Source organism: Cellulomonas fengjieae (assembly GCF_018388465.1).
Taxonomy (GTDB): Bacteria; Actinomycetota; Actinomycetes; order Actinomycetales; family Cellulomonadaceae; genus Cellulomonas; species Cellulomonas fengjieae.
Map to the genome: position 1 here is coordinate 2,752,755 of NZ_CP074404.1, position 57,671 is coordinate 2,810,425.

Consider the following 57,671-nt stretch of genomic DNA (forward strand, 5'->3'; position numbering starts at 1 on the left):
GCGCCTGCGGCGACGGCTCCGCCGGCACGGGCCTGCGCAGGTGCTGAGCGAACTCCGCCGGGTCACCCTCGAGCCGCACCAGCGCTGACGCGGACAGGTGCGCGGGCAGCTCCACCTCGCCCGACGGCGTGCGGACGCGCTCACGCTCGGCGAGCAGGCGGTCGGCCAGCACCTCCCAGGGGTGCGGGAGCGACTCCTCCCCGTCCTGCGTGCTGGCCTGCGCCGCACCCTGGGCGTGCGCCGCCATCGCGGCGCGGACCCGGTCGGCGGCGTCCTCGACGTGCGTGCGCCTGCTCGGCCCGCTCTCGGTGCCGAACGGGTCCGCTGGCCACGTCGCCGTGAGCACGAGCGACGCCCGGGGGTTGCTCCCCGCCGCGTCCGGAGGCTGCTCCCAGCCGGCCGCCTCGACGAGGCCGGCCTCCGCGAGCTCGGTGAGGAACGTCGAGACCTTCCGCACGCGCGTGCCGTCGCCCCACCACGCCGCGGTGAGGAGGAGGTCGGAGCGCGCGCGAGTCAGGGCGACGTACGCCAGCCGCCGTTCCTCCGCGACCTGGTGGTCCCCGGCGTCGAGCACAAACTGCTTGCGCCGCTCCTCCAGCTCCTTGGGGTCCTCCGCGCCGGCGTAGGCGAAGACCGGCAGGTCGTGACGGTCGCCGCGCAGCGGGTACGGCAGGGACCCGAGGCCGGTCAGCCAGGCCGAGTCCTTCGGTCCGTCCTTGCCCTGGGTGGCCGTGGCGGGCAGACCGCCGTCGACCAGACCGGCCACCGCGACGACGTCCCACTCGAGCCCCTTGGCCGCGTGCACGGTGATCAGCTGCACCGCGTCGGGATCGGGCTCGGAGACCGGCATGTCGAGGCCGTTCTCTCGGCTGTCGGCCGCCTCGAGCCAGGCGAGGAACCCGCCGAGGTTCGGGTGGTCCGCCGAGCGGGCGAACTCCACGGCCACGTCCCGGAACGCGTCGAGCTGCGCCCGGGCACGGCCGGGCGACGTGCGCGCCCGCGCGGCGACCTCGATGTCCAGGCCCAGGAGTCGCTCGGCCTCCCCGACCAGCTCCGGCACCGACAGGTACGTATGCGAGCGGAGCACCCGCAGCGTCGCCGCCAGGTCCGCGAGCCGGGCCCGGCCCACCGCACTGAGGGTCCGGCCGCCACGGCTGGTCCAGCCCTCGACGGGCAGCTCGGTGATCGCGTCGAGCGCATCCACGATGCTGCGTTCGTCCACGGCGTCCGCCTCGACGACGACGTCGTCGGCATCCGTGCCCGCCTCGACGTCGCCGACGCCCGTGCCCGCCGCGCCCTCACCGGCACCCGGGCCCGCCGTGCCGTCGCCCGTGACGCCGTCGAGCGGCACACCACGAGCGCGCCCGCGGGCCGTGCCACCGTGCCGCGCGGCCAGCTCGCCGGACCAGGCCGCGAGCGCGTGCAGGTCCGAGGCGCCCAGCCGCGTGCGCGCCCCGGTGAGCAGGCGCATGAGCGCATCCCCGCGCGACGGGTCGTGCGCCGTCTGCAGGAGCGCGACGAGGTCGACCACCTCGGGAGCGGACAGCAGCCCGCCGAGCCCGACCACCTCGACCGGCAGCCCGGCGTCCCGCAGCGCCCGTCGCAGGACCTCGAACTGGGACCGCTTGCGGCACAGCACCGCGGCGGTGACCCGGTCGCGTCCGGGACCCGCCGGCCGCCAGCGTTCGCGGACGAACTCGGCAACCGCCCGTGCCTCGTCCTCGACCGTCTCGCCGACGTGCGCGTGCACCCGACCCTCGCCCGCCCCCGGCCGGGCGGCCAGGACCGGCACGGCCACCCGCGTCGCGGCGGCACGCAGGGGCGCCGCGACGTGGTTCGCCGCGGCGAGGATCACACGGTCGTTGCGCCACGAGGTCGACAGCTGGTGCACGTCCGCCGGGGAGCGGGAGCCGTCCGCGTGGACCTGCGGGAAGGACGTCGGGAAACCCTCGAGGCCACCGGCGCTCGCGCCACGCCACCCGTAGATCGACTGGTGCGGGTCGCCCACCGCGGTCACCGGGTGGCCACCGCCGAACAGCGCTCCGAGGAGCGTCAGCTGGGCGTAGGAGGTGTCCTGGTACTCGTCGAGCAGCACCACGCGGAACCGTTGCCGCTCACCGGCACCCACCTCCGGCACGTCCAGCGCGAGCTGCGCGGCGAGCGCCACCTGATCGCCGAAGTCGATCGCGTCGGCCGCGCGCTTGCGCGACCGGTACTCCGCGACCAGGTCCAGCACGCGGACGCGCTCGCCGAGCGAGCGCATCAGCCGCCTCACGTCCGCGTACGGCTCGCGCGGCGGCGTGCCGGGCGGCGTCGCGGCGAGCGCCTCGAGGATGGCCTCGATCCCCGACCGGGCACCGGCTGCGTCCAGCAGGTGCTCGTCGAGCGCACCGGACAGCGCGAGCACCGCCTCGATCACGGTCGAGGTCGCGGCGTCGGTGTCCAGGTCGTCGCTCCACGCCTCCACCACCTCGGACGCCAGCTGCCACTGCGCGGCCTCGCCCAGCAGCCGCGCGGACGGGTCGAGGCCGATCCGCAGGGCGTGGTCGGCCACGAGGGATGCCGCGTAGGAGTTGTAGGTGGAGATCGTCGGGCGGGCCAGCCCCGCGAGCCCGGCAGCACGCTCGGGGTCGACCTGGCCACCGAGGGTGACGCCCTCGGCCGCGGCCGACCGGGCCAGGGTGCGCAGCCGCTTGCGCACCCGCTCGGCCAGCTCGCCCGCCGCCTTGCGGGTGAAGGTCAGCCCCAGCACCTGCTCCGGCTCCACCAGACCGTTCGCCAGCAACCAGACGACCCGCGCCGCCATCGTCTCGGTCTTGCCCGAGCCGGCACCCGCCACCACCAGCGACGGGCCGAGCGGCGCCTCGATGACCACGCGCTGCTCGTCCGTGGGCGAGGGCTGGCCGACCAGGGCAGCGATCTGTTCCGCGGAGAGCCTCACGCGACCACCTGCCCGCCCTCGCCGCGGACCGGGCAGGACCGGCGCACGGGGCACCGGTCGCACAGGTCGTTGGCGGTCGCCTCGAACGTCGACGCGGCCATGCGGTCCGCCACCTGGTCGACCATCGTGCGCGCCCAGCTGGGGCCGTCCACCTCGGGCCCGAGCGCGTCCTGCGAGCGCGTCACGGCGGTCGCGCCGGTGCCGAGGAAGACCAGCTGCGCACCACCGCTGGTCGCCCCCTCGGGCAGGCCCTCGAACGCGCCCGCGTCGACCGCCAGCTGGTAGGCGCCCAGCTGCGGGTTCTCCGCCGCCTTGCTCACGCTGGGTGGGCTGGCGCCGGTCTTCAGGTCGACCACGCGCACCACCGGCCCGGCGTCGTCGTCCTGCACGAGCTCGATCCGGTCGACCGAGCCGCGCAGCGACGCGCGGTCGGTGTCAAGGGCGAAGGCGCCCTCGACCAGGAGCGGTCTGCCGGACGTCCGCAGGTACACGGCGAGCCGGTGCACCATCGCGTCCGCCTTGCGCCGGGTGGCGAGCGCGGGCCAGCCGGCGCCGAGCCCCAGCTCACCCCACCGTCGGTCGAGCTCCGCGGACAGCTGCTCCTCGGTGCCCTGCGGGTGCTCCTGCGCGATCGCGTGCAGCAGCGTGCCCAGGCTCTGCCCCCCGCTGGCCGACGACGTGCCGCCGGCGGCCTCCAGCGCCCACCGCAGGGCGCAGCGCTGCGCGGTCTCCACCTTGGACGGCGAGACCGGCACCCGCTCGTCCGGCGCCCACAGCGGCGCGTCGCTCGACGGCGCTGCGAGCCCGGACCACTGCGCGGGGTCCGCTCCCGTGACGTCGGCGGCGGCCAGCCGTGCGAGCGTGCGCGCGGCCGCCGGGTCCGGCTCGACACCGTCCACCGCCGCCTGCTCGAGGTGGGCCCGCAGCTGCGCGACGAGTCCCCGCAGGTCGAGCGGAGCGGGCACGCTGGTGCGTCGGGTCTCGGCCTCGTCCCCGGAGGGGTCCACCAGCTCGAGGAACGGTGACGGCTGGTGGTCGGCGTCGTCGACTGCGGCGACCAGCAGACGACGGCGCGCGCGCGAGCACGCCACCAGGAACGAGCGCAGCTCGTCCGCCAGCACCGCGTCGCGCGCAGCGGCGGCCGCCTCGGCGTCGTCCGACGCGCCGGGCACCGAGCGGCCCGCGACGAGGTCCACCAGCGCCTGCGCGCCGAGCAGCGAGTCGCGCAGCCGCAGGTCGGGCCACGACCCCTCCTGCACCCCGGCGACCACGACGACGTCCCACTCCCGCCCCGCGGCGCCGGCCGGGGTGAGCACCTGGACCGACGCCCTGCGCGCGCGTGCCGCCAGGGAGTCCGACGGGAGGTCCTGCGCCTGCAACCAGTCCACGAACGCGGCCGGCGTCGAGCGCGGCATGCGGTCGACGAACGTCTCCGCCGCACGGAACAGGGCCAGCACGGCGTCGAGGTCGCGGTCCGCCCGCTCCCCCGCCGCACCGCCCGCGAGCGCCGACCGTCGCCAGGGGTCGGCCTGCTCGGCCGCGCGCCACAGCGCCCACAGGACGGTCTGCGCGTCGGCGCCGGTCTGCGCCGCCGCCTCGCGACCGGCCGCCAGGACCCGCGCCAGCCGCCCGATCGGCCGCGCGCCGCCGGGCAGGTCCGCGGGCTCGCCGGAGCCGAGGGCCTCGACCAGCAGCGCGTCGCTGGTGCGCCCGCCACCCGCCGCGAGCTCGTCGGTGCGCAGCGCCCGGCGCACCCGCCGCAGGCCCACGGTGTCGAGCCCGCCCAGCGGTGAGCAGGCCAACCGGGCGGCCGTGGTCGCGTCCAGCGGAGCGGCGCCGACGCTCACCCGCATCGCGTCGAGCAGCGGCCGGACCGCCGGCTCCTCACGCAGCGGGACGTCGCTGCCCAGCACGCTCACCGGCACCGACGCGGCGGCGAGCGCACGGCGCAGCGCGGTCACCTGTGCACCGGAGCGCGCCACGACGGCCATCGCGTCCCACGCGACACCCTCCTCGACGTGGGCGCTGCGCAGCGCGTGCGCCACGAACGCCGCCTCCTGCGCGGTGCTCGGCAGCACGGCCACCCGCACGTCGCCCGCGCCGGGGCGCGCCGCGCCCGCACGGCGGTGCTGCACGCCGCCGACCGCGCCGACACGCTCCGCGATCCGGCCGGCCACGGACCGCAGCCCGGCATCGTGGCGCCACGCGGTGCGCAGGACGATCGTGCGCGCGCCCAGCTCCCCCGGGCCGGGTCCGTGCAGGCCGGCGCGGCCGACCAGCGACGGCGTGGCACCGCGGAACGTCTGCACGGCCGCGTCGGGGTCCGCGAGCAGCACCACCCGGGCGCCGTCGTCGGCCAGCACCCGCAGCAGGCGCGCGGTGGCCGTCGTGCTCTCCTGGTGGTCGTCGACCACGACCAGCCGCCAGCGCGGCCGGGAACCCGGGAGCTCGTCGTCCCACGTGAGCAGGGCCTGCGCGGCCTCGTCGACGACCACCGCGGGATCCAGCCGTGCGCCCAGGTCCGGGGTGCCGGTGCGCAGCTCGACCACGTCGAGGTACTCCTCGTACAGCCGGGCGGCGCTGGCCCAGACGGGCCGGCCGTGCGACCGGGCGAGCGCCGCCAGGTCGACCGGGCTCAGGCCGCGCTCCGCCGCGCGCATGAGCAGGTCGCGCAGCTCGTCGCGGAACGGGCGCAGGCCGAGCACGTCCGGGCGCACCTCGGGCGGCCAGGCGAGCGGCACGCCCTCGCCCGCGGCGTGCCCGGCCAGCAGGTCGGCGATCAGGAGATCCTGCTCGGCGCCGGACACCAGCGTCGGCACCGGCTCTCCCAGCAGGGACGCGCGCGCACGGAGGACCGAGAACGCGGCCGCCGCCGCCGTCTGGACGAGCGGGCGGCCCGACGTCCGTCGCAGGCGCGCGGACACCCGGTCGCGCAGGTCCGCGGCCGCGCGGCGCCCGGAGGCGAGCACCAGCACGTCCTCGGGGGACAGCCCGCCCTCCACCGCCGCCACGACCGTCTCGAGCGCGACCGTCGTCTTGCCGGTGCCGGGCGCACCGAGCACCAGCACCGCGGGGTCCGTCGCGGCGACCGCCGCCGCCTGCTCGGGATCGAGCTGGACCGTGGCCCCCGGCCCACCCGCGGGGACGTCCGCGAGAGCCGGACGCACGAGGCGCAGGCCGGGCGGAGAGCTGGTCACACGAACGATCCCATCACGAGCCACCGACACCGGGACGCACGACCCGCGCGGGCGGGTCAGACGGTCAGGGGAACGGCCACGCGTTGGGGATGCAGGGCGCCGCGCGGTACGACTGCTGCTGCATCAGCGGCGCCAGCTCGCCCGGCCCGGAGCAGCGCTCGTGCCGGTGACCGAGCAGGTGCCCGACCTCGTGGTTGACCAGGTACTGCCGGTACAGCACTTTGTCGGCGGCGAGCTCCTCGGTCGCCAGCACCCAGCGGCGCAGGTTCAGCACCGCGTGCCCCCGCGTCCCGCAGGACACCTCGCCGGCCGTGTCGAGCGGGGCGCACAGGTCGTCGACCGCCGTCGGTGAGGCCAGGAGCACCCGCAGCTCGGCAGCGCCGTCGGTGCGGGCGAAGGAGAGCGACCCGTCGGCGCCCCAGCCGCGCGGGTCGTTCAGCGTCGCCATGACGGTCGCCGCGAAGGCCGGCCCGTCGACGGCCAGCCCGTCCTCGACCTCGACGCGCACGGTGCGTACGGCGCCGGTGCCCGGTCCGGGGTCGGTGCCGGGTACGACGCTGAACGTCCCCGCACCCGACTCGGGGATGTCGGCGGACAGCAGCCCGGCCGCCATGTCCTGCGCGGTGAGGCCGGGTGGGAGCGCGACGATGCCCGGAGGCGGTTCGCTGGGGAGCATGCCGAGCGGTACCTCGACGGGGTCGGGCGCCAGCATCGCGCGGTCCCCGGACCGGCTCTGCGCGCCGAACCTCTCGACCGCGTCCGCGCCGGGCAGTGCCGCCGCCGCGGGTGCCTCCTCGGCCGCCGCCGACGTCCGCGGCCGGTGCTCCGTCCACAGCCCGGTCCCGACACCGACGGACAGGCCCAGCGCGACCGCGACCAGCGCCGGGACCGTCCGGCCGGCGCGCGACGGCCCGCGACGGACCCTGCGGGTACCCCGACGAGGGACCGGGCGGAGTCGGCGTGCTCGCACCGGTCCCTGGTCCGTCCCGAGCGGTTCCGGGGTCGTCACCGGGACATCGTCGCATCCCGGACACCTGTCGTCGCTACCATCGCGGGATGACGGACGGGACAGGCGACACGAACCCGCGGGCGAGGAGCCCTCGCATGGCTCGTGACGAACGCCGAGCGCAGGTCCTGCGCATCGCGCAGGAGCTGTTCTCCTCCGAGGGGTTCCACCACGTCTCGATGGACGACATCGCGGACCGGGCCGAGGTCAGCAAGCCCGTCCTGTACCGCCACTTCCCCTCCAAGCTCGACCTCTACCTGGCGGTCGTCGACCAGAACGGGGCGGACCTGCTCGTGGCGGTCGAGACGGCCGTCTCCGCGATCGAGCAGGGGCCGGTCCGCCGCGGTGACGGACGCGACGTCATCTCGGCGATCGTCGAGGCGTACGTCATGTTCGTCGAGGGCGCAGGAGAGTCCTCCGCGCTGCTCTTCGAGTCCGACGTCACCCACGACGCCGACGTCCGGGCCCGGGTCGAGCGCGCGTCCTCGGAGGCCGCCCGGCGCATCGCCGTCGTTCTGTCGCAGGTCACGGCCCTGCCGCTGGAGGAGGCGAGCATCCTCGCCGTCTCGCTCATCTCGATGGCGCAGGGCGCCGCGACGTACCGCCTGCGCCAGCCGACCGAGGTCAGCGCCGAGCGCACCGTCCACCTGGTGACCCAGGTGGCCTGGGGAGGGGTGTCCGCGCTGATCCGGCCCGACTTCGTCTACGAGGACGCCTAGGATCGGACCACGTGCCGCGGCCCACCGGGCTGTGGCACACCAGGTACGACCTGAGAAGCCACAGCGTGGAGTAAAGGACGTGAAGGATATGACGGTGGAGATCACCATCGGCGTGCAGAACCTGCCGCGGGAGATCAGTCTCGAGTCCGACCAGACGCCGGACGAGGTCGCCGCCGCCGTGGCCGCCGCGCTGAGCGGCCGGCCGGCCCTGGAGCTCGTGGACACGCGCGGTCGACGCGTCATCGTGCCGACCGCGAGCCTCGGCTACGTGGAGATCGGCTCCGAGACGAAGGGCCGCGTCGGCTTCGGCAACATCTGACCGACGTACACGAGAGCCCCGCCGGACCGGTTCCGGCGGGGCTCTCGCGCGTGGTCAGGCGGTCAGACCGAGCCGGCTCATGCGCCGCGTGTGCTGGGCCGTGAGCTCGCCGAAGAGCTTGCTCGGGGCGTTCGCCGGCGCCGCCTGCGGGCCGGCCGAGCCCAGGGCGACGAGGCGCACCAGGGCCGGGTGCTGCACCAGCAGCCGCTGGACCACGCCCAGCGCCTCGCCGACGAGCCGGCGGCCCCACAGCGCGAGCCGGGCGGTCAGGACCCCGTCCTTCGACCCCGCCGCGTCGAGCTCCGCGACGGCCAGCTCGGCGTGCGAGGCGTCGTCGAGCACCTCGAGCACCAGCGTGCGGGACTCCTCGTCGAGGCCCTCGGCCGCGAGGCGGCAGAAGTCGTCGGCCACGCCGTACCCCACGTAGGCCTTCAGCAGCCGCTCCCACCACGAGCTCGGCGGGGTGCGCGCGTCGAAGTCGTCCAGCACCCCGTCGTAGGGGCGGACGGCGGCGACCGGGTCGCCGCCGATCTCGCCGATGCGGGCCAGCACGCGGTCACGGCGGGCGACCGCGGCCGACGCGAACCGGCTGAGCTCGAGGCGCTGCTCGATGGTCGGAGCGAGCGCCGAGTCCGCGGCCAGCCGTACGAAGGCCATGTGCTCGAGCTGGGCGACGAGGCCGAGGAGCTCGATCGCGTCCGCGAGGTCCGCGGAGCCCGCGGCGGGGAGCGGCTCGGCACCGGTCTGTGCGTGCGTCGTCGTCATCCGAGGATCGTAGCCCCGGGGCCTTGGCGGGCCGCACGGCGGGGTGCACCCGACGTGGCGGTCCCGTCGGATAGACTGTGCAGGTAATTCGGTTGCCCGGTCGTCTCGGTATTCCCGTTAGCTCGACGATCAGACCCATTCTCGCGCAGCCCCGGACCCGTCCGGACGACGCGCGCGAGTCGACTTGCACGATCGGCTGCCGGCCAACCCGCGTGGTGAACTCCGCTGTCGCCCGGGACGCTCCGACACCCGTCGGCCCCGGCGCGCGCGGCACACCACCCTTCGCAGTGAAGAGTCCTCGTGACCACCACAGACGAGTCGCCGGAGCAGGTCTCTGCTCTGGCCGAGCCCATGACCCGACCCCTGAAGAACACCTGGTCCTCCGTGCAGGCGGTGGAGGCCTCGTTCGCGGACTTCGACGTCCGCCCGGAGATCGTGCAGGCGCTGGCCGATGCCGGCATCACGCACCCGTTCCCCATCCAGGCCATGACGCTGCCGGTCGCACTCTCCGGCCACGACATCATCGGCCAGGCCAAGACCGGTACCGGCAAGACGCTGGGCTTCGGCGTCCCGCTGCTGCACCGCGTCGTCGCCCCCGGCGAGGAGGGCTACGACCAGCTGGCCCACCCCGGCAAGCCGCAGGCGCTCGTCGTCGTCCCGACGCGCGAGCTCGCCGTGCAGGTGGCCGGTGACCTGGCCACCGCGTCCTCGCGCCGGTCCGTGCGCGTGCTGCAGGTCTACGGCGGCCGCGCGTACGAGCCGCAGATCGCCGCCCTGAACGACGGCGTCGACGTGGTCGTCGGCACCCCGGGCCGCATGATCGACCTGCTCAAGCAGAAGCACCTCGACCTGTCGCACGTGAAGGCCGTCGTGCTCGACGAGGCCGACGAGATGCTCGACCTGGGCTTCCTGCCCGACGTCGAGACGCTGCTGTCGGCGACCCCCGCCAGCCGCCACACGATGCTGTTCTCGGCCACCATGCCGGGCGCCGTCGTCGCGATGGCGCGCCGCTACATGACGCAGCCGACGCACATCCGTGCCGCCGACCCGGACGACGACGGCCGCCAGACCGTCAAGAACATCAAGCAGGTCGTCTACCGCGCCCACGCCCTCGACAAGGTCGAGATGCTGGCCCGCATCCTGCAGGCGCGCGGCCGCGGTCTGACGATCGTGTTCGCCCGCACCAAGCGCACGGCCGCCAAGGTGGCCGACGACCTGGTCGAGCGCGGCTTCGCCGCCGGCGCCCTGCACGGCGACCTCGGCCAGGGCGCCCGCGAGCAGGCCCTGCGCGCGTTCCGGCACGGCAAGGTCGACGTCCTCGTGGCCACCGACGTCGCGGCCCGCGGCATCGACGTCGAGGCCGTCACGCACGTCATCAACTACCAGTGCCCCGAGGACGAGAAGACGTACCTGCACCGCACCGGCCGCACCGGCCGCGCGGGTGCCAAGGGCACGGCCGTCACGTTCGTCGACTGGGACGACATCCCGCGCTGGGGCCTGATCGACAAGGCGCTCGGCCTGGGCATCCCCGCCCCGATCGAGTCCTACTCCAGCTCACCGCACGTCTACGCGGACCTCGACATCCCCGAGGGGACCAAGGGCCGGCTGCCGAAGGCGCAGCAGACCCGCGAGGGGCTGGGCGCCGAGAAGCTCGAGGACCTGGGCGAGACCGGCAAGCGCGGCGGGCGCCCGGGCGGCTCGCACTCCGACCAGATCCGCGGCAACGGCCGTGACTCGCGCGGCGACTCGCGTCGGGGCAGCGACTCGCGCTCCGGGGCGTCCGCCCCGCGGCGCACCGAGGAGCCGGTCGCCCGCACGCCCGAGCCGAGCGCTCCGAGCGCCGGCGACGAGACCGGCGACGGCCGTGAGGGCGGCGCGCGCCGCCGCCGTGGCGGTCGCGGGCGCGGTCGCGCGGAGGGCGGGTCCGACGTGACCCAGCCCGCGTCGGCGTCCGACGGTCCGGCCGCGGCCGAGGGCACCTCCGCTGAGGGCACCAGCCGCCGCAGCCGCAACCGCCGCCGGACGCGCAGCGGGCAGGACGGCGCCGCGCAGGCGACCGCCACCGAGGGCTGACTCAGGACACGCACGAAAGGGGCGCGGCTCGACGAGCCGCGCCCCTTTCGTGCGCCTACGCGGCCTTGACGAAGGCGGTCACCGCGTCGGCCACCAGCTGGACGGCGATCGCGGCGAGCAGGAGCCCCGCGATGCGCGTGACCAGGATCGTCCCCGAGTCGCCCAGCACGCGGTTGACGACGTTGGCGAACCGCATGGCCAGGTACAGGGCCACGTGCACCGCGACCACGCCGAGCCCGATGGTGACCCAGTCGACGAGGGTCTTCTCGGACTGCTGGACGAACACCATGGTCGCCACGATGGCCCCGGGGCCCGCGAGCAGCGGGGTGCCCAGCGGCACCAGCGCGACGTTGACCTTGCCGTTCCCGGAGGGTTGCGGCTCCTCCATCTTGCCGGTCAGCAGCTCCATCGCGATCAGCAGCAGGAGCAGCCCGCCGGAGGCCTGCAGCGCGGGCAGCGTGATGTGCATGTAGTCGAGCAGCGACTGCCCGAACAGGGCGAACGCGACGATCACCCCGAGCGCGACGAGCACCGCCTGGCGCGCTGCCCGGTTGCGCTGCTGGCGCGTCATGGCGCCCGTGAGGCCGAGGAAGATCGGCACCACCCCGGGCGGGTCCATGATCACGAACAGGGTGATGAAGACCGACGCGAACAGATACGCGTCGAACACGTTACTCACGGCCGAACCACCTTCGTCATGCCTTGCTCCTCGATCGCCCCGAGTACCTCGGGCGCCGTGAGATTCTCTCCCAGCCGGTTGGCCTTCCCTGCACCGTGGTAGTCGCTGGACCCGGTGACGAACAGGCCGAGCCGGTCGGCGATCGCCGTGAGCCGTGCCCGCTGCTGCGGGGAGTGGTCGCGGTGGTGCACCTCGATGCCGGCCAGCCCGGCCGCCGCCAGGCGGTCGAACACCCGGTCCGGCACGATCCGGCCGCGCCCGTCCGCGCCGGGGTGCGCGAAGACGGGGACCCCGCCGGCAGCCCGGATCGCGCGCACGGCATCGGGTCCGTCGGGCGCGTAGTGCGGCACGTAGTAGGGCCCGCTGGAGGCCAGCAGGTGCGTGAACGCGGCGTCCCGGTCGGGCACGACGCCGCGCGCGACCAGGGCGTCGGCGATGTGCGGGCGGCCGACGACGACGGCGTCGCGGGAGTGCTCCAGCACGTCGTCCCAGGTGATCGGGTAGTCGGCGGCGAGCAGGTCGACGATGGCACGGGCGCGGCCCACGCGGGCCTCCCGGGTGCGGTCCAGCTCGGCGGTGAGAGCGGGATGCGTCGGGTCCTGCAGGTAGGACAGCAGGTGGATGCTGATGCCGCTGGAGCGGGCGGAGACCTCCGTCCCGCGGACCAGCGCGACGCCGTGCTCCCGTGCGGCGTCAGCCGCCTCGTCCCACCCCGCCGTCGTGTCGTGGTCCGTCAGGGCCACCACGTCCAGGCCGGCGGTCGCGGCGTCGAGGACGACCTGTGCCGGGGCATCCGTCCCGTCGGACGCCGTGGAGTGGGTATGCAGGTCGATGAGCACGACCTCACGCTATCCGCGCCCGAGCCACCCTCCGCACCGGCGGCTCGGCACCACGTCCGGCCGGGATGGGAAGATGGGTGCCATGAGCGAGGACCTGACTCCCGAGACCACCACCGCCCAGCCGCTCGCCGACCGGGGCAGCAACAGGTCGCAGCGTCCGCGCTCGGCGGAGTTCGTCCGGTTCATCACCTCCGGCTGGGGCGAGCGGCCGTCGTCGACCCTGGAGCGCAGCCCCGCCGCGGAGCACACGGCGGCCCGCCGGGCGGCGCTGTCCGCGAAGTTCCCCGGCGAGCGGCTCGTCGTTCCCGCCGGCACGTTGAAGGTCCGCTCGAACGACACCGACTTCCGCTTCCGTCCCCACTCGGCGTTCGCCCACCTCACCGGTCTGGGCGTCGAGCAGGAGCCGGACGCGGTGCTGGTCCTGCACCCGGTCGAGGACGGCACCGGGGACGACGGCAGCGGCCACCGGGCCGCGCTGTACATCCGTCCGCTGGCCGGCAGGGACACCGAGGAGTTCTTCTCCGACTCCCGCAGCGGCGAGTTCTGGGTCGGCGCGCGCCCCACGCTCGAGGACCTCGAGACGCTCACCGGGATCCGTACCCTGCACCTCGACGACCTGCCCGACGGGCTGGCCAAGGACGTCGGCGAGGGCGGCGTGCAGGTGCGGGTGGTGCCGGACGCGGACGAGGCGATCGAGGAGCTGGTGGAGCAGATCCGCGCCACCGAGGCGGCCGGGCAGCGCGACGACGTGCTGGCCGAGGCCCTCTCGGAGCTGCGGCTCGTGAAGGACGCCTACGAGCTCGAGCAGATGCGCCTCGCGGTCGCCACCACGATCGAGGGCTTCGAGAAGATCGTGCGCTCCCTTCCCGACGCGGTCGCGCACCGGCGCGGTGAGCGGGTGATCGAGGGCACGTTCCTCGGCCACGCCCGCCAGGAGGGCAACGCGGTCGGTTACGAGACCATCGCGGCCGCCGGCGAGCACGCGACGACGTTGCACTGGACGGACAACGACGGCCAGGTGCGCGCGGGCGAGCTGGTCCTCGTCGACGCCGGCGTCGAGGTCGACTCGCTGTACACCGCCGACCTCACACGCACCCTGCCGGTCGACGGGACGTTCACCGAGGTCCAGCGCCGCGTCTACCAGGCCGTCCTCGACGCCGCCGACGCCGGCTTCGCCGCAGCGGTGCCCGGGGCGCGGTTCCGCGACGTGCACAGCGCCGCCATGCAGGTCATCGCCGAGCGGCTGGCCGAGTGGGGTCTGCTGCCGGTGACCGCTGAGGAGTCGCTCCAGCCGGAGAACCAGCACCACCGCCGCTGGATGGTGCACGGCACCAGTCACCACCTCGGCCTCGACGTCCACGACTGCGCACAGGCCCGGGCCGAGCTCTACCTGGACGGCGTGCTGGAGCCCGGCATGGTGTTCACCATCGAGCCGGGTCTGTACTTCAAGTCGGACGACCTGCTCGTGCCGGCCGAGTACCGCGGCATCGGCGTGCGGATCGAGGACAACGTCCTCGTCACCGCGGACGGGAACGAGAACCTGTCGGCGGCGCTGCCGCGCGAGCCGGACGCCGTCGAGGCCTGGATGGCGGGGCTGCTCGGCCGCTGAGCCTGTCGCCCGCTCCTTCTGCCGACCCGTGTCGATCGGCTCGGCCCGCCCGCGTCACCCCCTGTGAGAGCACCATCCCCCACAGGAGGCAACCATGGACGGACCGCATCTGGCCCTACTGCTCTGGAAGCGCGAGATGAACAGCCTGTCACTCAGCGCACGGCCGGACGCGCCGCAGGTGGACCCGGCACCGACCTGGCGTGAGCGGCTCAGGGCCCGGTCGGCGGCCCGCTCGGCGGCGCGGCGTTCCCGGGCTGGTCGGCGGGCGGTCCGCTCGGCGGAGCGGGTGGTGCGGGCGGCCCGACGGGCGGCACCGACGGAGAGCCCCACGGCTGGGAGCTGGGAGCCTGCGGGTACGTGCCCGACGGGTCCGACGGGTTCGTCGTCGTGACGGGTGCGGCCGGACGGGCCGGCCAGCCGGACTGGACCCCACCGATCTCGCGCAGCAGCTCGCGGGCCTTGTGCGCCTGCTCCTGGCGGCACAGGACCGCGTAGGACGAGGCGACGATCTGGCTCGTCGACGTGAAGTCGCGCTTCCCCCGTGAGAACGAGTACGTCAGGACGGCGAACAGCAGGCCGAACGCGCCACCGATGAAGATCGCGGGCACGAGCGGGCTCTGCGTCCCGGGCGCGCTGAACAGGCTCAGGAGCAGGCCGACGAAGAGGCCGAACCAGGCGCCCGACAGGAACCCGCCCAGCGCCACCCGCGGGTAGGACAGCCGGCCGGTCACGCGCTCGACCATCTTCAGGTCGGTGCCCACGATCGTCACCAGCTGCACCGCGAACGCGCTGTCCGCCAGGTGGTCGACCGCCTTCTGCGCCTCGAGATAGGTGGCGTAGGACGCTACGACCTCTCCCTGAGGAGGCGTCGGGGTGCTCGGCGTGCGGGTGTTTCCGGAGAGCGACATGCCGCGATCCTCCCCCAGCGGGGGGTGGATCGCCAGGCCGACGACCGGGATCTCCCGCGCCCGGTCTAGGCTGACCGACGTGAGCAGCGTCGGTACCAGGGTGTTCGTCGCGCGCCTTGCCGGGACCAACGTGTTCGACCCCCTCGGTGACCAGGTGGGACGGGTGCGCGACGTCGTCGTGCTGGTGCGTCCCAAGGGCGCGCCCCGAGCGGTCGGGCTGGTCGTCGAGGTGGCCGCCCGGCGCCGGGTCTTCCTGCCGCTCACCCGCGTGACCGCGGTCGACTCCGGTCAGGTCATCTCGACCGGTCTGGTGAACATGCGCCGCTTCGAGCAGCGCACGTTCGAGACGCTCGTCGTGGGCGAGCTGCTGGACCGGACCGTCGAGTTCGTCGACGGCTCGGGCCCCGCCACCATCGAGGACGTGGCCATCGAGCTGCAGCGCAACGGCGACTGGGTGGTGTCCAAGCTCTTCGTCCGGCGCCAGACCCCCGGCCGCTCGAGCATCCTGCGCCGCCGCGGCGAGACGCTGCTCGTGTCGGTCGACGAGGTCACCGGGCTCGGTCAGGCGACCGCCGCCCAGGGTGCGGAGCTCCTGCTCGCGCAGTGGGAGGACCTCAAGCCGGCGGACCTCGCCGACGTCCTGCACGACCTCGGCCTGACCCGTCGCCTCGAGGTGGCCCGGGCGCTGGACAACGAGCGCCTGGCCGACGTGCTCGAGGAGCTGCCCGAGGACGACCAGGTGGGCATCCTGCAGGCGCTCGCGCTCACCCGTGCTGCCGACGTGCTCGAGGCGATGCAGCCCGACGACGCCGCCGACCTGCTGGGCGAGCTGCCCAAGGAGCAGGCCGCGGAGCTGCTCGAGCTCATGGAGCCGGAGGAGGCCAAGGGCGTGCGCCGCCTGCTGGCCTACGCGGACAACACCGCAGGTGGTCTGATGACCACCGAGCCGGTGATCCTGGGCCCCGAGACCCCGATCGCCGCCGCGCTCGCGCACGTGCGTCGCCAGGACCTGACCCCGGCGCTGGCGTCGATGGTGTTCGTCGCCCGGCCGCCGCTGGAGACCCCCACGGGCCGGTTCATCGGCGTCGTGCACCTGCAGCGGCTGCTGCGCGAGCCCCCGCACGAGGCGATCGGCTCGATCGTGGACACCGACATCGAGTCCATCCAGGTCGACGCGCCGCTGCTGTCCGTGACCCGCAACCTGGCGACGTACAACCTGCTCGCACTGCCCGTCGTCGACTCGGAACGGCGCCTGCTCGGGGTGGTCTCGGTGGACGACGTCCTCGACCACCTGCTGCCCGAGGACTGGCGCGAGACCGACGACGAAGGGAACTTCTCCGACGCCGACGAGCTCGGCATCCACCGTCCGGGGGTGGCCCGTGGCTGACCGCCTCGACACGCCGCTGGAGACCCGCCGGCGGTTCATCCGCCGGCCGCAGCTCGACGCGGACGCGTCCGGCAAGGTCTCCGAGAGCATCGCGCGGTTCCTGGGCACGCCGCGGTTCATCATCTACCTGACGCTGTTCTGCCTGGTCTGGATCGCGTGGAACGTCTGGGCACCCCCGGACGTGCGGTTCGACAAGTCCGCCAACGGCTTCACCGCCCTGACGCTCATGCTCTCCCTGCAGGCCTCGTACGCCGCGCCGCTCATCCTGCTCGCGCAGAACCGGCAGACGGACCGCGACCGGGTGCAGGCGGAGCAGGACCGCCAGCGCGCGGAGCGCAACCTGGCGGACACGGAGTTCCTGGCCCGTGAGATGGCTGCGCTGCGCATCGCGCTGTCCGAGGTGGCCACCCGCGACTTCGTCCGCTCCGAGCTGCGCAACATGCTCGAGGACCTGACGGTGGAGCGCGAGGCCGAGTCCGACAGAGGTCACGAGGGGTCCGACCGAGGACGGAAGGCCCCCCGGGGCTAGTCCGCTCGGCACCTACGATGGACCCCATGCCGGAGCCCACCGACCCCCTGCTCGACGCCCTCCGCGAGGCGCTCACGCACGTCCTCGACCCCGAGATCAAACGCCCGATCACGGAGCTCGGCATGGTCCGGTCGATCGAGGTGGCAGGGACGCGCGCGACGGTCGGCATCGACCTGACGACGCCGGGCTGCCCCCTCAAGGACACGCTCACGCGCGACGTCAGCGCCGCGGCCGCGACGGTCCCGGGCATCGCCGACGTCTCCGTGGTGTTCGGCGTGATGTCGGCCGAGCAGCGCACCGCGCTGCGGACGCTGCTGCGGGGCACGGACAGCGAGCCGGTCATCCCGTTCGCGCAGCCCGGCTCGCTGACCAAGGTGTTCGCGATCGCGTCGGGCAAGGGCGGCGTGGGCAAGTCGTCGGTCACCGCCAACCTCGCGGTCGCGATGGCCGCCGACGGCCTGAAGGTGGGCGTGGTCGACGCCGACATCTACGGGTTCTCCATCCCGCGCATGCTCGGCGTCACGCGCCAGCCCACCCGGGTGGACGACATGCTGCTGCCGCCCGAGGCGTTCGGCGTGCTCGTGGTCTCGATCGGCATGTTCGTCCCGCCCGGCCAGCCCGTCGTGTGGCGGGGACCGATGCTGCACCGCGCGCTCCAGCAGTTCCTCGCGGACGTGTTCTGGGGCGACCTGGACGTGCTCCTGCTCGACCTGCCGCCCGGCACCGGGGACATCGCGATCTCCGTGGCGCAGCTGCTTCCCGGCTCGGAGCTGGTCGTGGTGACGACGCCGCAGCTGGCCGCCGCGGAGGTGGCCGAGCGCGCCGGCTCCGTGGCCGTGCAGACGCGCCAGCACGTGGTCGGCGTCGTGGAGAACATGTCCTGGCTCGAGCAGCCGGACGGGTCGCGGCTCGAGCTGTTCGGCGCCGGCGGCGGTCAGACCGTCGCCGACAACCTCTCCCGGATCACCGGTGGCGAGGTGCCGCTGCTCGGGCAGGTGCCGCTGGACGTGCGGCTGCGGGAGGCGGGTGACGCGGGAACCCCGGTGGTCCTGAGCGCGCCGGAGTCCCCCGCTGCGCAGGCCCTGGTCGGCGTGGCCCGGTCGCTGACCGCCCGCCGCCGCGGCCTGGCCGGCCGTTCCCTGGGCCTCACCCCGGCCGGCCGGTAGCCGGGCAGCCCCGACTCACCCGTCGGCAGGTGGCCGACCGGCGCCAGCCGGCCCGCCGCAGCCGGCCGCGCGTATCCGATCCGGCCGCTCCTGGTGCACCTGGTACGGGAGTGGCCCCTGGGGCGGCCCGGCAGTCCCGCCTGTCCCATCCGCCACAAGCGCGGCTCCATCGGACAGGTGCGACGGTCCCGTAGACGGCAGCCACGCCCACCACGTGTGTGAGCCTGTTGGATTGTGTGCGAGCATGTTCACATGCTTGCGTCGCAGCGTCAGGAGCGGATCCTCGCCGCCGTGCGCGCCGAGGGAGCCGCTCGCGTGGCCGACCTGGTGGAGAGCCTCGACGTCTCGGACATGACCGTCCGGCGCGACATCGCCGAGCTCGCTCGCGCCGGGCTGGTCCGGCGCGTGCACGGCGGCGCCGTCGCGCCCACCGTCGGGGGCCGACCCACCGACGAGCCGGGCTTCGAGGCCAAGCGCTCGCTCGCCGGTCCGCAGAAGGCCGCCATCGCCCGGGCCGCGCTGGCCACGATCCAGCCGGGTCAGGCGATCGCGCTGTCCGCGGGGACGACGACGTACCTGCTGGCGGAGCTGCTCGCGGGCTCCGGCGTCGAAGGGCTCACGATCGTCACGAACGGGCTGCGCATCGCCGACGCGCTCCAGGACGTGGCCGGCATCGAGGTGATCCTCACCGGCGGGGTGCGCACGCCGTCGGACGCGCTCGTCGGGCCCGTCGCCGACGCGACGCTGGCCAACCTGCGCGTCGACCGCACCTACCTCGGCGTGCACGGGCTCGATGCCAGCGGACTCACCACCCCCAACCTCGCGGAGGCCGCCACGGACCGCGCGCTCATGGCGTGCGCGGCCGCGACCACCGTCCTGGCCGACCACACCAAGTGGGGCCTCGTCGGCCTGGCCCGCATCGCCCCGCTGGAGGACGTCGACACCCTGCTCACCGACGACGGCCTGCCCCCCGACGCCCGACGACACCTGACCGCGACCACCCTGGTCACGGTCGCCACCGATGGAGCCACCCTGTGAACGTCCGCATCACCCCGACCACGCTCGCGGATGGTCGCGAGCTCATCTACTTCGACGACTCCGAGCCGTACGTGTCCGGCGGCGCGACGCGCACGCTGGTCGATGCCCGCCCGCTGCCGGACAGGTTCGCGCCCGTGCCCGGCCCGGACGGCGTGGCGCAGCCGGTCACCGGCCCGGAGCTGCGGCGCGACCCGCTGACCGGCGAGTGGATCCCGATGGCTGCCCACCGGATGAACCGCACGTTCCTGCCCCCGGCGGACGCCAACCCCCTGGCGCCCGCCAAGCCCGGAGCGGTGTACCAGGACGGCGAGATCCCGGCCGAGGACTACGACGTCGTCGTGTTCGAGAACCGGTTCCCCTCCCTGCTGGCGATCCCCGGGGTCCCGGACGCGCCCGTGCAGCGCGACGGCGAGCCGCTGTGGACGGTGCGGCCGGCCGCGGGTCGGTGCGAGGTCATCTGCTTCTCGTCGGACTCCAGCGCGTCGCTGAGCACGGTCTCCCCGAAGCGGATGCGCACGATCGTGGAGGCGTGGACGCAGCGGACCGAGGCGCTCAGCGCCCTGCCCGGCATCGAGCAGGTCTTCGTGTTCGAGAACCGCGGCAAGGAGATCGGCGTCACGCTGCACCACCCCCACGGCCAGATCTACGCGTTCCCGTACATCACGCCGAAGACGACCGCGATGCTGGCGCAGGCGCGCGCCCACCGCGAGCGCACCGGACGCCTGCTGGGCCGAGACGTCCTGGACGCCGAGCTGGCGCACGGCGAGCGCATCGTCCTGGAGTCGGAGCACTGGGTGGCCTACGTGCCGTTCGCCGCGCGCTGGCCCGTCGAGGTGCACCTGGCGCCGCGCCGCGACGTGCCCGACCTGCCGGCGCTGACCGACGCGGAGCGCGACGACCTGTCGAGCGTGTACCTGACGCTGCTGCAGCGGCTGGACCGGTTCTTCGTCGGACCCGACGGCGAGCCCATCCCGCTGCCGTACATCTCCGGCTGGCACCAGGCCCCGACCCGCGAGGGCCGGGACGACTCGCGCCTGCACCTGCAGCTGTTCTCGGTGCTGCGCGCGCCGGGCAAGCTCAAGTACCTGGCGGGCGTCGAGTCCGGCATGGGCGCCTGGATCAGCGACACCACCCCCGAGCGCATCGCGACCCGACTGCAGGAGCTGGCATGAGCATCGACTGGCTCGAGGACTGGGCACCCACCGACGGCGCGGAGCGCGCCGCGAGCGTGTTCCGGACCCGGTTCGACACCGAGCCCGAGGGCACCTGGTCGGCCCCGGGCCGCGTGAACCTCATCGGTGAGCACACGGACTACAACGGCGGCCTCTGCCTGCCGATCGCGCTCCCCCACCGCACCTACGCGGCGGTCCGCCGCCGCGACGACGACCTGGTGCGCCTGGTCTCCGCACAGGAGCCGACCGGGCTGCGCACCCTCGACCTCGCCGACGTCGCGCCCGGCGCGGTCGACGGCTGGGTGGGCTACGTGGTCGGTGTCGCCTGGGCGCTCCGGCAGGCCGGGCACGCCATCGGCGGGTTCGACGTCGCGATCGACTCGTGCGTGCCGTACGGCGCTGGCCTCTCGTCGTCGGCCGCGCTGGAGGCCTCGGTCGCGGTGGCGCTCGACGCGGTCTTCGGCCTGGGCCTCGAGGGGTCCGACGAGGGCCGCACGACGCTGGCCGCCCTCTGCGTGCGCGCCGAGAACGAGATCGCGGGGGCGCCCACCGGTGGCATGGACCAGGCCGCGGCCCTGCGCGCCCGCGAGGGGGACGCGCTCCTGCTCGACTGCCTCGACGGGTCGGTCCGGCACGTGCCGTTCGATCTCGCGGCGCACGACCTGGCCCTCCTCGTCGTCGACACCCGCGCCGAGCACGCTCTGGTGGACGGCCAGTACGCGGCGCGTCGGGCGGCGTGCGAGGCGGCTGCCGCCACCCTGGGCGTCGAGACGCTCCGGGAGATCAACAGCGACCCCCGCGGGCTGGAGTGGGCGCTCGACAAGCTCGACGACGAGGACCAGGTGCGACGGGTCCGGCACGTCGTGACGGAGATCGACCGGGTCACCTGGTTCGTCGCGTTGCTCGACGCGGGCGAGGTCAGCCTGATCGGGACGCTCATGAACCAGTCGCACGCCTCCCTGCGCGACGACTACGAGGTGTCCTGCCGCGAGCTCGACCTGGTGGTCGACACGGCGCGCGCGGCCGGTGCGCTCGGTGCGCGGATGACCGGTGGCGGGTTCGGCGGGTCGGCGATCGCGCTGGTCGCCGCGGACGAGGTGGACCGCGTGGCGCACGCCGTCGCGGACGCGTTCGCCGACGCCGGCCTGCGCGCCCCGGGCTTCCTGGTGGCGACGGCGTCGGCCCCCGCAAGCTGAGCCGGCCAGTCCCGGCGCCCGCGAGATCGTGGGTTCGGCGCGAGATCGTGGCTGCGCATGCACGAGCTCGTGCCGAACCCACGATCTCGACACGCGGGCTCACGTGTGCCCGGTAGTGCACATCGCGCAGTAGTGTTCGGCGCACGGTAACGCGGTGCCCGCGCGAGCAGATCATCCTCACGACGGATCCCCTGCTCACGGCGGCGCCGATACGTTCCCGGAACACCTGCCGCATCGACACGAGGAGCCCGACCGTGGGGGTCACCCGCCGGATCATCTTCCCGACCATCCGCCTGATCCTGTGGGCGATCATCGCGGCCGCCCTGGTGAAGATCGCCTTCGCCGGTGCGGACGTGAGCACCGTCGACACCTCGCTCCAACCCACGGGCGCGGTCATGGAGCCGACCGTCGAGGTGGCCACCGGCACCGTGACCAACGCCGTGAGCGTGCAGGCGTCGGTCGTCGCCGACCCCGCGGTCGTCGTGCGGGCGACCCTGGCCGGCACGGTGTCCAAGCTGCTCGTCGGGAACGGCGCGGCCGTGGCCGCCGGCACCCCCATCCTGACCATCCGCCAGGAGACGCCGCAGGACCCGGTCGTGAAGACCGACCCCGAGACCGGTGAGGTGACGACGACCGAGCGCAAGCCCAAGGTGGTCGTCGAGACCGTCACGGCACCAATCGCCGGCACGCTCACCCTCCCCACCCTCAAGGATCAGGTGGTGGCCGTGGGCGACGAGATCGGCAAGGTCGCCCCGGGCACGCTGTCGGTCACCGGGACGCTGACGCCCGACCAGCAGTACCGACTCGTCGGCGCCCCGACCCAGGCCAGCGTCACCCTCAACGGCGGGCCCGCCCCGTTCGAGTGCACCAACCTGCGGGTCGGCGCGGCTCCGAGCGCCGGCTCCGACGCGGACGAGACCGCCGCGGCGAGTGCGTCCGGCATCATCACCTGCGCCATCCCGGCCGAGGTCACCGCGTTCCCGGGGCTGGGCGCGACGATCGAGATCACCAACGGCTCCGCCGCCGACGCCGTGGTCGTCCCGATCACGGCCGTGCAGGGCACCGTGCAGAAGGGCAACGTCTGGGTGGTCGCCGCGGACGGGACCAACGAGAAGCGCGCGGTGGGCCTCGGGCTCACGGACGGCCAGCACGTGCAGATCACCGAGGGCCTCGCGGCGGGTGACACCGTGCTGGAGTTCATCCCGGTGCCCGGCGGTACGGGAAGACCCGTGGACTGCGACGTCGACTACGACCCGGCTGCGTGCGGCGGATGAGCCTCCTCGAGCTGACCGACGTCACCCGCTCGGTCCGGCTGCCCGACGACCGCCTGCTGCACATCCTGCAGGGCGTGACCGTCGCGGTGGACGCCGGCGAGCACGTCGCCATCGTGGGCCGCTCCGGCACCGGGAAGTCGACGCTGCTCAACATCCTCGGCCTGCTCGACGCGCCGACGACCGGGCAGTACCTGCTGGAGGGTGTGCCCATCGGCACCCTCTCGAACGGCGCGCGCACCAAGCGGCGCGGCCGGGACTTCGGCTTCGTGTTCCAGCAGTTCAACCTGCTGCCGGGCCGCACCGCCCTGGAGAACGTGGCCGCTCCCCTGCTCTACGCCAGCGGCCGGCAGTTCTGGTCCCGCACCCGGCTCGCCGCGCAGATGCTGGAGCGCGTCGGGCTGGGCGACCGCTTGGACACGATGCCCGAGAAGCTGTCGGGCGGCGAGCAGCAGCGCGTGGCGATCGCCCGCGCGCTCGTGCGCGGTCCTCGGGTGATCCTCGCCGACGAGCCCACCGGGGCGCTCGACGTGGAGACCGGCGGCGAGGTCATGGACCTGCTCGACGAGATCGCGTCCCAGACCGGCGCCGCCCTGGTCACGATCACGCACGACCTGGCCGTCGCGGCCCGCGCGGAGCGGCAGTACCGCCTCGCCGAGGGGGTCCTCCTGCCGATCTCGCTGGACACCACGTCCGAGTGGGTGGGCGACGTGCCGCTCGTGGCCGACCGCTCGTCGCACACCGAACGCCGGTTGCCGGACGCGGAGGTCCGCGCGTGACCGGGGTGGTCGGTGCGATCGTCGAGGCCTGGGGCGAGCTGCGCATCCACCGGCTGCGCGTCCTGCTGGCGCTCATCGGCGTGGCCTGCGCGGTCGCTGCCATCACGGGCGTCACGGCGCTCGTCTCCATGCTCAACCAGTCCTTCAAGGAGCAGACCGAGCGCCAGGCGGGCCGGAGCATCACGCTCAACGTCGGCGCCTGGCCCCAGACCCCGGACGCGGTCGCGCCGACGGGCTGGGACGAGGAGTTCGAGCGCGTGCTGGAGCGCTACGACATCACCTATGCCAGCCGCGACGAGTGGACCCAGGCGCTGTTCCGCTTCCCCGACGGCACCCGGACGACCGAGGTGCGGGCGGTCGATGCGGACCACGGCACCATCAACCGCGTGGTGCCCGAGCAGGGCCGCTGGTTCACCGACGCGGACGACGACGCCCTGGCACCGACACTCGTCGTCAACCAGGCGTTCCTCGAGGCGCTCGGACTGGCGGACCTGTCCTCGCACCCCACGGTCCAGCTGGGCGATCGCGCCCCGGTCACGGCGTCGGTGATCGGCGTCGTGCGCAACGAGTGGGTCGACGCGGAGCCGTCCGCCTTCGTGCTGTACGAGCAGCTCCACCGCTGGATCGGCCCCGACGGGTCGGGCGCGCAGGCCGGCGGGTCCGGCGACGCCTCGGCGGGGATGCCCGCCCAGGTCCCCTCGATGCGGCTGTGGGTTCCCGCCGACCAGTCGCAGGCGATCGCGGCGAGCATCGAGCGGGACCTGGTGGCCGCCCTCCCGGGCTGGGAGGTGGGCGTGTCCGACAACAACTACGGCGACCAGTCGCTCGACGGTGCCACGAAGTGGGTCGGGATCGGGGTCGGAGGGTTCGCGCTGCTGCTCGGCGGCCTCGGCCTGGTCAACATCGCGCTGGTGACCGTGCGGTACCGGATCCGTGAGATCGGCATCCGGCGGTCGTTCGGCGCCACGTCGGGACGGGTGTTCTTCGGGGTGCTGCTCGAGTCCGTGGTGGCCACGGTGGTCGCGGGGCTGGTGGGCGTGGTGCTGGCGGTCGCGATCATCAAGAACGTCCCGATCGAGCGGATGTTCGGCAGCGGGATCCAGGACATGCCGCCCTTCCCCGTCAGCGCGGCCCTGGTCGGGATGGCCGCCGCCGTGGGCGTGGGCGCCCTCGCCGGGCTGATCCCCGCGACGTTCGCCGTGCGGGTCAAGGTGATCGACGCCATCCGCTACTGAAGGATGACCGCCCGCGACGGTTCTACACCTTGCGGTGGATGTGCCCGGGGGGACGGCTTCCCTAGCCTCGGGGCGTGCCGTTGGCGCAGCAACCGCGAGCGCCGGGTATCCGCGGAGGGGCGGATACCCGGCGCTCGTCTCGCGGTTCCGTCCGAAACGTGGTACATGCCGCCGCGCCGAGCGCTATGTTTCGTCGGCACCAGTGAGCAGGACCATGACTCCAGCGCGCCGAAGGGGCCCGACATCATGAGAACCACGCCGGTCGTCACAGCGATCACCAGCGGGGCCGTCGCCCTGGCGCTGCTCTCCGGCTGCGGCGCCGGCGGGGGCGAGGGCCCGTCGGACGACGCCACGCTCACCTACCGGGACAGCCCGCTCACCAAGTACTGGGAGGCGATGGGCGGGTCCCAGGACGAGTCCGCCGCGGACGCACAGGCGGCCCGGTCCGAGGAGATCGTCGCCGCCTGCATGCAGGACGAGGGCTTCGAGTACACGCCGCAGGACACGTCGGGGATGAACCGGAGCCTCGAGGGGGGCGACGGCGACATGCCCGCGTGGGACACCCTCGAGTTCGCCCAGCAGTACGGGTACGGGGCCACGACGTGGGAGGACCTGCCCGTCAACGAGGGCGCCGACGAGTACGTGGACGCGAACGCCGACTATGTCGCCTCCATGAGCGAGAGCGAGCAGGAGGCCTTCTACGCCGCTCTCTACGGTGCGCAGGTCGTGTCCGAGGAGCCGATCGACGCCGAGGCCGAGCTCCCGGAGTACGACTGGACGACGGGCGGCTGCCAGGGCAAGGCGCAGCACGAGGTGTACGAGGGCAGCCAGATCTGGGACGACCCGGAGTTCAAGGACCTGGCGGACGAGATGTCCACCCTCTACACGGACTCGCAGACGGACGAGCGCATGGTCGAGGCCCACGCGGAGTGGGCGAAGTGCATGGCGGACGAGGGGTACGACTTCGCCAACCCGCAGGAGGCCCAGCAGAGCATCTTCGACCTGATGGAGGCGATCCCGTACGACGAGGAGACCGGGATGCAGGACGAGGCGGCGCTCGACGAGATCACCGAGCAGGAGCTCGCCACCGCCACCGCCGACCGGATCTGCCAGGACAGCACCCGTGCGGGCCAGGCCGCGCTCGAGGCGCAGTTCGCGATCGAGCAGGAGTTCATCGACGCCAACAAGGAGCGACTCGACGCGATGGTCGAGAAGGCGGCGCAGGCGTCCGAGTGAGCGCCTCGACGTCCCCTCGCGGAGGTGCGCAATGAGCACGCAGGTCGCCGGTGGCCGGCGCACGATCGTCGTCATGGCGGTCGTCGCCGTCGTCTGCCTCGCCGCCGGGCTCGGCCTGAGCCGGCTGATCGTGTCCCCGGGCAAGGACGCGGCAGACGCGGCTCCCCCGACGGCTGGTCCCATCACCGTGCCGGTGGAGAGCCGCGTGATCGACAACGAGCTCGTGATCCGGGGAGACGTCGGGTACGAGGACCCGGTGGCGCTGCGCGTGGAGACGGGCGACCTGGGCGGTCCCGCGGTCGTGACCGGCCAGGTGCCTGAGGTCGGCACCGAGCTCGGCGCGGCCTCCGTGGCGCTCGAGATCGTGGGGCGGCCGGTCATCGTGCTGCCGGGCGACCTGCCGACGTACCGGTCGCTGCGGGCGGGCGTCTCGGGTCCCGACGTCCGTCAGCTCAAGGCGGCGCTCGGGTCGCTCGGCATCGGCGCCGGTGATCCGGCCGGCGACACGTACGACGCGGCGACGGCCGCGGGCGTCCGCGCGCTGTACCAGCGGGTGGGCTACGAGCCGCCGTCCGCCGGCGAGGAGCTGCAGGAGGCCGTCGCGGCGGCCCGTGACGGCGTGCGAGCGGCGCAGGACGGCCTCGCGGCCGCCCAGCGCGAGCTGGCCGGTGCCGGCGGTGGTCCGGCGCGGTCGACGATCATCGGCCTGGACACGGCCGTCGCCGTCGCCCGGGCGATGCTCGCCGACGAGCAGGCGAGGTGCGCGGCGCCCACGGAGGAGGTGCCCTGCAGCCAGATCGACCTGCTCCAGGCGCAGGGCGCTGTCGCCCAGGCCGAGGCGGAGCGGGCCGAGGCGGACAGCCCGGCCGACACGGGGGCCCAGCGGGCGGCCGTCGCGGCGGCGCAGACGCAGCTGGCGTCCGCGCGCGAGGACCAGGCCGAGGCTCAGACCGCGACGCTCACGCCGTTGCCGGCCAGCGAGGTCGTGTTCGTGCCCTCGCTCCCCCGCCGCGTCGACGTCGTCAGCGCCACGCGCGGCGGGACCGTCACGGGTGAGTTCATGAGCGTGTCCGGCGCGACGATCCAGATCACCGGCAGCGCCACGCGTGCCGACGCCGAGCTGCTCACCGTCGGCACGGTGGGCGAGATCGCGCTCGACGGGCAGCCGCTGGCGGTGACGGTGGCCGAGGTCAAGGACGCGGTCGATGCGCCCGCCGCCGGGCAGGAGGCGGGCGAGGAGGGTGGCACCGAGCAGCCCGCCGCGCCCAAGGGTGACCGCCGCTCGGTGGTCTTCACGCTCGGCGCCCTCACGCAGGAGCAGGTCATGGCCCTGCAGAACACCAACGTGCGCGTGCGGGTCCCCGTCAGCTCGACCGAGGGCGAGGTGCTCGCCGTGCCGCTCGCGGCGCTGACCGCCGGTCCGGGTGGTGAGTCGAGGGTGGAGCTCGCCGGCGCCGACGGGAAGCCCAGCTCGCTGGTGACGGTCACCACCGGACTCGCCGCCGACGGGTACGTCGAGATCGCCGGCGCCGAGACCGAGCTCGTCGCCGGTGACCTGGTGGTCGTCGGCGTCGCGGACACCACGAAGACGGCCGAGGCCGACGCGGACCCCGGCGAGGAGGACGGGTGACGGTCCTGGACCTGCTCGACGCGCCGGGCAGCGTCGAGCAGCCGCCCGTCCTCGAGCTGCGCGGGGCGGGGCGGCAGTTCCCCGGCGACCCGCCCGTGCACGCGCTCCACCCGGCCGACCTGGCGGTGGGGTCGGGCGACTACCTCTCCGTCGTCGGTCCGTCCGGGTCCGGCAAGTCGACGCTGCTGAACCTGCTGGGCCTGCTGGACAAGCCGACCGAGGGCGAGTACCTGCTCGACGGGATCCCGACGGCAGGTGCCGGCGAGCGGGAGCGGGCCGCGCTGCGCGCCGGGCACATCGGGTTCGTGTTCCAGGCGTTCCACCTGATGCCGCACCGGACCGTGCTCGAGAACGTGCTCCTGGCCACCCTGTACAGCGGGGTGCCGCGATCGGAGCGCCGCGACCGCGCGCTCGCGGCGCTGGACCGGGTCGGGCTGAGCCACCGCACGGACTTCGTCCCCACGCTCCTGTCCGGCGGCGAGCGGCAGCGGGCGGCCGTCGCGCGCGCGGTCGTGGCCCAGCCGCGGGTCCTGCTCGCGGACGAGCCCACGGGGAACCTGGACTCGGAGAGCTCCGCCAGCGTGCTCGAGCTGTTCGACGAGCTGCACGCCGGCGGACTGACGCTGCTGGTCATCACGCACGACGACGAGGTCTCCGCACGTGCGCAGCGCCGGGTCCGGATCGCCGACGGGTACCTGCGGGAGATCGCGTGAGCGCGGTGACCGAGCGCACGGCGCGCGGTGACCGGTTCGGGTTCCCGGACCTGCTCGCGGAGGCCGCCGCCGGCATCGGTGCGCGACCCGGCCGGCTGCTGCTGACGATCCTCGGCACGGTGCTCGGCATCGCGTCGATGGTGGTGACCGTGGGGCTGGCGCAGACGGCGTCGAGCCAGATCAACAAGCAGTTCGACGCCATCGCGGCCACCCAGGCGCTCGCCAGGCCGGAGACCAGCAGCACCTGGTCCGGCGCGGAGCGGGCGCTCGCCATGCTCCCCTGGGACGCACCGGCCCGCGCCGAGCGGCTCGCCGGGGTCGAGGACGCCGGCACGTTCTCCGTGGTCGACATCGGCACGGTCGAGATCTCGGCCGTCCCGGTGCACGACCCGTCCGCCGCACGCACCGTCGCCCCGGACGTCCTGGCCACGTCGCCGGGCGCGCTCGACGCGGTCCGCGGGCGCGTCATCCAGGGCCGCTACTTCGACTCCGGGCACGACGCACGCGCGGACCGGGTGGTGGTGCTCGGGGTCGACGCCGCGCAGCGCCTCGGCGTGGTCCGCGTGGACCGCCAGCCGTCGATCTTCATCGGCGACCGCGCGTACCAGGTGATCGGGATCGTCGACGACGTCAAGCGCCGGTCGGACGTGCTGACCTCGGTGGTCATGCCGGAGGGGACCGCTCGGGCCGACTTCGCGCTCGCGGCTCCCGGTGAGCTCCATCTGCACCTCGCGGTCGGCGCCGGGCCGGTGGTCGCCGGCCAGCTCCCCACCGCGCTGAACCCCAACGCTCCCGAGACCATCGATGTGCAGGCCCCTCCCGCCACCTCGCAGGTGCGGCAGAGCGTGCAGGCGGACGTCAACACGATCTTCCTGGCGCTCGGCGGTGTGGCGCTGCTGATCGGCGGCGTCGGGATCGCGAACGTGACCCTGCTGTCGGTGCTGGAGCGGGTCGGGGAGATCGGTCTGCGCCGCGCGCTCGGGGCCACACGGCGGGACATCGGCGCGCAGTTCATGGTCGAGTCGGTGGTGGTCGGCCTGCTCGGCGGGATGCTCGGCGCGGCGCTCGGTGTCGCGGTCGTGGTCGGGGTCAGCGCTGGCCAGGACTGGACGCCCGTCCTCGACCTGCGGATCGTGGGTGTCGCGGCCGTCTCCGGGGGCGTGATCGGTCTGCTCGCCGGGCTCTACCCGTCGCTCAAGGCCTCGTCGATCGAGCCCATCGCCGCGCTGCGCGGGGGCGTCTGACGGGTCACGTCCTCGTGCAGGGCCCAGAACACCGAGTACGGCGTCCCGTCGGGGTCGGGCGGACGGGTGGCGAACTCCTCGAGGATCGCGTGCACCCGTGAGGTGAGGTCCTCGAGGCCGGCCGCGTCGAGCCGCAGCCCGAGGCGGCTGATCTGGAGCTCCTCGGTGTCGACGAGCGCGACCTCCTCGAGGAACGCGTCGATGAGCACCCGGCTCATGCTCGGCCCGCCGGGGGTGCGCCAGGACTTGCGCGTGGCGAGGTAGGGCACCTCGCGCGCCCCGCGGGCGCCACGGCGCGTCGGCTGGGCGACCAGGAACCCGCGGTCGACCAGGGTGCGCACGTGGTGCAGGACCGTGGCCGGGTTGCGGCCCAGCCGCTGGGCGATCTCCCGGTTGGTGAGCGGCTCGTCGAGGCAGAGCCGCAGGATCCGGATCCGCAGCGTGCTGGCCAGGGCGCGTGCATCGGCGTCGGCGTCGGCCGTGCTGGTGCCGAGGTCCGGCGCGCGTTCCGTCATGGACCGATCCTCCCACAGTGATTGACATTTCCCAATCAGTCGCCGCATCCTTGCGGAATGAGCGCCGACCGCCCCACTCTCGCACCCGACCGGCCCCGGTCGCTGGTGCACCACCCCGACTTCCGCCGACTGTGGGCCGGTGACGCGCTCGGCCAGCTCGGCGCGCAGCTCACCGGCGTCGCCCTGCCGATCTTCGCCGTCCAGCAGCTCGCGGCGACCGAGTGGGAGATGGGCGTGCTCACGGCCGCGGAGTACGCCGCCTTCCTGGTGATCGGCCTGCCGGCGGGCGCCTGGGTGGACCGCATGCGCAAGCGCCGCGTGCTCGTCGTCGCCGACCTGGTGCGCGCCGCCGTGCTGGCCACGGTCGTCGTCACGGCGTTCACGGGACACGCGTCGATCCCCCTGCTCGTGGTCGCCGCCCTCGTGATCAGTGCCGCCACGGTCTTCTTCGACGTCTCCCACCAGAGCTACATCCCCGGCCTGGTGGGGCTCGAGCACCTGGTGGAGGGCAACTCCAAGCTCCAGGCCACCGCGTCGGTCGCCCAGGTGGTCGCACCGGCGCTCGGTGGCGTCCTGCTGCGGGTCATCGCCGCGCCCGCGCTCATCGCCATCACCGCGGCGAGCTACCTGGTCTCCGCGTTCGCCGTCGGCCGCATCCGGCAGCGCGAGACACCGCCGGACCCCGCCACGCGTCGTCCGCTGCGGGTCGAGATCGCCGAAGGCCTGCGGTTCGTCGTCCACGAGCCCTACCTGCGACGCATCGTGGTCTGCACGTCGCTGGGCAACCTCGCAGGCGCGCTCTCCGCCGCGGTCACCGTGATCTACGTGCTGCGCACACTCGACCTCGGCACCGCGGCGTTCGGCGCGATCGTGTCCGCCGGTGCCGTCGGCGGGCTGCTCGGCGCGGTCGTCGCGGGCCGGCTCGCCCAGTGGGTCGGCGAGGGCCGGACCATCCCGCTGGCCGCTCTCCTGATGGCCCCGGCCGCCGCGCTGACCCCGCTGGCGTCCACGGGCATCCTCCCGGCGGCGGCGCTGCTCATCGCGGGCGGCGCGCTGTTCGGCTTCGCCGTGATCGTCTACAACGTCGCGCAGGTGAGCTTCCGGCAGCGGGTGTGCCCGCCGCCGCTGCTCGGCCGGATGAACGCGTCGGTGCGGTTCATCGTGTGGGGGACGATGCCCATCGGAGGGCTGCTGGGCGGCTGGCTCGGGACCCACCTCGGCGTGCTGCCGACCCTGTGGATCTCGGCCGCGATCATGACCCTGTCCGCCCTGCCGGTCGTGCTCTCGCCCCTGCTCGGGATGCGCGACCTGCCCGGCGGTCCCGTCGCGCCGGTCCCCACGCGCGACGCCTGACGGAGCGCTACGGCCGACGTCGCCGGGCGAGCGCCCGCAGCGCGATGCCGGTGAGCACATCGAACGTGGCCGGCAGCAGGACCGAGCCGACGCCGGCACCCGTGACCGCCAGCGTGCCCGCGGTGTCCGGCCCGTCGCGCACAGCTGCGTCGCAGGCGACCACGCCGTGGTCCGCGTCAGGGTCGTGCTCGACGGCCACGGGCCACCGCCCGATCACTCCCGCGGCGCATCGGCGGCGAGCAGCACCTCGAGCCGCGCACGGTACTCCTGCTCGTCGATCTCGCCGCGGGCGTAGCGCTCGGCGAGCACCGAGCGGGCGGATCCCGTTCCTCGCGGCCCGCCGGGACCGCCCCAGCCGGCCCACCGACGCCGCCGACGGCTCCCGATCACGAAGAACAGCGCGATCAGACCGAACCAGAACAGCGGGACGAGAAGGAACCAGGGACCGGGCCCCCAGCCCCAGCCGTAGCCGACGGGGTGGGACACGAGGGTGCTGAGCATGGTCAACCTCCGGGGTCGATCCGGCCGTCGTTCGACCGGACCACCACGGTCACCCGGCACGACCGCGCCCGTCGTCGTCCGTGCGGAGCGTCCGGGGCGCTCCGGCGGGAGTCAGCCCGCCCAGCCGGGCCGCACCACACCCGACTCGTAGGCGACGACGACCAGCTGCGCACGGTCTCGCGCACCGAGCTTGGTCGCCGCGCGCAGCACGTGCGTCTTGACCGTGAGAGGGCTCAGGAACAGCCGCGCACCGATCTCGTCGTTCGACAGCCCTTCCGCGACGAGGACCAGGACCTCGCGTTCCCGCGGCGTCAGGTCGGCGAGGGCCGGGGCCTCGGTGACGGCCCGCGTCGCGCGTGCGACGGTGGCCAGCAGGCGCCGGGTGACGGTCGGCGAGAGCAACGCGTCGCCACCCGCGACCACCCGCACGGCGCGCAGCAGGTCCGCCGGCTCGGTGTCCTTGACCAGGAAGCCCGACGCACCCCCACGGATGGCCTCGGCCACGTACTCGTCCAGCTCGAACGTGGTGACGACGACCACGCGCACGCCCGCCGCGCGCGGCTCGGCGACGATGCGCCGCGTCGCCGCCAGACCGTCGGTCCCCGGCATCCGGATGTCCATCAGCACGACGTCCGGTAGCAGCTCGAGGGCGAGCCGGACGGCCTCGTCCCCCGTCGCGGCCTCGCCGACGACCGTCAGGTCCGGCTCGGCGTCGAGCAGCGCACGGAAACCTCCGCGCACCAGGGCCTGGTCGTCGGCGAGCAGGACGCGGATCACCGCTCGCCCCTCGGGAGCTCGAGCCGGACCCGGAACCCGGTCGGCCCCGGACCCGCGACGAGCGTGCCCCCGACGGCCTCGGCCCGCTCGCGCATGCCGCGCAGGCCGAAGCCCTCGCTCACCGGGCCGCCGCCGGGACCGTCGTCGACCACCTCCAGGACGATGCGGTCGCCCACCACGAGCCTGGCCTGCACACCGGCCCCCGGCGCATGGCGGCGGACATTGGTCAGCGCCTCCTGCAGCGTGCGATGGACCACCCCGGCGACGGGATCGGGCAACCCCTGCGCCGCGTCGAGCACGCCGGAGTCGTCGACCCGCAGGCCGTCGGCGCGTGCCCGGACGAGAAGGTCCGCCAGGCCGCGCGGCCCGGCACCGCCCGCGGGCTCGCGCGGGGCCTCACCGTCGGCTCGCAGCACGCCCAGCACCTCACGCACCTCGTCGAGCGCGTCCTTGCTGGCCTCCCGGATCTCGGTCAGGGCACGTCGGGCGGCTTCCGGCTCGCGGTCCATGAGGTGCAGACCCACGCCCGCCTGCACGGTGATGCCGGACAGCGAGTGCGCCAGCACGTCGTGCAGCTCGCGCGCGATGCGCAGCCGCTCGGCCGCGACCGCCGACTCCTCGCGGGACGCCCGCGCCGCCCGGAGCGCCCGCATCCGCTCGGCCCGACCGCGTGCGCCCTCGCCGAGCAGCATCGCCACCGCAAGTCCGGCGACCGTGACCGTCGCCCAGGCGACGGGCCGCGCTCCGGCACCGGTCGTGAGGACCACCGCGGCGAGCGCGCCCGCCGTCCCGCCCGCCAGCGAGAGGACGCGCTGCCGGGTGACCCCGAGCGCGACGACGGTGAAGCCGAGCGGGACGAAGGCGGGCCCCGGCACGTACCCGAGCGCCACGTACGTCACCGGGCCGACGAGCCCGAGGCAGGCGCCGAGGACGCCGAGGACGCCGCGTCGCACGACGAGGACGAGCGACGCGGGGGCCAGCAGCAGGAGCGCCACGGCGAGCGCGTCGAACGGGCGGCCGAAGGGCTGCCGCGTGCTGATACCCGCACAGGCGACGATCGTGACGAGACCCAGCAGCGCGGCCGGAACGACGATCCACGTCTGGCGACCGCTCCCCCACGGCGGACCGGTCCACGGGTCCGGCACAGACGTCATCCCCGCACCGTAGCCAGATGTGGCGCCGGAGCGCGTCATCCAGCCGGAGCGAGGCGGCGCTCCGCACGGAGCGTCGCGAGCGGCGAGATCAGAGGTCGTACTCGACGACGACGGGGGCGTGATCCGAGAACCGCTCGGCATAGGTGGCCGCACGGTCCACGGTCGCGCTGACCGCCGCGTCCGCCAGGTCGGGCGTCGCCAGCTGGTAGTCGATGCGCCAGCCGGCGTCGTTGTCGAACGCCTGCCCGCGCCACGACCACCACGTGTACGGCCCGGGCCCCTCGCCGCCGAGCTCGCGGCCGAGGTCGTGCCAGCCCAGGTCGTCGAACCAGCGGTCGAGGTAGGCGCGCTCGCGCGGCAGGAAGCCCGCGGACTTGAGGTTGCCCTTCCAGTTCTTGATGTCCGCCTCGCGGTGCGCGATGTTCACGTCCCCCGCGACGACGGCATACCCGCCGCGATCGGCGAGCTCCGCCAGCCGTGCGGTGACGTGGTCCAGGAACGCGTACTTCTCGTCCATCGACGGCGTCCCGAGCGTGCCGGAGTGCAGGTACGTCGACACGACCGTGAGGGTCCGCGCCGGTGTCCCCTCGCGCGCGGGCAGCTCCAGGTCCGCCTCCACCCAACGCCCGGAGTCCCCCGTCACGCCGGTCCCCAGACCGATCCGCACGGCGGTCATGGGCAGTCGGCTGGCGATGGCGACGCCCGCACGTCCCTTGGTCTCGCTGGCCTCGTGCGCCAGGTCCCACTCGCCCGTCGGCAGGTGGTCGGCCAGGATCTCGTCGGAGGCGCGCACCTCCTGCAGGAGGACGACGTCGGGCCGGCGCGCCTCCAACCAGGCACCCATGCCTCGCTTGTACGCGGCCCTGATGCCGTTGACGTTCACGCTCGCGATGGTCAGCACCGGACCATCCAACCTCAGCCCGCGGAGGGCTCCGACCACGTCGAGCTCACTCGCCCCGGTACGCCGCCTCCAGCGCCGCGACGTCCAGCTTGTCCATCGTGAGCATCGCCGCCATGGCGCGGGCGACCCCCGGGGCGTCCGGCCGGGACATCACGTCGTCGAGCTGGACGGGCACCACCTGCCAGGAGACGCCGAACCTGTCGACGAGCCACCCGCACCGGCTCGGCCGGCCACCGTCGGCGGTGAGCGTCTCCCAGTAGTGGTCGACCTCGGCCTGGTCCTGGCAGTCGAGGACGAAGGAGAACGCCTCGTCGAGCGTGAAGTGCGGCCCGCCGTTGAGGAACGTCGCGCGCATGCCGTCGATGGTCAGCTCGACGATGAACTCGGCGCCCTCGACGACTCCGGGGGTGCCGGGGGGTGCCGTCGCGACGGAGTGGATCGTGGTGTTCGGGATCACGGACGCGTAGAACCTGGCGGCCGGCACGGCCTGGTCGTCGAACCAGAGGTGCGGACGGACGATGCCCATGGCGGACTCCTCCCCGACGACCGGGGCCGGCCGCCTGCACGACAGCCTGGCCCCGATCGGGGACGGTGTCAGCCCAGCAGCCGCTCGGCGGTCTCCACCACGTTCGTCAGCAGCATCGCGCGCGTCATCGGCCCGACGCCGCCCGGGTTGGGCGAGACCCAGGAGGCCACCTCACGGACCCCGGGGTCGACGTCGCCGACCACCCGGCTCTTGCCGGTCTCGGCGTCGACGGAACGCGAGACACCGACGTCGATGACCGCCGCACCCGGCTTGATCATGTCCGCGGTGATGATCCCGGGAACGCCGGCCGCGGCGATGACCACGTCGGCGTTCCGGGTGTGCTCGGACAGCTCCTCGGTTCCCGTGTGGGTCAGCGTGACCGTCGCGTTGATCTCGCGGCGGGTCAGCAGGAGCCCGATCGAGCGCCCGACGGTGACACCCCGCCCGACGACGACGACGTCCGCGCCGTGCAGGTCGATGTCGTGCCGCAGGAGCAGCTCGATGATGCCCCGCGGGGTGCACGGCAACGGCGACGTGACCGGCTCGTTGACCCGCAGGACCAGGCGACCGAGGTTCGTCGGGTGCAGCCCGTCCGCGTCCTTGCCGGGGTCGACCAGCTCCAGCACCCGGTTGGTGTCCACGCCCGTGGGCAGTGGCAGCTGCACGATGAACCCGGTGCACTCCGGGTCCTCGTTCAGCCGGTGGACCGCCGCCTCGATCTCGTCCTGCGTGGCCGTGGCGGGCAGGTCCTCACGGATCGAGGCGATGCCCACCTCGGCGCAGTCCTTGTGCTTGCCCGCGACGTACCAGCGGGAGCCCGGGTCGTCGCCGACGAGCAGCGTGCCGAGCCCGGGACGGACGCCCCGGGCCGCGAGCGCTGCCACCCGCTCGGTGAGCTCGGCCTTGATCCGGGCGGCGGCGGCCGTCCCGTCGAGCAGCTGGGCCGTCATCAGTACTGCTGCAGGTCGGAGTACAGCGGGAACGCGTCGGTGAGCTTGAGCACCCGCGCGCGCAGCGCCTCGAGGTCCGTGGCGGCGCCGTTGACGAGCGCGGTCGCGATGATGTCCGCCACCTCGGTGAACTCGACGTCGCCGAAGCCGCGGGTCGCCAGTGCGGGTGTGCCGATGCGCAAGCCGGACGTGACCCGTGCGGGGCGCGGGTCGAAGGGCACCGCGTTGCGGTTCACCGTGACGCCGGCCGCGTGCAGGAGGTCCTCGGCCTGCTGACCGTCCAGCTCGGAGTGCCGGAGGTCGACGAGCACCAGGTGCACGTCGGTGCCGCCGGTCAGGACCGAGACACCGGCCGCCGCGACGTCCGGCGCCGACAGCCGCTCCGCGATGATCCGGGCACCGTCGAGGGTGCGCTGCTGGCGGTCCTTGAACTCCTCGGTACCGGCCACCTTGAACGCGACGGCCTTGGCGGCGATCACGTGCATCAGCGGGCCGCCCTGCTGACCCGGGAAGACGGCTGAGTCGATCTTCTTGGCGTACTCCTCGCGGCTCAGGATGAAGCCCGACCGCGGGCCACCGATCGTCTTGTGCACCGTGGACGACACGACGTCCGAGTGCGGCACCGGGCTCGGGTGCAGGCCGGCGGCGACCAGGCCGGCGAAGTGCGCCATGTCGACCCAGAGCTTGGCGCCGACCTCGTCGGCGATGGACCGGAACGCCGCGAAGTCGAGCTGGCGCGGGTACGCGGACCAGCCGCCGATGATGACGTCGGGACGCTGCTCGAGCGCGCGCTCCCGGACGACGTCCATGTCCACGAGGAACGTCTGCGGGTCCACGCCGTACGCGCCGACCTGGTAGAGCTTGCCCGAGAAGTTGATCTTCATGCCGTGCGTGAGGTGCCCGCCGTGGGCCAGCTCGAGGCCGAGGATCTTGTCGCCGGCGTTGATCAGGGCGTGCAGCACGGCGGCGTTGGCCGTGGCGCCCGAGTGCGGCTGGACGTTGGCGTGCTCGGCGCCGAACAGCGCCTTGGCGCGGTCGATCGCGATGTTCTCCGCGATGTCGACCTGCTCGCAGCCGCCGTAGTAGCGCCGGCCGGGGTAGCCCTCGGCGTACTTGTTGGTGAGCACGGAGCCCTGCGCCTGCAGGACGGCGCGGGGCACGAAGTTCTCGCTCGCGATCATCTCGAGCGTGCCCTGCTGGCGGGCGAGCTCGCCGTCGAGGACGGCGGCGATCTCCGGGTCCAGCTGGGAGATGTTCTGGTCCATCAGGGGGATCTGGTCGGCGCTCATGTGGCACTCCTGTCGGCAGTCAGCGTGTACGCGCGCGTCCGGCACCCGCACACTCGTGTGTGGTGACCGGGGGCCCAGGCGTCCGACCCGTTGGTCTGCTGCTGCGTCGCTCCCCGGTGGTGACCCACCTCGCTGCGCCAGTCGCGACCGGCACAGAGTAGCAAGCGGAACGGCGTACGGGAGCCTCGGCCACCAGCCGGTCGGCGGTTCGCATGCTGCCCCTGCGCGGGACGAGCGAGCGCAACACCCCGGCGCGTGACCCGCGACGGGCGGGGCTTCTCACGCCTCGGCGGTGTCCCCGAGGATCTTGCGCAGGTACGCGTACGTCAGGTCACCGGCGGTCTGGTCGTGCTGGTGCTCGTACCCGTGCTTGGCGTACAGCGCGATGTTCTGCACGGAGTCGCGGCCGGTGAACACCCAGACCTCCTCGATGCCCTCGGGCAGGTGCGGCAGGATCGCCATGAGCATCTGCGTGCCGAACCCCTGCCCCTGCAGGTCCGGGGCGACCGCGAACCGGCCGAGCGTCGCCTTGGTCCCCTCGACGAGCACCCGGATCGAGCCGACGAGCCGGTGCCCGTACCAGCCACCGAGGGTGATGACGCCGTCCTGCTGCAGGTCCGCCTGGAGCTCCTCGAGGGTCTGCGTGAGCGGCGGGATGTGCGGGTCGCCGTACTGCTGCGCCTCGGTGACGAACGCGGCCCGACGCAGCGTGAGCAGCTCGCCCGCGTCGTCGGGGGTCACGAAGCGGATGTCCAGGTCAGGCTGCGTCATGCGGCCCATCGTGTCAGCCGATCCGCACGACCACTACTCTCGGACCTCGTGTCCTACGACTCACCTGCCTCCGTCCACTGGGTCCTGACCCTCTCCTGCCCCGACCGCCCCGGGATCGTGCACGCGGTCGCCGGGGTGCTGGCCGAGCACGGCGGAAACATCACCGAGTCGCAGCAGTTCGGCGACCCGCTGTCGGGGCTCTTCTTCATGCGGGTGCAGGTCACCGCATCGACGCCGCGCGCCGAGCTGGAGCAGGCGTTCGAGTCGATCGCCGCCACGTTCGAGATGGACTGGTCGCTCGACGTCGCCGGCCGGCCGGTCCGGACGCTGGTCATGGGCTCGACGGCCGCGCACTGCCTGAACGACCTGGCGTTCCGGCAGCGCTCGGAGAACCTGCCGATCGACCTGGTCGCCGTGGTCTCCAACCACACCACGCTGGCACCGCTGGCCGAGTTCTACGACATCCCGTTCCACCACGTCCCGGTCACGGCGGCGACGAAGCAGCAGGCCGAGTCGCGCCTGCTCGAGCTGGTCGAGGAGCTGGACGTCGAGCTGGTGGTGCTCGCGCGCTACATGCAGATCCTCTCCGACGACCTGTGTCGGGCGCTGCAGGGCCGCGTGATCAACATCCACCACTCGTTCCTGCCGTCCTTCAAGGGCGCGCGGCCGTACGCGCAGGCCCACGACCGCGGCGTGAAGCTGATCGGCGCGACGGCGCACTACGTCACCGGGGACCTGGACGAGGGCCCGATCATCGAGCAGGACGTGGAGCGGGTGGACCACTCGCGCCACGTCGAGGACCTGGTGGCCCTGGGCCAGGACGTCGAGCGCCGCGCCCTCGCGCGTGCCGTCCGCTGGCACGCGGAGCACCGGGTCCTGCTCGACGGCCACCGGACCATCGTCTTCCGATGAAACGGTTCGCGCCCTGACCGTTGCGGCGTGGGTCGGGCACGCTCCGGGGATGAAGCCGTCCCTGCGCCGCGCCGTCGCGGCCGCCACCACCCTCGCGCTCGGCGTCGTCGGCCTCGCCGTCGCCGCACTGACCACCGCGCCCGCAGCGCAGGCGGCCTCACTGGTCAGCGTCCCGAGCTTCGGCAGCAACCCCGGCGGACTGGGGATGAGCATCTTCGTGCCGGACTCCCTGCCCGCCCGGCCCGCGGTGCTCGTCGCGGTGCACTACTGCACCGGGTCGGCGCAGGCGATGTACGACGGCTCCCAGTTCGACGAGCTGGCCACGCGGTACGGCTACATCGTGATCTATCCCCAGGCCAACCGGAGCGGCAGCTGCTTCGACGTGAGCTCGTCGCAGGCGCTCACCCACGGCGGCGCCAGCGACCCCGCGAGCATCGTGTCGATGGTCCGGTACGTGCAGCAGCGGTACGCGACCGACACCGGCCGGGTGTTCGTCACCGGCGTCTCGTCGGGCGCGATGATGACCGAGGTGCTGCTCGCCACCTACCCCGACGTGTTCGCCGCGGGATCGGCGTTCGCGGGCGTGCCGGCCACGTGCTTCTCGACGACGTCGCCCCCGCCGGGGACCACGTCGCAGGCGCCCTGGAACAGCGACTGCTCGGGCGGCCGGCTGGTGCGCACCGATCAGCAGTGGGGTGACCTCGCCCGCGCGGCCTATCCCGGCTACACGGGCCCCCGGCCGCGGGTGCAGCTCTGGCACGGCTCGCAGGACACGACGCTCAGCTACGTGAACTTCGGCGAGGCGATCAAGCAGTGGACCGACGTGCTGGGCGTCAGCGCGACCCCGGCGTCCACGGACTCCCCCGCGAGCGGCCAGACCCGCACGCGCTACGGCGCCACCGGCGACCGGGCGCCCGTCGAGGCGATCAGCCTGCAGGGCGTCGGGCACAACCTGCCGGTGGACGCCGCCGCGGCGATCCGCTTCTTCGGCCTGGACAGCCCGGTCACGCCGACGACACCGGCCCCGACGACACCGGCCCCGACCACCCCGGCGCCCACCACGCCCGCACCGACCACGCCGGCCCCCACGACTCCCCCGCCCACCCCGTCCGGCTCCTGCACCGTGGCGTACTCGGTGAACCAGTGGAACACCGGCTTCACGGCGAACATCACGGTGACGTCGGCGGTGGCACTCAGCGGGTGGACGCTGACGTGGACGTACCCGTCGGGGCAGACCGTGACGCAGGCCTGGAGCTCGGTCACCACGCAGTCCGGGTCGGTGGTCACCGCGCGGAACGCGGCGTGGAACGGCACGATCCCGGCGGGCGGCTCGACGCAGTTCGGCCTCAACGGCGCCCACTCCGGTACCAACACCGCACCGGCGACCTTCGCCCTCAACGGAACGCCCTGCGCGCGCGCCTGACCCGTCCGGTCCGCGCCCCCGGCCGCTGGGACGCGGCCGGGGGCGCGCGACGTCAGCGGGCCGAGGCCGCCCGGCGCTTGTTGTAGATGTCGAACGCGACGGCGAGCAGCAGGACGAGGCCCTTGACCATCTGCTGCACCGAGTCGTCGATGCCCATGAGCTGCATGCCGTTGCTCATGACGGCCATGATCAGGCCGCCGACCATGGCCCCGGTGATGCGGCCGACGCCGCCCGTGGTGGACGCGCCGCCGATGAAGCACGCGGCGATCGCGTCGAGCTCGAACATGTTGCCCGCCGCCGGCTGCGCGCTGTTGGAGCGCGACGAGTACACGACGCCCGCCACGGCGGCGAGCATCCCCATGTTGACGAAGATCCAGAAGTTGACCCGCTTGACCTTCACGCCCGACAGCTGGGCGGCGGACAGGTTCCCGCCGATCGCGTAGACGTGGCGGCCGAACACGGTCTTGGTGGTGAGGATCTGGTAGGCGATGATCAGGACGCCCAGGATGATCAGCACGATCGGCAGGCCCCGGCTGCGGGCGAGCTGGTACGCGAACGCCATGCCGACGAGCCCGACCAGGACGATCTTGGCGAGGAAGATCGGCATGGTCTCCACGACCTGCTGGTACCTGATCCGGCCGGCGCGGGTCCGGTACTGGCTGACGGCGTAGCCGACGACCGCGAGCGCGGCGATCACGAGCGTGAAGACGTCGATCCCCTGCCCGCCGAGGAAGCCGTTGAGGAAGCCGTTGGCGATCTTCTGGTACGACGCCGGGAACGGCGACAGGGAGATGTTGCCGAGCACCTGCAGGGTCATGCCGCGGAAGAGCAGCATGCCGGCGAGCGTCACGATGAACGCCGGGATCCCGACGTACGCCACCCAGAAGCCCTGCCACACGCCGACCAGGAACCCGACGAACAGGCCCGCGAGCACGCCCAGGTACCAGGGCGAGCCGTGCTGGATGACGACGACCGCAGAGACCGCACCCGTGAGCGCGACGACCGACCCGACCGACAGGTCGATGTGGCCTCCGACGATGACGATCATCATCCCGATCGCGAGGATGAGGATGTAGGAGTACTGGAGCACGAGGTTGGTCACGTTGCGCGGGTCGAGCAGCACGCCGTCCGTGAGGACGGTGAACAGCCCCACGATCACGACGAACGCGACCAGGATCCCGCTCTGACGCAGGTTCCTCGTGAAGAGCTCCCGCAGGCCTGCCACGGCGGTCATCGCACCTCGTCCTTGTCCTTGGTCATGAGCTCCATCAAGTTCTCCTGAGTCGCCTGCGCCTGCGGCAGCACACCGGTGATCCGGCCGGCCGAGAGCGTGTAGATCCGGTTGCAGATGCCGAGCAGCTCGGGCAGCTCCGAGGAGATGACCAGGACCGCCTTGCCCTCGTCGGCGAGCTTGTTGATCAGCGTGTAGATCTCGTACTTGGCGCCGACGTCGATGCCACGGGTGGGCTCGTCGAGGATCAGCACCTGCGGGTCCGTGAAGAGCCACTTGCTCAGCACGACCTTCTGCTGGTTGCCGCCCGAGAGCTTGCCGGCCAGCGCCAGCACCGTGGGCGCCTTGATGTTCATGCGCTGGCGGTACCCCTCCGCCACCCGGATCTCCTCGTTCGTGTTGACGAACCCCGAGCTCGAGACCTGCGCGAGGTTCGCGGCGGAGATGTTGCTCCGGATGTCCTCGATCAGGTTGAGGCCGTACTTCTTGCGATCCTCCGTCGCGTACGCGATGCCGTGCGAGATGGCCTCGCTCACCGTCGCCGCCTTGATCGGCTTTCCGTGCAGGTAGAGGTTCCCGGTGATGTGGCTGCCGTAGGAGCGGCCGAACACCGACATCGCGAGCTCGGTCCGACCCGCGCCCATCAGCCCGGCGAGCCCGACGATCTCGCCCGCGCGGACCGTGAGGTTCGCCCGATCGACGACGACGCGCTCGGGGTCCGTCGGGTGGTGCACGGTCCAGTCCTCGATCCGCAGCACCTCCTCGCCGACGTGCGACTCGTGGGGCGGGAACCGGTGGCCGAGGTCGCGGCCGACCATCCCGCGGATGATGCGCTCCTGCGTGACCTCGTCGGCCCGCATGTCGAGCGTCTCCACCGTGCGGCCGTCGCGGATGATCGTCGTGGTGTCCGCGATCTCGGCGATCTCGTTGAGCTTGTGGGAGATCATGATCGAGGTGATCCCCTGCGCCTTGAGCTGGCGCAGCAGGCCCAGCAGGTGCTCGGAGTCGTTGTCGTTGAGGGCTGCCGTCGGCTCGTCGAGGATCAGCAGCTTGACCTGCTTGGACAGCGCCTTGGCGATCTCGACGAGCTGCTGCTTGCCGACGCCGAGCTGGCCGACCGGCGTGACGGGCAGCTCGTCCAGCCCGACCCGGGCGAGCAGCACCGCGGCCTCGGAGTTGGCGACGTTCCAGTCGATGAAGCCGCGGTGCACCCGCTCGTTGCCGAGGAAGATGTTCTCCGCGACCGACAGGTACGGGACGAGCGCGAGCTCCTGGTGGATGATCACGATGCCCTTGGCCTCGGAGTCGTTGATCGACCCGAACTGGACCTCCTCACCGTCGAAGAGGATCGACCCCTCGTAGGAGCCGTGCGGGTGCACGCCCGACAGCACCTTCATGAGGGTCGACTTGCCGGCGCCGTTCTCGCCGCAGATCGCGTGGATCTCGCCACGCTCGACCGACATCGACACGTCCTGCAGTGCCTTGACGCCGGGAAACGTCTTGGTGATGGCTTGCATCTCGAGAATGGGCTGGGCCACGGGCCACCGTCCTTCGTCGTGGCGGGCGCCGTCACCGGGCCCGTCGCTGTGGGGGTCGACCGGCGGACCGGCCGGCAGGCTCCGTCAGGGGAGCGTGCCGGCCGGTCCGCGGTCGGGACGGTGGATCAGGCCTGGCCGCTGGCCACCTGCTCCTCGGTCCAGTAGCCGGAGTCGATGAGCAGGCTCTGGATGCCGTCCTTGACGACCACGTCCGAGTCGAGCAGGAAGGACGGGACGACCTTCACGCCGTTGTCGTAGGACTCGGTGTCGTTCGCCTCGGGCTCCTCCTCGGCCAGGAAGGCCTGCGCGGAGACGACCGCCTGGTCGGCGAGCTTGCGCGTGTCCTTGAAGATCGTCGAGTACTGCACGTCGTCGTTGATCAGCTTGACCGAGGCGATCTCGGCGTCCTGGCCGGTGACGATCGGCATCCCGCCGGAGATCGCGGGGCCGTAGCCGGCGTTCTGCAGGGCGGTGATGATGCCGCGCGACAGACCGTCGTACGGCGAGAGGACGCCCTGGACCAAGCTTCCGTCCGAGTAGGTCGACGTGAGCAGGTTCTCCATGCGCTTCTGCGCGGTCTCCTGCAGCCAGCGCAGCGTGGCGGCCTGCTCGATGTCGGTCTGGCCCGACTTCACGACGAGCGTCCCGTCGTCGATGTACTCCTGCAGCGTGTCCATCGCGCCCTTGAAGAAGAAGTGCGCATTGTTGTCGTCCAGCGAGCCGGCGAAGAGCTCGATGTTGAACGGCCCGGCCGCGTCGCCCTCCGAGCCGTCGGCGTTGAGGATGCCCAGGCCCGTGAGCAGCGACGTCGCCTGCTGCACGCCCACCTTGTAGTTGTCGAACGTCACGTAGAAGTCGACGTTGTCGCTGTCCCGGATGAGGCGGTCGTACGCGATGACCGGGATGTTCGCGTCGGCAGCGGCCTGGAGCTGGGTCGCCAGCGCCGTGCCGTCGATCGAGGCCAGGATCAGCAGGTCGGCGCCCTTGGTGATCATCTGGTCGATCTGCTCCTGCTGGGTCGGGATGTCGTCGCCCGCGTACTGCAGGTCGACCGTGTAGCCCGCCTCCTCGAGGCCGGCCTTGACGGCGTTGCCGTCAGCGATCCAGCGTTCGGACGTCTGCGTCGGCATGGCGACGCCGACCGTGAGGTCGCTCGGGTCCTTGGGGGCGGCGCCGGAGGAGTCGTCCGTGCTGCCGGCTCCGCTGCCCGAACATGCGGCCAGTCCGAGTGCGAGGACCGCACCCATCGCCGCGATCGTGATCCGTCGCATGTGCTGTGCTCCTTCTCGTCATTGAGAGGCCCGGCGACCGGGCTGGAGGTGCGCGAGCTCGTCGGTCGGTCAGCGCCTGCGCGCCCTGTCCGCTGCCTCCGTCGACAGTGACCGGCGGCGGCAGCGGCCCCACTTTCTTCCATTCGTTTCTCGAAGTCAACGAGGGACGAAGCGTACGAACGTCACGAAGTCATTACGATGTGAGCGCTCACATCTCCCGCTCACAGGGTTGCGGCGATCCCGTCCGTGGGTCGTGCCGCGACGTCGGGCACGGGCTCACGACACGGAGAGAGGCCCGTGATCACGGGCCCCTCTCCGAGCGTGCTCGATCTACCCGCCGCCGACCCCCGCGCGGCGTGCGCGGCTCACCCGACGTGCGACTCCCACCAGCTACCGAGCCAGTCCCACCAGCCGCCACCGTGACCGTGACCGTGACCGTGACCGTGACCGTGACCAACCTGCTCCACCAGCACCGCGACGGTCCGCGGCGGGACGGTCACCGTGCCGGTGGCCTTGTCCCAGGTGGTGCCCTTGACGATCGGGTCGCTGCCCTTGGCCTGCACCGGGGACAGGGTCAGCTTGTGGCCGCTGAGCTCGGTGACCGTCTGGGTGGTCGCCTCGTCGGACGCGTTGACCACGACCAGGACGCCGTCGAGCTTCTTGTCCACGTCCTTCACCCAGCGCCGCGACGCGGCGTCCCAGCCGGGCTCGTCGTCGATCGCCATGACGACCACGCCGGGGTCCGCGTCCGCGCCGGAGCCCGGGAACGTGACCTTCTGCTGGATCAGGTCGGCGGAGCCGAGCCGGAACAGCGGCGTGGAGAACCGCAGCTTGAGCAGGTCGTCCGCCGCCCGTGACGCCGTGGCGATGTCGGCCGGGGTCGGCTTGAGCGCCGGGTCGGCCAGCAAGGGCTGCTGGAACGACCACTTGGCCTCGTTGTCCGGCGCCGGGGGCAGGCCGCGGCCGAAGCCGTTGTCCTGGCCGGACAGGTCCAGCAGGTTGAACCAGTCGCCCGAGTTGTAGCTGTTGCGGTCCAGCGACTTGCTGCGCAGCAGGTCCGCGCCCGCGTGCCAGAACGACGGCGTCTGCGCCAGGGCCGTGGTCGCCAGCGAGACGGTGTTCATGCGCACGCGGTCCGACATCGGGGTGTCCGTGGGCAGCTTGAACGTCAGCGAGTCCCACAGGGTCTCGTTGTCGTGCGCGTCGACGTAGGTGATGACCTCCTCCGGGGAGTCGGCGTACCCCGCCGGCTGCCCGTTGTAGTCGAGCTCCTCGCCCGTCTGGACCGTGCCCGCGCTCGTCTCGAAGGCGAAGTCGCGCAGGTTGGCGGCCATGCCCAGACGGACCAGGTCGGCGTCGTGCGCCGCCCGGGCCCGCTGATCGGCCTCCGAGCCGTTGACCGGGTCGCCGTTCGGGTCGGTGCCGCCACCGGAGCCGAAGCCCTGGACGCGCGGGTTCTCGTCGAACGGTCCCCCGCCGCGCACGGCATCGCGCAGCCGGTCGGAGAAGGTCCCGATGCCGGTGCCGCCCAGCTGGCCCTGCGTGGCCTGCGTGAACAGGGCGTTGTCGGCCACCTCGCCGAAGTTCCAGCCCTCGCCGTACAGGTAGACCTTCTTCCCGTCGACGCCGTCCTTGCGCGGCGTCAGCTCGTCGAGGGCCTCCCGCACGGCCTGCATGTTCTGCACCGAGTGGTGGCCCATGAGGTCGAACCGGAAGCCGTCGACCTTGTAGTCGCGGGCCCACGTCACCACGGAGTCGACCATCGCCTTCTGCGCCATCACGTGCTCCGTGGCGATGTTCTGGCAGCAGGTCGACGTCTCCACGTTGCCGATCGCGTCGAGCCGCTGGTAGTAGCCGGGCACCACGCGGTCGAGCACGGACTGCGGCGACTGGCCGCTCGCCGTGGTGTGGTTGAACACCTGGTCGAGCACCACCTGCAGGCCGTCGGCGTGCAGCGCCCCGACCATCGTGCGGAACTCGGCGACGCGCGCGCCCCCCTCGGCGTTCACGGCGTAGGAGCCCTCGGGCGCCGACCAGTGCAGCGGGTCGTAGCCCCAGTTGAACCCGTCGGCGTCGGCGACGGCCGTCACGCACGCCTGCTGCTGGTCGGAGTCCGGCGCGTACGACGCGAGGTCGCAGTCCGGGGTCTGCTGTTGCGCCCTGTCCTCCTGGATGGAGGCGATGTCGAACGTCGGCAGCAGGTGGACCGTGGTCAGGCCCGCCTCCTCGAGGTCGCGCAGGTGCGCGCGACCGTTGCCGTTCGTCGCGAAGGCGAGGTACGTGCCCCGCTTCGCCGCCGGGACCTTGGGGTCGCTGATCGAGAAGTCGCGGACGTGCAGCTCGTAGATCGTCTGGTCGACGGGCCGGACCACGGGCTGCTTGGCCTTCTCCCACTCCCGCGGGCGGAAGGCCGTGTCGTCCAGGTCGACCAGCACCGAGTGCGTCGAGTTGAGCGTGAGTGCCACCGAGTACGGGTCGGTGACCCGGTTGACCTCGACCCGGTCGGTCGTCGGCGCGTAGACCGTGACCTCCCAGAGGTACCTCGCACCGGCCCAGGACTTCTTGCCGGCCACGGTCCAGGAGCCGTCGGCCAGCCGCTTCGCCGCCACGCGCTGCTCCGTCGACGACGTCCCGGGCCACACCAGCAGCTCGACCTTCTGGGCCGTCGGGGCCCACACGGCGAGCGACGGCACGCCCTTCGTCCACGTGGCGCCGAGCGCCCGCTCAGCGGCCTTCGCCGCGTACACGTCGTCGAGGACGCCCGGGACCTGCACCCCGGTCGCCGCCTGGTACGACCCGCCGGGGCTCGCCTGGGTGACCAGGAGCGCGCCGCGCAGCAGCTCCGCGACGGGTGCCCCCTCGGGCACCCGCAGCGCCAGGTGACCGGCGAGCGCGGGGAACCGCTCGCGCTGCTCGGCAGTCAGGCCGGCCGGGTCGTAGGTGAGCGCGACCGGCTCGCCGTCCCCGAGGTCCTGCAGCGACAGTCCACCCGTCGGCGAGCCGTGCAGCGCGAACGTCGACGACGACGGGTCGGGCGCCCACGCGGCCGGCCAGGCGATCGTGCCTCGGTCGACCCAGTGCGCGCTGCGCTCCCCCGTGCCGGGCAGCGGCGGGTCGGTGACCTCGATGGTCAGGACGTGCGTGGCCAGCACGTACGAGAACGTGACCGGCTTCCCGCCGGGCGCGGAGAACGGGATGTTCGCGCCGTTGAGCACGCCGCCGGCGCCGTAGTTCTCGTCCCAGCTGCGGTTGTGCGCCACCTTCACCTCGTAGGCGCCGACGGGCAGGTCCTGCGCGGTGAACGTGTAGGTGCCGTCGCCGTCGGGGTCCTGCAGCCAGCTCGCCATGCAGTCGGGCATCCAGTCACCCGAGCAGCCCAGCTCGCTGTTCACGGAGCCCGGGACCGTGAGGATCGGGCCCTGCGCGGTCGACGTGAACCAGTGCGTGTCGGGGTCGTAGAAGAACGTGACCGGACCGGCCGCGGCGACGGTGTACGCCACGTTCGCGCCCCCGGGCGCGCCGCCGGCGCCGTAGTTCTCGTCCCAGCTGCCGTTGATCGCGACCTTGTACTCGTAGGCGCCGGCCGGGAGCGTGAACGTTCCGGACCAGACGCCGTCGGCACCCTCGGTCAGCTGTGCCTCCGCGCAGTCCGGCATCCAGTCGCCGGTGCAGCCCATCTCGCTGTTGTGGCTCCCCGCGACCGTGACGGAGGCGGGACCGGCGGGGCCGGGGTCGGGGACGACGCCGTCGACGGCGACGCCGACGCTCGCGTAGGTGGAGGCGGCGGACCTGTTGCCCGCGGCGTCCACGCTCACCGCGCGGTACTCGACGAGGGTGCCGTCGGCGAGGTCCGCCACGGTGTGGAAGACGCGCGGCGACGTCGTCTCGGCGGTGCCCAGCGGGGTCCACTCGTCGTCACCGACGACCCGGTACGCGAACGACGTCTGGCTCCAGACGTCGTCCGCCACGTCCGCGCCCACGGGGACGTCGCCGGACAGTCCGGCGCCCGGGGTCGGCACGCTCAGGCTGATCTGCCCCGGGGCTGCGGGGGCACTCACGGTGGTCCCCGCCTTCAGCACGATCGCGCTCAGGCCCGGGACCGTCACGGACACGGTCCCGTCGGCCGCGGCGGTGGCGCCCGTCGTCGTCCCGTACAGCGGCGTGAAGGCCGCGCCAGGGGTCAGGGTGTCGACCGTGACCGTCACCGCGGCGGTGCTGTTGTTCGTGGCGACGAGGTGCTCGATCTTCTCCTCCGCGTCCACCCGGCTGAAGGCGTAGACCGCCCCGTCGGCCAACCGCTCGATCTGCGCGCCGGTCTGCAGCGCCGGGTTGGCGCTGCGCACGGCGGCCAGCCCTGCGATGTGCTCGTAGAGCGCCGCGTCCGTGTCGAACCGGTCCACCGACCCCGCGACCGTGCCGTCCAGCAGCGTCTGGTTCGCGTACTCGGCCACCTGCGTCGCGAACATCGACTGCCGTGCGTCCTTGTCCCCACCGGCGCCCGCGAACCCCTGCTCGTCGCCGTAGTAGACGACCGGCTGCCCGCGCGTGAGGTACATCAGCGAGTGCGCCAGAGCGGAGCGCTGCTGCGGGTCGTCCGCACCCGTGACGAAGTAGCCGATGCGGCCCATGTCGTGGTTGCCGAGGAAGGTGGGCAGCGCCTGCGCGTTCGTGGTCGGCGTCGTGTACCGGTCGTCCCCGGCGTACAGCGCGGTCAGGCCGTCCGCCGAGGAGCCCTTGGCGTAGTTGCTGGCGGCCGACTGGAACGTGAAGTCGAGCACCGCGTTCATGTCGCTGTCGCGCAGGTACGGGGCCAGCTTGGCCGGGTCGGCGTCGTAGACCTCACCGAACATGAAGAAGTCGTCGTTGCCGATCGAGGCGGCGTGGTCGCGCACCGCGGTGGAGAACGTCTCCCAGAACTCGAAGTTCACGTGCTTGGCCGTGTCGATGCGGAAGCCGTCGACGCCCAGGTCGACCCAGTCGTTGTAGACGTCCACGAACCCGTCCACGACCGCCGGGTTCTCGGTCATCAGGTCGTCGAGCCCGGAGAAGTCTCCGTACGTCGTCGACTCCCCGCTGTAGGTCGAGTTTCCGCGGTTGTGGTAGAGCGTCGGGTCGTTGAGCCAGGCCGGGACCTTGACGTCCGCGTCCTGCGGCTCGATCACCGGCGTGTACGGGAAGGACGTGGCGGCGTCCAGCGTCGGGAAGGTGTCCGTGCCCGCGTAGGTGGCCGGGTCGAAGACGGTCCCCGCGGCGTCGGTGTAGGGGCTGGTGGCCTGGTCGACATAGTCGTACCGGCCCTCGGCGTAGTCGATGACGTCGGCCGTGTGGTTGGTGATGATGTCGAAGTAGACGTCGATGCCGCGTGCGTGGGCGTCGTCGATCAGGGCCTCGAGCTCGGCGTTGGTGCCCAGGTGCGGGTCGATCTGCGTGAAGTCGGTGATCCAGTACCCGTGGTAGCCGGCGGACGCGTCCGCGCCCGCGCCCTGCACGGCCTGGTTCTTGAACGACGGGGTGAGCCAGATGGCCGTGGTGCCCAGGCCCTCGATGTAGTCGAGCCGGCTGCGCAGGCCCGCCAGGTCACCGCCCTGGTAGAAGCCCTTGTTCGTCGGGTCGAACCCCGTGGTCAGACGGTCACCGCCGAGGCCGCCGGCGTCGTTCGCGTCGTCGCCGTCGGCGAACCGGTCGGTCATGACGAAGTAGAACTGCTTGTCGGCCGCGGGGTCCCGCACGGGCGTCGCGACGACGGCATCGTCGTCCGGCGTGTACCCCGCCGCCAGGCCCAGCGGGGTCAGCGCGACGCGGTGCGTGGTGTCGTCGTAGGTGAACCTCAACGTCGAGGGGCCGGCCACGACGAGCGGGATGTTGGCGTCGCCGCCGTCCTCGCCGTACGCCTCGTCCCACGAGCCGTCGAGGGCGACCTTGTACTCGTAGGTGCCCGCGGGCACGGTGAGCTCCGCCGAGTACTGCCCCGGCGTGGCCGTCGGGGCCAGCTCGGTGGCGGCGCAGTCCGGCGACCAGTCCGCCGCGCAGCCGAGCTCGCTCTGCAAGGAGCCGACGAGGGTCGCGGTGCGGTCGGCGGCGACGGCCGCGGTTCCGAACGAGGCGACGAGCCCGACCGCGCCGACCGCGAGGGCGGTGAGTGCGGCGAGGGCTCGCGAGATGCGGTGGACGGGGGCGCCGGCGGGCGACATGGGGACTCCTTCGTCTCCCGCACCTCGATGTGCGGGACAGGTGTCGCCGACGTTAACCGTTGCAGCAACTTGCAGCAAGGGATCCGGAGGAACCCGTCAATCCACCTGGTCCCGAGGCGCGCCGCTGCGGGCACCCGGTCACGGTCCGGTCAGCCGCGGAGGGCCTCCAGCCGGGCCTCCACCGACTCGTCGGCGTCGATCTCGACCAGCTTGTCGCGGCTCGTCGCGCCCGAGACCAGCCGGACCTGCCGGGGGCGGAGCCCGAGCGCGCCGGCCAGTGCGTCCAGCGCCGCCCGCGTCGCCGCCCCGTCGACCGCACGGGCGCTCACCGCGACCACCAGGCGGCCCGCGTGCGTCCCGCCGACGGCGGTGCGGGAGGCACCGGGCCGGACCCGGATCGCGACCTTCACTGCCGTGACCCGGTGAGCCGGCCGGGCGGCCTGGCCGTCCGGCGGAAGGCCGCCAGGCCGACCACGACGAGCGCCGCTCCGACCAGCACGAAGGGCCACGGGTTCGCCTGCGCGACGCACGCGGACGCGCCCGTGACCCCGCCCGAGCAGTACTCCCCCGGGCCGTGCCGGTTGAGCCAGGCGATGGCCAACGGCAGCGCGCTCAGGCCGCTCAGTACGCCGAGCTGGGCGGGGCGCGGGCCCTGCCGGACGACCAGCACCCCGCCGACGGCCAGCAGCCCGAGGGCGACGAACAGCCCCGCCCGCACCCCGAGCCCGAGCCCTGCGCCGACCCCCGCGCCCAGCAGGACCCAGCCGAGGAACGCCCCGGCACCGGTGCCGGGACGCGGGACGCGGACCTCCTCGGCCCACACGGTCAGCGCACGGTGCTCGGGTCGACCGGCTCAGTGGCGACTCAGAGCAGGCCCAGAGCCTGCACCGCGTCGCGCTCCTCGACCAGCTCCGCGACCGAGGCGTCGATCCGGCCGCGCGAGAACTCGTCGACATCGAGACCCTGGACGATCTTCCAGCTGCCGCCCTCGGAGGTCACGGGGAACGAGGAGATCAGGCCCTCCGGCACGCCGTACGAGCCGTCCGAGACGATGCCCGCCGAGGTCCAGTCCCCCGCGGGCGTGCCGTGCACCCAGGAGTAGACGTGGTCGATCGCGGCGTTGGCCGCGGACGCCGCCGACGACGCGCCACGCGCCTCGATGATCGCCGCGCCGCGCTTGGCCACGGTCGGGATGAACGTGTCGCGCACCCAGGCGTCGTCGTTCACGACCTCGAGCGCGGGGCGCCCGCCGACGGTGGCGTGCGACAGGTCGGGGTACTGGGTGGCGGAGTGGTTGCCCCAGATGGTCAGCCGCTCGATGTCCGCGACCTTCGCGCCCGTCCGGGTGGCCAGCTGCGAGACCGCGCGGTTGTGGTCCAGTCGCGTCATCGCGGTGAAGCGCTCGCGCGGGACGTCGGGCGCGTGCGACGCCGCGATGAACGCGTTGGTGTTGGCCGGGTTGCCGACCACCAGGACCCGGACGTCGTCGGCGGCACCGGCGTTGATCGCCTCGCCCTGGGGCTTGAAGATGCCGCCGTTGGCGGACAGCAGGTCGCCGCGCTCCATGCCGGCCGTGCGGGGTCGGGCACCGACCAGCAGCGCCACGTTGACGCCGTCGAAGGCGGCCGTCGCGTCGTCGTAGATCTCCACGCTGTCCAGCGTCGTGAACGCGCAGTCGTCGAGCTCCATCGCGGTGCCCTCGGCGGCCTTGACCGCCTGCGGGATCTCCAGCAGGCGGAGCCGGACGGGGGTGTCGGCACCCAGCAGCTGGCCGGACGCGATGCGGAACAGCAACGCGTAGCCGATCTGCCCGGCGGCTCCGGTGACGGTGACGGTGACGGGCGAGCTGGGCACGGAACGGCTCCTTGGATCGACGACGATGGCGGCCTCACGCTACCTCGCAGGTGAGGAACGGCGCCCACCGGGGATGACCCCGGTGGGCGCCGGGACGTGCGTGTCAGGCGAGCTTGGCCGCCAGGTTGGCGTCGAGCGTCGCGAGGAACTCCTCGGTGGTCTGCCAGGCCTGGTCGGGCCCGACCAGCGACGCGAGGTCCTTGGTCATGGCGCCGCTCTCGACGGTCTCGACGACGACCTGCTCGAGCGTCTCGGCGAACTGGGTCACCTCGGGGGTGCTGTCCAGCTTGCCGCGGTGCTTGAGGCCACCGGTCCAGGCGAAGATCGAGGCGATCGGGTTGGTCGACGTCGGCTTGCCGGCCTGGTGCTGGCGGTAGTGCCGGGTCACGGTGCCGTGCGCGGCCTCCGCCTCGACCGTCTTGCCGTCGGGCGTCATCAGCACCGACGTCATGAGGCCGAGCGAGCCGAAGCCCTGCGCGACCGTGTCGGACTGCACGTCCCCGTCGTAGTTCTTGCAGGCCCAGACGTAGCCGCCCTCCCACTTCATGGCCGCGGCGACCATGTCGTCGATGAGGCGGTGCTCGTAGGTGAGGCCCTTCTCAGCAAAGGCAGTGGCGAACTCCTCGTCGAACACCTCCTGGAAGATGTCCTTGAACGCGCCGTCGTAGGCCTTGAGGATCGTGTTCTTGGTCGACAGGTAGACCGGGTAGCCGCGCTGCAGGCCGTACGCGAACGACGCCCGCGCGAAGTCGCGGATCGAGTCGTTGAAGTTGTACATGCCCATCGCGACGCCGCCACCGTCGGGGTACGTCACGACCTGCTGGTTGATCGGCTCGGAGCCGTCCGCGGGCGTGTACGTCAGCGTCAGCGTGCCGGCGCCGGGGACCTTGAAGTTGGTGGCCCGGTACTGGTCGCCGAACGCGTGGCGGCCGATGATGATCGGCTTGTTCCAGCCGGGCACCAGGCGCGGGATGTTGCTGATGATGATCGGCTCGCGGAAGACGACGCCGCCGAGGATGTTGCGGATCGTGCCGTTGGGCGAGACCCACATCTTCTTCAGGCCGAACTCCTCGACCCGCGCCTCGTCGGGCGTGATCGTGGCGCACTTGACGCCGACGCCGTGCTCCTTGATCGCGTTCGCCGCGTCGATCGTCACCTGGTCGTCGGTGGCGTCGCGGTTCTGGATCGACAGGTCGTAGTACCGCAGGTCGATGTCGAGGTACGGGTGGATCAGGCGGTCCTTGATGAACTGCCAGATGATGCGCGTCATCTCGTCGCCGTCGAGCTCGACGACCGGGCCGACAACCTTGATCTTCGCCATGCGGGTATCTCCTGTGCTGGGCGGGTGGGGGCACGGCACGATGGGGCGGCTGCCGGCGCGGGTCCGCCGACAAGATTACTCGACGTCGACAGATCTATGCGTGGCTCGAGCGGTCCGGCCGGTCCACGCGCTGGCGAAGACCGTGCCCGCTGGCCCCGTGGCTGGCATGCTGGCACCGACCAGGGGTGAGACGCCGCTCCAGCGCGTCGCCACGGCTGCACGGTCGCAGGCTCCGTGCGCAGCTGCCCCCCGCCGATGACTCACGACAGGACCGAGATGGCACAGGACAACTCCGCCACGTCCGCCGGCTCCACCGAGCCGGACGACAACGCCGCCGCCGGCACCCCCGCGCCCGAGGAGGCGTCGGCCGCCGCCGCCGCCGACTCGACGCCTGCTGCCTCCCAGCCCGCCCCGTCCGGCTCGCAGCCCGCCGGCACCCCCGGCTCGCAGCCCGCCGGCACCTCCGGCTCCGCCTCCGCCGAGGACGAGCACGAGCACGAGATCGACGCCTACGTGATCCCGGCGGGCACGGTCATGGTCACGGGACCGAGCCTGGTCGCCCGCCTGGGCGCCGAGGTGTTCGGCACGTTCGGGCTCGTCGTCGTGGGCCTGGGCATCGCGTTGTACAACGGCATCAGCCAGATCGGGTCGCTCGGCGTCGGCCTCGGCTTCGGCCTCGCCTACGCCGCCGCCCTCGTCGCCGTGGGTCACGTCTCCGGCGGCCACTTCAACCCCGCGGTCACGCTCGGCGCCGCGATCGGCGGTCGCACACCGTGGAAGGACGTGGTCCCGTACTGGCTGGCGCAGCTCGTCGGCGCGGTCCTCGCGGCGGCCGTCCTGTTCATCACCATCCCGAGCACCCTGCCCGGCCTGCTCGCGCAGGGCGGGGAGGCCTCCGGCCGCACCTTCTTCAGCAGCGTCGCCAACGGCTTCGCCGACCACTCGCCGCTGTCCACGGCGTCGCAGGGTCAGGTCGAGTTCTCGCTGGTCGTCGGGCTGCTCGTCGAGATCGTCCTCACCGCCGTGTTCGTCGGCGTCATCCTCGGCGCCACGGACCGCCGCTCCCGCAACGCCCAGGCACCGATCGCCATCGGGCTCGCGCTGGCCGTGCTGACCCTCGTGGCGCTCCCGGTCACCAACGCGTCGCTCAACCCGGCGCGCTCGACGGCCGCGGCGCTGTTCTCGGAGAGCTGGGCCCTCGGGCAGCTCTGGCTGTTCTGGGTGGCCCCGCTGGTCGGGGCCGCGCTCGCCGGCCTGGTCTACCGGGCGTTCGCGGCGGAGCCGGCCGAGGACAACCTGCTGGAGGAGGACGACGCGTACGTCACCACGGACGACGTCCTGGTGGTGACGGAGCGCTGACGCGCACCTGACGCCGCCCTCGGACGCCCGGGACCCCGACGGTCCCGGGCGTCCGCGCGTGTGGGACCGGCCGCGACGGGGCGGTCCGGGGCCCCGGGGCTCGGGGTCGACCGGCTACGCGGGCAGGACCTGCGCCAGCACCGCGATGCCCAGGCCCAGCACCACCAGAACGACGACGTCGATCGGCTTGGACCGGAACGAGAGCGCCACGGGCCCCGGCGACGGGAGCACGGCGCGCACCAGCGCGCCGACGAGGGCGACGCCGGCCAGCACGAAGGCGCCCTGCCGCGTGCCGACGGTGAGCGCCACCACGACGGCCACCACGATGCCGGCGCTCGTCCACCACAGGGACGCGTTGCGGGCGGCGTCGAGGGACGCGCGGGCGATGGCACGGGGGTCGAGGGGCGCCTGCTCGACGGGGATGGGACCGGTCGAGGGCACCGGGTCGGCGGCCGCCGGGTCGTCCGGGGGCGTGTGCCCGCCCGGGCGCGCGTGGGCGGGCGTGGCGTGGTGCGTCCCCGCTGTCCCGGTCATGCGCTCCTTCACCATCTCGCTCGTGCCTCCCGACGGGAGACTACCGTTGCGAGGTGAGCGCCCCGACGAACGACGAGCACCTGGACCCTTACCGACCGCGCGACGTGCTCGTCGTCGGCGCCGGCCTGGCGGCCACCCAGACGGTCGCCGCCCTGCGCGAGCGGGGCTACGACGGGCGGGTCGTCGTGCTCGGTGTGGAGGGCACGGCACCCTACGACCGGCCCCCGCTGTCGAAGCACCTCTTCGACCGTCCGGAGCCCAGCTGGCTGGCGGACGAGATCGGCACCGACCTGCTCGCCCTCGCGGACGACGTGCTCCTCGACACACCCGCCCGCGCGCTGTCCCTGTCGGCCGCGCGCCCCGAGGTCCTGACCGACCGCGGCACGTTCACCGCGGACGCTCTCGTCGTGGCGAGCGGGGCGCACGCCGTCCGACCCTCCGGCTGGGAGGCCGCCCTCACGCTGCACACCGCGGCCGACGCCGCGCGGCTGCGGGCTGTGCTCGAGCCGGGGGCTCGCCTCGTGGTGATCGGCGCCGGGTGGATCGGCGCGGAGGTCGCCGGTGTCGCCGCCGCGGCGGGCGTCGATGTCGTCGTGGTCGAGGCCAACGGTGCCCCGCTCGCCGCGGCCCTGGGGTCGACCGTCGGCGAGCTCACCGCGCCCTGGTACGCCGCCGCCGGTGTCCGGCTGCTCACCGGCGAGCACGTGACCGAGGTGGGCACCAACGGCGTCCTCCTCGCGGACGGGAAGCTCGTCGGCGCCGACGTCGTGCTCGCCGCCGTCGGCGCGCGCCCGACCACCGACTGGCTGGCGGGTGCGCTGCCGCGCGAGCCCGACGGCGCGCTGCGGGTCGACGAGCACCACGCGGTCATCGGCGCACCGCGCACCGTCCGGGCCGTGGGCGACGTCGCGCTGCGCCGGTCCGCACGCCACGGGTGGGTCCCCGGCGGGCACTGGGACGGGGCGCTGCGGGGCCCCGCGGCGCTGGTCGCGGACCTGCTCGGCACGCCGACGGACGCCGTCGTCGACGTGGCGCCGTACGTGTTCTCCACCCAGCTGGGCCACGAGCTCGCCCTGTTCGGCCACCCGCACCCCGACGACGACGTGGTGCTGCGCGGCGACCCGGCCGGCGCGCAGGGGTGGGCGGCGCTCTGGTTCCGCCCCGGCTCGGACGAGCTCGGGGCCATCCTCACGGTCGACCGCCCCCGCGACGTCGGCGCCGCCCGGCGGCTGTTCACAGCCGAAGGGCTGCCCCGGCTGGACCGGGCGGTCGCGCACGACCCCGGACGCCCGCTGCGGCAGGCCGCGCTCGCCTGAGCGGGCGCGGCCTGCGCGCGGCTCAGTGTGCGAAGTGCCGGGTGCCGGTGAGGTAGAGGGTCACGCCTGCGGCCTGCGCCGCGGCGATCACCTCCTCGTCGCGGACCGACCCGCCGGGCTGGACGATGGCGCGCACGCCGGCGTCGATCAGCACCTGCGCACCGTCGGCGAACGGGAAGAAGGCGTCCGAGGCGGCCACGGCTCCGCGGGCGCGCTCGGCGTCCCCGGAGTTGGCCCGCTCGACCGCGAGCCTGCACGAGTCGACGCGGTTGACCTGGCCCATCCCGACCCCGACGGACGCTCCCGCGTCCGCCAGCAGGATCGCGTTCGACT

Annotated in this window: 49 protein-coding genes and 1 riboswitch (2 of these 50 cut by a window edge); of the genes, 22 read left to right on the forward strand and 27 right to left on the reverse strand. The window is 73.3% G+C overall.

What is annotated here, in order from left to right; translation table 11 throughout:
* The 3 genes from KG102_RS12625 to KG102_RS12635 form a co-directional block, all read right to left on the reverse strand.
* Nucleotides 1-2,941 carry the 5' portion of an ATP-dependent DNA helicase gene (locus tag KG102_RS12625; RefSeq protein ID WP_208288521.1) on the reverse strand. 710 nt of this gene lie to the left of the window's left edge, so only the first 2,941 of its 3,651 coding nucleotides appear in the window; the start codon lies at nt 2,939-2,941; the stop codon falls past the left edge of the window.
* Nucleotides 2,938-6,138, reverse strand: a complete 3,201-nt coding sequence (locus KG102_RS12630; RefSeq protein ID WP_208288520.1) for an ATP-dependent helicase — start codon at nt 6,136-6,138, stop codon at nt 2,938-2,940. The genes KG102_RS12625 and KG102_RS12630 overlap by 4 nt, the downstream gene beginning before the upstream one ends.
* A gap of 64 nt (nt 6,139-6,202) precedes the next feature.
* A complete protein-coding gene (locus tag KG102_RS12635) occupies nt 6,203-7,147 on the reverse strand; it encodes a DUF3152 domain-containing protein (protein ID WP_249667315.1) in 945 nt (314 codons plus the stop codon).
* 95 nt (nt 7,148-7,242) lie between these two features.
* On the opposite strand from KG102_RS12635, the gene KG102_RS12640 reads away from it, so the two are divergent.
* Both KG102_RS12640 and KG102_RS12645 read left to right on the forward strand, forming a co-directional pair.
* A complete protein-coding gene (locus KG102_RS12640; protein ID WP_243883900.1) occupies nt 7,243-7,863 on the forward strand; it encodes a TetR/AcrR family transcriptional regulator in 621 nt (206 codons plus the stop codon).
* Between the two features lie 94 nt (nt 7,864-7,957).
* Nucleotides 7,958-8,182 (forward strand): DUF3107 domain-containing protein, encoded by a 225-nt coding sequence (locus tag KG102_RS12645; protein ID WP_208212666.1) that lies wholly within the window; start codon nt 7,958-7,960, stop codon nt 8,180-8,182.
* A 54-nt stretch (nt 8,183-8,236) separates the two neighbouring features.
* Here KG102_RS12645 and KG102_RS12650 read toward each other — a convergent pair whose 3' ends face one another.
* The gene (locus tag KG102_RS12650) at nt 8,237-8,947 is read right to left on the reverse strand and encodes a ferritin-like fold-containing protein (RefSeq protein ID WP_208211930.1); all 711 of its coding nucleotides are present in this window, start codon (nt 8,945-8,947) and stop codon (nt 8,237-8,239) included.
* 351 nt (nt 8,948-9,298) lie between these two features.
* Between KG102_RS12650 and KG102_RS12655 the strand changes: the two genes are divergently transcribed.
* A complete protein-coding gene (locus tag KG102_RS12655; protein ID WP_208289020.1) occupies nt 9,299-11,020 on the forward strand; it encodes a DEAD/DEAH box helicase in 1,722 nt (573 codons plus the stop codon).
* Nucleotides 11,021-11,075: 55 nt separating this feature from the next.
* Here the strand turns inward: KG102_RS12655 and KG102_RS12660 are convergent, their stop codons facing one another.
* Together KG102_RS12660 and KG102_RS12665 are read right to left on the reverse strand one after the other, a co-directional pair.
* On the reverse strand, nt 11,076-11,699 hold the full coding sequence (locus KG102_RS12660; RefSeq protein WP_208211933.1) for a MarC family protein: 624 nt from the start codon (nt 11,697-11,699) through the stop codon (nt 11,076-11,078).
* Complete coding sequence (locus KG102_RS12665; RefSeq protein WP_208211935.1) at nt 11,696-12,538, reverse strand: PHP domain-containing protein; 843 nt, start codon at nt 12,536-12,538, stop codon at nt 11,696-11,698. Before KG102_RS12665 ends, KG102_RS12660 begins: the two co-directional genes overlap by 4 nt.
* An 82-nt stretch (nt 12,539-12,620) precedes the next feature.
* Between KG102_RS12665 and KG102_RS12670 the strand changes: the two genes are divergently transcribed.
* Entirely contained in the window at nt 12,621-14,147 is a 1,527-nt protein-coding gene (locus tag KG102_RS12670) for an aminopeptidase P family protein (protein ID WP_208288519.1), read from the forward strand.
* Nucleotides 14,148-14,356: 209 nt separating this feature from the next.
* On the opposite strand, the gene KG102_RS12675 is transcribed toward KG102_RS12670, so the two are convergent.
* Nucleotides 14,357-15,055 (reverse strand): general stress protein, encoded by a 699-nt coding sequence (locus tag KG102_RS12675; RefSeq protein WP_208211938.1) that lies wholly within the window; start codon nt 15,053-15,055, stop codon nt 14,357-14,359.
* Between the two features lie 79 nt (nt 15,056-15,134).
* Here KG102_RS12675 and KG102_RS12680 point away from each other — a divergent pair, with 79 nt between their 5' ends.
* From KG102_RS12680 to KG102_RS12740, 13 genes are all read left to right on the forward strand, one after another.
* A complete protein-coding gene (locus tag KG102_RS12680; protein WP_208211940.1) occupies nt 15,135-16,442 on the forward strand; it encodes a magnesium transporter MgtE N-terminal domain-containing protein in 1,308 nt (435 codons plus the stop codon).
* The gene (locus KG102_RS12685) at nt 16,435-16,971 is read left to right on the forward strand and encodes a DUF1003 domain-containing protein (protein ID WP_208211942.1); all 537 of its coding nucleotides are present in this window, start codon (nt 16,435-16,437) and stop codon (nt 16,969-16,971) included. Before KG102_RS12680 ends, KG102_RS12685 begins: the two co-directional genes overlap by 8 nt.
* A 26-nt stretch (nt 16,972-16,997) precedes the next feature.
* Complete coding sequence (locus KG102_RS12690; protein ID WP_208211944.1) at nt 16,998-18,137, forward strand: Mrp/NBP35 family ATP-binding protein; 1,140 nt, start codon at nt 16,998-17,000, stop codon at nt 18,135-18,137.
* A gap of 252 nt (nt 18,138-18,389) precedes the next feature.
* Nucleotides 18,390-19,175 (forward strand): DeoR/GlpR family DNA-binding transcription regulator, encoded by a 786-nt coding sequence (locus KG102_RS12695; RefSeq protein ID WP_208211946.1) that lies wholly within the window; start codon nt 18,390-18,392, stop codon nt 19,173-19,175.
* Nucleotides 19,172-20,347 (forward strand): galactose-1-phosphate uridylyltransferase, encoded by a 1,176-nt coding sequence (galT, locus tag KG102_RS12700; protein ID WP_208211948.1) that lies wholly within the window; start codon nt 19,172-19,174, stop codon nt 20,345-20,347. Before KG102_RS12695 ends, galT begins: the two co-directional genes overlap by 4 nt.
* Nucleotides 20,344-21,543: a galactokinase gene (gene galK, locus KG102_RS12705; protein ID WP_208288518.1), complete on the forward strand. Its 1,200-nt coding sequence runs from the start codon at nt 20,344-20,346 to the stop codon at nt 21,541-21,543. Before galT ends, galK begins: the two co-directional genes overlap by 4 nt.
* Before the next feature lie 254 nt (nt 21,544-21,797).
* The gene (locus tag KG102_RS12710) at nt 21,798-22,817 is read left to right on the forward strand and encodes an efflux RND transporter periplasmic adaptor subunit (protein ID WP_208288517.1); all 1,020 of its coding nucleotides are present in this window, start codon (nt 21,798-21,800) and stop codon (nt 22,815-22,817) included.
* Nucleotides 22,814-23,593 (forward strand): ABC transporter ATP-binding protein, encoded by a 780-nt coding sequence (locus KG102_RS12715; protein ID WP_208211954.1) that lies wholly within the window; start codon nt 22,814-22,816, stop codon nt 23,591-23,593. Before KG102_RS12710 ends, KG102_RS12715 begins: the two co-directional genes overlap by 4 nt.
* Nucleotides 23,590-24,828 carry an ABC transporter permease gene (locus KG102_RS12720; protein WP_208211956.1) on the forward strand — a complete coding sequence of 413 codons (1,239 nt, stop codon included), beginning with the start codon at nt 23,590-23,592 and terminating at the stop codon, nt 24,826-24,828. Before KG102_RS12715 ends, KG102_RS12720 begins: the two co-directional genes overlap by 4 nt.
* A 246-nt stretch (nt 24,829-25,074) precedes the next feature.
* Nucleotides 25,075-26,064 (forward strand): hypothetical protein, encoded by a 990-nt coding sequence (locus KG102_RS12725; protein ID WP_208288516.1) that lies wholly within the window; start codon nt 25,075-25,077, stop codon nt 26,062-26,064.
* A 31-nt stretch (nt 26,065-26,095) separates the two neighbouring features.
* Nucleotides 26,096-27,694 carry a hypothetical protein gene (locus KG102_RS12730; protein ID WP_208288515.1) on the forward strand — a complete coding sequence of 533 codons (1,599 nt, stop codon included), beginning with the start codon at nt 26,096-26,098 and terminating at the stop codon, nt 27,692-27,694.
* Entirely contained in the window at nt 27,691-28,407 is a 717-nt protein-coding gene (locus KG102_RS12735; protein ID WP_208211962.1) for an ABC transporter ATP-binding protein, read from the forward strand. The genes KG102_RS12730 and KG102_RS12735 overlap by 4 nt, the downstream gene beginning before the upstream one ends.
* On the forward strand, nt 28,404-29,651 hold the full coding sequence (locus KG102_RS12740) for an ABC transporter permease (RefSeq protein WP_208288514.1): 1,248 nt from the start codon (nt 28,404-28,406) through the stop codon (nt 29,649-29,651). The genes KG102_RS12735 and KG102_RS12740 overlap by 4 nt, the downstream gene beginning before the upstream one ends.
* Here the strand turns inward: KG102_RS12740 and KG102_RS12745 are convergent.
* The gene (locus KG102_RS12745) at nt 29,591-30,166 is read right to left on the reverse strand and encodes an ArsR/SmtB family transcription factor (RefSeq protein WP_208211966.1); all 576 of its coding nucleotides are present in this window, start codon (nt 30,164-30,166) and stop codon (nt 29,591-29,593) included. The genes KG102_RS12740 and KG102_RS12745 overlap by 61 nt on opposite strands.
* Before the next feature lie 57 nt (nt 30,167-30,223).
* Between KG102_RS12745 and KG102_RS12750 the strand changes: the two genes are divergently transcribed.
* Entirely contained in the window at nt 30,224-31,519 is a 1,296-nt protein-coding gene (locus KG102_RS12750) for an MFS transporter (protein ID WP_208288512.1), read from the forward strand.
* A gap of 7 nt (nt 31,520-31,526) precedes the next feature.
* Here the strand turns inward: KG102_RS12750 and KG102_RS12755 are convergent, their stop codons facing one another.
* The 9 genes from KG102_RS12755 to KG102_RS12795 form a co-directional block, all read right to left on the reverse strand.
* Nucleotides 31,527-31,718, reverse strand: coding sequence for a hypothetical protein (locus KG102_RS12755; protein ID WP_208288509.1), 192 nt, complete (start codon nt 31,716-31,718; stop codon nt 31,527-31,529).
* 14 nt (nt 31,719-31,732) lie between these two features.
* Nucleotides 31,733-32,020: an SHOCT domain-containing protein gene (locus tag KG102_RS12760; RefSeq protein ID WP_208211970.1), complete on the reverse strand. Its 288-nt coding sequence runs from the start codon at nt 32,018-32,020 to the stop codon at nt 31,733-31,735.
* Between the two features lie 111 nt (nt 32,021-32,131).
* Nucleotides 32,132-32,797 (reverse strand): response regulator, encoded by a 666-nt coding sequence (locus tag KG102_RS12765; RefSeq protein WP_208288507.1) that lies wholly within the window; start codon nt 32,795-32,797, stop codon nt 32,132-32,134.
* Nucleotides 32,794-33,951: a sensor histidine kinase gene (locus tag KG102_RS12770; RefSeq protein WP_208288505.1), complete on the reverse strand. Its 1,158-nt coding sequence runs from the start codon at nt 33,949-33,951 to the stop codon at nt 32,794-32,796. The genes KG102_RS12765 and KG102_RS12770 overlap by 4 nt, the downstream gene beginning before the upstream one ends.
* 88 nt (nt 33,952-34,039) lie before the next feature.
* The gene (locus KG102_RS12775) at nt 34,040-34,852 is read right to left on the reverse strand and encodes an exodeoxyribonuclease III (RefSeq protein ID WP_208211976.1); all 813 of its coding nucleotides are present in this window, start codon (nt 34,850-34,852) and stop codon (nt 34,040-34,042) included.
* 46 nt (nt 34,853-34,898) lie between these two features.
* Nucleotides 34,899-35,378 carry a VOC family protein gene (locus tag KG102_RS12780; protein ID WP_208211978.1) on the reverse strand — a complete coding sequence of 160 codons (480 nt, stop codon included), beginning with the start codon at nt 35,376-35,378 and terminating at the stop codon, nt 34,899-34,901.
* 68 nt (nt 35,379-35,446) lie between these two features.
* Nucleotides 35,447-36,328: a bifunctional methylenetetrahydrofolate dehydrogenase/methenyltetrahydrofolate cyclohydrolase gene (locus tag KG102_RS12785; protein ID WP_208288503.1), complete on the reverse strand. Its 882-nt coding sequence runs from the start codon at nt 36,326-36,328 to the stop codon at nt 35,447-35,449.
* Nucleotides 36,328-37,617: a serine hydroxymethyltransferase gene (gene glyA, locus KG102_RS12790; RefSeq protein WP_307802834.1), complete on the reverse strand. Its 1,290-nt coding sequence runs from the start codon at nt 37,615-37,617 to the stop codon at nt 36,328-36,330. The genes KG102_RS12785 and glyA overlap by 1 nt, the downstream gene beginning before the upstream one ends.
* A 65-nt stretch (nt 37,618-37,682) precedes the next feature.
* Nucleotides 37,683-37,772: riboswitch (ZMP/ZTP riboswitch) on the reverse strand.
* 124 nt (nt 37,773-37,896) lie between these two features.
* Entirely contained in the window at nt 37,897-38,388 is a 492-nt protein-coding gene (locus KG102_RS12795) for a GNAT family N-acetyltransferase (RefSeq protein ID WP_208211982.1), read from the reverse strand.
* A 48-nt stretch (nt 38,389-38,436) separates the two neighbouring features.
* Between KG102_RS12795 and purU the strand changes: the two genes are divergently transcribed.
* Together purU and KG102_RS12805 are read left to right on the forward strand one after the other, a co-directional pair.
* Complete coding sequence (gene purU, locus KG102_RS12800; RefSeq protein ID WP_208288501.1) at nt 38,437-39,300, forward strand: formyltetrahydrofolate deformylase; 864 nt, start codon at nt 38,437-38,439, stop codon at nt 39,298-39,300.
* Between the two features lie 49 nt (nt 39,301-39,349).
* The gene (locus KG102_RS12805) at nt 39,350-40,723 is read left to right on the forward strand and encodes an extracellular catalytic domain type 1 short-chain-length polyhydroxyalkanoate depolymerase (protein WP_208288499.1); all 1,374 of its coding nucleotides are present in this window, start codon (nt 39,350-39,352) and stop codon (nt 40,721-40,723) included.
* Between the two features lie 52 nt (nt 40,724-40,775).
* Here the strand turns inward: KG102_RS12805 and mmsB are convergent, their stop codons facing one another.
* The 8 genes from mmsB to KG102_RS12845 all read right to left on the reverse strand — a co-directional run bounded on the left by mmsB (nt 40,776) and on the right by KG102_RS12845 (nt 54,129).
* Nucleotides 40,776-41,957 carry a multiple monosaccharide ABC transporter permease gene (gene mmsB, locus KG102_RS12810; protein ID WP_208288497.1) on the reverse strand — a complete coding sequence of 394 codons (1,182 nt, stop codon included), beginning with the start codon at nt 41,955-41,957 and terminating at the stop codon, nt 40,776-40,778.
* Nucleotides 41,954-43,471 (reverse strand): multiple monosaccharide ABC transporter ATP-binding protein, encoded by a 1,518-nt coding sequence (mmsA, locus tag KG102_RS12815; protein WP_243884082.1) that lies wholly within the window; start codon nt 43,469-43,471, stop codon nt 41,954-41,956. The genes mmsB and mmsA overlap by 4 nt, the downstream gene beginning before the upstream one ends.
* A gap of 146 nt (nt 43,472-43,617) precedes the next feature.
* Nucleotides 43,618-44,763, reverse strand: a complete 1,146-nt coding sequence (chvE, locus tag KG102_RS12820) for a multiple monosaccharide ABC transporter substrate-binding protein (protein WP_307802833.1) — start codon at nt 44,761-44,763, stop codon at nt 43,618-43,620.
* Nucleotides 44,764-45,128: 365 nt separating this feature from the next.
* Entirely contained in the window at nt 45,129-50,954 is a 5,826-nt protein-coding gene (gene pulA, locus KG102_RS12825) for a pullulanase-type alpha-1,6-glucosidase (RefSeq protein WP_208288493.1), read from the reverse strand.
* Nucleotides 50,955-51,103: 149 nt separating this feature from the next.
* A complete protein-coding gene (locus tag KG102_RS12830) occupies nt 51,104-51,364 on the reverse strand; it encodes a DUF167 domain-containing protein (protein WP_208212001.1) in 261 nt (86 codons plus the stop codon).
* Nucleotides 51,361-51,777: a hypothetical protein gene (locus KG102_RS12835; protein ID WP_208288491.1), complete on the reverse strand. Its 417-nt coding sequence runs from the start codon at nt 51,775-51,777 to the stop codon at nt 51,361-51,363. The genes KG102_RS12830 and KG102_RS12835 overlap by 4 nt, the downstream gene beginning before the upstream one ends.
* Nucleotides 51,778-51,818: 41 nt before the next feature.
* Nucleotides 51,819-52,808 carry a malate dehydrogenase gene (locus tag KG102_RS12840; protein ID WP_208212005.1) on the reverse strand — a complete coding sequence of 330 codons (990 nt, stop codon included), beginning with the start codon at nt 52,806-52,808 and terminating at the stop codon, nt 51,819-51,821.
* Between the two features lie 103 nt (nt 52,809-52,911).
* On the reverse strand, nt 52,912-54,129 hold the full coding sequence (locus KG102_RS12845) for an NADP-dependent isocitrate dehydrogenase (protein WP_208212008.1): 1,218 nt from the start codon (nt 54,127-54,129) through the stop codon (nt 52,912-52,914).
* A gap of 276 nt (nt 54,130-54,405) precedes the next feature.
* On the opposite strand from KG102_RS12845, the gene KG102_RS12850 reads away from it, so the two are divergent.
* Nucleotides 54,406-55,488, forward strand: coding sequence for an aquaporin (locus KG102_RS12850; protein ID WP_208288489.1), 1,083 nt, complete (start codon nt 54,406-54,408; stop codon nt 55,486-55,488).
* Between the two features lie 114 nt (nt 55,489-55,602).
* On the opposite strand, the gene KG102_RS18925 is transcribed toward KG102_RS12850, so the two are convergent.
* Nucleotides 55,603-56,022 (reverse strand): DUF3017 domain-containing protein, encoded by a 420-nt coding sequence (locus tag KG102_RS18925; RefSeq protein ID WP_208288487.1) that lies wholly within the window; start codon nt 56,020-56,022, stop codon nt 55,603-55,605.
* Between the two features lie 53 nt (nt 56,023-56,075).
* Here KG102_RS18925 and KG102_RS12860 point away from each other — a divergent pair, with 53 nt between their 5' ends.
* Nucleotides 56,076-57,338 (forward strand): NAD(P)/FAD-dependent oxidoreductase, encoded by a 1,263-nt coding sequence (locus tag KG102_RS12860; protein ID WP_249667316.1) that lies wholly within the window; start codon nt 56,076-56,078, stop codon nt 57,336-57,338.
* 22 nt (nt 57,339-57,360) lie between these two features.
* On the opposite strand, the gene purH is transcribed toward KG102_RS12860, so the two are convergent.
* A protein-coding gene (gene purH / locus KG102_RS12865; RefSeq protein WP_208288485.1) for a bifunctional phosphoribosylaminoimidazolecarboxamide formyltransferase/IMP cyclohydrolase crosses the window boundary here: on the reverse strand, nt 57,361-57,671 show its 3' portion. The gene runs 1,282 nt beyond the window's last position; the window shows 311 of its 1,593 coding nt (coding positions 1,283-1,593); the start codon falls outside the window, past its right edge; it ends in the stop codon at nt 57,361-57,363.

What these genes read in the sequence shown, in the direction of transcription:
- KG102_RS12640 (WP_243883900.1), top strand. Translation starts at nt 7,243, where the DNA reads ATGGCTCGTGACGAACGCCGAGCGCAGGTCCTGCGCATCGCGCAGGAG.
- KG102_RS12650 (WP_208211930.1), bottom strand. Translation starts at nt 8,947, where the DNA reads ATGACGACGACGCACGCACAGACCGGTGCCGAGCCGCTCCCCGCCGCG.
- KG102_RS12655 (WP_208289020.1), top strand. Translation starts at nt 9,299, where the DNA reads ATGACCCGACCCCTGAAGAACACCTGGTCCTCCGTGCAGGCGGTGGAG.
- KG102_RS12670 (WP_208288519.1), top strand. Translation starts at nt 12,621, where the DNA reads ATGAGCGAGGACCTGACTCCCGAGACCACCACCGCCCAGCCGCTCGCC.
- KG102_RS12675 (WP_208211938.1), bottom strand. Translation starts at nt 15,055, where the DNA reads ATGTCGCTCTCCGGAAACACCCGCACGCCGAGCACCCCGACGCCTCCT.
- KG102_RS12690 (WP_208211944.1), top strand. Translation starts at nt 16,998, where the DNA reads ATGCCGGAGCCCACCGACCCCCTGCTCGACGCCCTCCGCGAGGCGCTC.
- KG102_RS12695 (WP_208211946.1), top strand. Translation starts at nt 18,390, where the DNA reads ATGCTTGCGTCGCAGCGTCAGGAGCGGATCCTCGCCGCCGTGCGCGCC.
- galK (WP_208288518.1), top strand. Translation starts at nt 20,344, where the DNA reads ATGAGCATCGACTGGCTCGAGGACTGGGCACCCACCGACGGCGCGGAG.
- KG102_RS12715 (WP_208211954.1), top strand. Translation starts at nt 22,814, where the DNA reads ATGAGCCTCCTCGAGCTGACCGACGTCACCCGCTCGGTCCGGCTGCCC.
- KG102_RS12725 (WP_208288516.1), top strand. Translation starts at nt 25,075, where the DNA reads ATGAGAACCACGCCGGTCGTCACAGCGATCACCAGCGGGGCCGTCGCC.
- KG102_RS12730 (WP_208288515.1), top strand. Translation starts at nt 26,096, where the DNA reads ATGAGCACGCAGGTCGCCGGTGGCCGGCGCACGATCGTCGTCATGGCG.
- KG102_RS12745 (WP_208211966.1), bottom strand. Translation starts at nt 30,166, where the DNA reads ATGACGGAACGCGCGCCGGACCTCGGCACCAGCACGGCCGACGCCGAC.
- KG102_RS12750 (WP_208288512.1), top strand. Translation starts at nt 30,224, where the DNA reads ATGAGCGCCGACCGCCCCACTCTCGCACCCGACCGGCCCCGGTCGCTG.
- KG102_RS12760 (WP_208211970.1), bottom strand. Translation starts at nt 32,020, where the DNA reads ATGCTCAGCACCCTCGTGTCCCACCCCGTCGGCTACGGCTGGGGCTGG.
- KG102_RS12770 (WP_208288505.1), bottom strand. Translation starts at nt 33,951, where the DNA reads ATGACGTCTGTGCCGGACCCGTGGACCGGTCCGCCGTGGGGGAGCGGT.
- KG102_RS12780 (WP_208211978.1), bottom strand. Translation starts at nt 35,378, where the DNA reads ATGGGCATCGTCCGTCCGCACCTCTGGTTCGACGACCAGGCCGTGCCG.
- KG102_RS12785 (WP_208288503.1), bottom strand. Translation starts at nt 36,328, where the DNA reads ATGACGGCCCAGCTGCTCGACGGGACGGCCGCCGCCGCCCGGATCAAG.
- glyA (WP_307802834.1), bottom strand. Translation starts at nt 37,617, where the DNA reads ATGAGCGCCGACCAGATCCCCCTGATGGACCAGAACATCTCCCAGCTG.
- KG102_RS12795 (WP_208211982.1), bottom strand. Translation starts at nt 38,388, where the DNA reads ATGACGCAGCCTGACCTGGACATCCGCTTCGTGACCCCCGACGACGCG.
- KG102_RS12805 (WP_208288499.1), top strand. Translation starts at nt 39,350, where the DNA reads ATGAAGCCGTCCCTGCGCCGCGCCGTCGCGGCCGCCACCACCCTCGCG.
- mmsB (WP_208288497.1), bottom strand. Translation starts at nt 41,957, where the DNA reads ATGACCGCCGTGGCAGGCCTGCGGGAGCTCTTCACGAGGAACCTGCGT.
- mmsA (WP_243884082.1), bottom strand. Translation starts at nt 43,471, where the DNA reads ATGCAAGCCATCACCAAGACGTTTCCCGGCGTCAAGGCACTGCAGGAC.
- chvE (WP_307802833.1), bottom strand. Translation starts at nt 44,763, where the DNA reads ATGCGACGGATCACGATCGCGGCGATGGGTGCGGTCCTCGCACTCGGA.
- pulA (WP_208288493.1), bottom strand. Translation starts at nt 50,954, where the DNA reads ATGTCGCCCGCCGGCGCCCCCGTCCACCGCATCTCGCGAGCCCTCGCC.
- KG102_RS12845 (WP_208212008.1), bottom strand. Translation starts at nt 54,129, where the DNA reads ATGGCGAAGATCAAGGTTGTCGGCCCGGTCGTCGAGCTCGACGGCGAC.
- KG102_RS12850 (WP_208288489.1), top strand. Translation starts at nt 54,406, where the DNA reads ATGGCACAGGACAACTCCGCCACGTCCGCCGGCTCCACCGAGCCGGAC.
- KG102_RS18925 (WP_208288487.1), bottom strand. Translation starts at nt 56,022, where the DNA reads ATGACCGGGACAGCGGGGACGCACCACGCCACGCCCGCCCACGCGCGC.